General features: G+C 42.5%; 54 protein-coding genes, 4 tRNA genes and 1 pseudogene (2 of these 59 only partly in view). 30 read left to right on the forward strand and 29 right to left on the reverse strand.

The window, feature by feature from the left end; genetic code table 11:
* The 3 genes from ubiA to H9629_RS02365 form a co-directional block, all read left to right on the forward strand.
* Positions 1-97: the 3' portion of a 4-hydroxybenzoate octaprenyltransferase gene (ubiA, locus tag H9629_RS02355; RefSeq protein WP_064101415.1), read on the forward strand. 785 nt of this gene lie to the left of the window's left edge; only the last 97 of its 882 coding nucleotides appear in the window; its start codon lies off the left edge, out of view; it ends in the stop codon at positions 95-97.
* Positions 98-207: 110 nt separating this feature from the next.
* Entirely contained in the window at positions 208-1,413 is a 1,206-nt protein-coding gene (locus H9629_RS02360) for an alpha/beta hydrolase family protein (protein WP_064101414.1), read from the forward strand.
* Positions 1,414-1,544: 131 nt separating this feature from the next.
* A complete protein-coding gene (locus H9629_RS02365; RefSeq protein WP_064101413.1) occupies positions 1,545-1,808 on the forward strand; it encodes a hypothetical protein in 264 nt (87 codons plus the stop codon).
* Between the two features lies 1 nt (position 1,809).
* On the opposite strand, the gene H9629_RS02370 is transcribed toward H9629_RS02365, so the two are convergent.
* The 7 genes from H9629_RS02370 to H9629_RS02400 all read right to left on the reverse strand — a co-directional run bounded on the left by H9629_RS02370 (position 1,810) and on the right by H9629_RS02400 (position 4,604).
* Positions 1,810-2,253 carry a DUF2726 domain-containing protein gene (locus H9629_RS02370; RefSeq protein ID WP_064101412.1) on the reverse strand — a complete coding sequence of 148 codons (444 nt, stop codon included), beginning with the start codon at positions 2,251-2,253 and terminating at the stop codon, positions 1,810-1,812.
* 59 nt (positions 2,254-2,312) lie between these two features.
* Positions 2,313-2,388: transfer RNA gene (locus H9629_RS02375), tRNA-Asn, on the reverse strand.
* 6 nt (positions 2,389-2,394) lie between these two features.
* Positions 2,395-2,470, reverse strand: a tRNA-Asn gene (locus H9629_RS02380).
* A gap of 289 nt (positions 2,471-2,759) precedes the next feature.
* Positions 2,760-2,835: transfer RNA gene (locus tag H9629_RS02385), tRNA-Asn, on the reverse strand.
* A gap of 6 nt (positions 2,836-2,841) precedes the next feature.
* Positions 2,842-2,917 (reverse strand) — tRNA-Asn (locus H9629_RS02390).
* 148 nt (positions 2,918-3,065) lie between these two features.
* Positions 3,066-3,692 carry a superoxide dismutase gene (locus H9629_RS02395; protein ID WP_064095524.1) on the reverse strand — a complete coding sequence of 209 codons (627 nt, stop codon included), beginning with the start codon at positions 3,690-3,692 and terminating at the stop codon, positions 3,066-3,068.
* A 153-nt stretch (positions 3,693-3,845) separates the two neighbouring features.
* Positions 3,846-4,604, reverse strand: a complete 759-nt coding sequence (locus tag H9629_RS02400; protein ID WP_064095523.1) for a Nif3-like dinuclear metal center hexameric protein — start codon at positions 4,602-4,604, stop codon at positions 3,846-3,848.
* Between the two features lie 170 nt (positions 4,605-4,774).
* Between H9629_RS02400 and H9629_RS02405 the strand changes: the two genes are divergently transcribed.
* From H9629_RS02405 to H9629_RS02445, 9 genes and pseudogenes are all read left to right on the forward strand, one after another.
* The gene (locus H9629_RS02405; protein ID WP_064095522.1) at positions 4,775-5,956 is read left to right on the forward strand and encodes a S1C family serine protease; all 1,182 of its coding nucleotides are present in this window, start codon (positions 4,775-4,777) and stop codon (positions 5,954-5,956) included.
* Between the two features lie 134 nt (positions 5,957-6,090).
* Positions 6,091-6,347 (forward strand): annotated as a pseudogene (locus tag H9629_RS02410) (hypothetical protein).
* Between the two features lie 80 nt (positions 6,348-6,427).
* On the forward strand, positions 6,428-7,219 hold the full coding sequence (gene rutD / locus H9629_RS02415; RefSeq protein ID WP_064101411.1) for a pyrimidine utilization protein D: 792 nt from the start codon (positions 6,428-6,430) through the stop codon (positions 7,217-7,219).
* Between the two features lie 349 nt (positions 7,220-7,568).
* Positions 7,569-8,675 (forward strand): pyrimidine utilization protein A, encoded by a 1,107-nt coding sequence (gene rutA / locus H9629_RS02420; RefSeq protein ID WP_064101410.1) that lies wholly within the window; start codon positions 7,569-7,571, stop codon positions 8,673-8,675.
* Positions 8,672-9,433: a pyrimidine utilization protein B gene (gene rutB / locus H9629_RS02425; protein ID WP_191730470.1), complete on the forward strand. Its 762-nt coding sequence runs from the start codon at positions 8,672-8,674 to the stop codon at positions 9,431-9,433. The genes rutA and rutB overlap by 4 nt, the downstream gene beginning before the upstream one ends.
* A 31-nt stretch (positions 9,434-9,464) precedes the next feature.
* The gene (gene rutC, locus H9629_RS02430) at positions 9,465-9,845 is read left to right on the forward strand and encodes a pyrimidine utilization protein C (RefSeq protein WP_064101408.1); all 381 of its coding nucleotides are present in this window, start codon (positions 9,465-9,467) and stop codon (positions 9,843-9,845) included.
* A gap of 143 nt (positions 9,846-9,988) precedes the next feature.
* Positions 9,989-10,507: an NADH-dependent FMN reductase RutF gene (gene rutF / locus H9629_RS02435; RefSeq protein ID WP_404793537.1), complete on the forward strand. Its 519-nt coding sequence runs from the start codon at positions 9,989-9,991 to the stop codon at positions 10,505-10,507.
* Between the two features lie 33 nt (positions 10,508-10,540).
* Positions 10,541-11,896: a pyrimidine utilization transport protein G gene (gene rutG / locus H9629_RS02440; protein ID WP_064101406.1), complete on the forward strand. Its 1,356-nt coding sequence runs from the start codon at positions 10,541-10,543 to the stop codon at positions 11,894-11,896.
* Between the two features lie 52 nt (positions 11,897-11,948).
* On the forward strand, positions 11,949-12,788 hold the full coding sequence (locus H9629_RS02445) for an NAD(P)-dependent oxidoreductase (protein ID WP_064101405.1): 840 nt from the start codon (positions 11,949-11,951) through the stop codon (positions 12,786-12,788).
* Positions 12,789-13,176: 388 nt separating this feature from the next.
* Here the strand turns inward: H9629_RS02445 and H9629_RS02450 are convergent, their stop codons facing one another.
* From H9629_RS02450 to lipA, 3 genes are all read right to left on the reverse strand, one after another.
* Entirely contained in the window at positions 13,177-13,560 is a 384-nt protein-coding gene (locus tag H9629_RS02450; protein WP_191730472.1) for a carboxymuconolactone decarboxylase family protein, read from the reverse strand.
* 167 nt (positions 13,561-13,727) lie between these two features.
* Positions 13,728-16,232 (reverse strand): acyl-CoA dehydrogenase, encoded by a 2,505-nt coding sequence (locus tag H9629_RS02455; protein ID WP_064101403.1) that lies wholly within the window; start codon positions 16,230-16,232, stop codon positions 13,728-13,730.
* Between the two features lie 356 nt (positions 16,233-16,588).
* Positions 16,589-17,602 carry a lipoyl synthase gene (gene lipA / locus H9629_RS02460; RefSeq protein WP_064101402.1) on the reverse strand — a complete coding sequence of 338 codons (1,014 nt, stop codon included), beginning with the start codon at positions 17,600-17,602 and terminating at the stop codon, positions 16,589-16,591.
* 213 nt (positions 17,603-17,815) lie between these two features.
* On the opposite strand from lipA, the gene sthA reads away from it, so the two are divergent.
* The gene (gene sthA / locus H9629_RS02465; RefSeq protein ID WP_144724773.1) at positions 17,816-19,231 is read left to right on the forward strand and encodes a Si-specific NAD(P)(+) transhydrogenase; all 1,416 of its coding nucleotides are present in this window, start codon (positions 17,816-17,818) and stop codon (positions 19,229-19,231) included.
* A 97-nt stretch (positions 19,232-19,328) separates the two neighbouring features.
* On the opposite strand, the gene H9629_RS02470 is transcribed toward sthA, so the two are convergent.
* From H9629_RS02470 to H9629_RS02485, 5 genes are all read right to left on the reverse strand, one after another.
* Positions 19,329-19,658 (reverse strand): four-helix bundle copper-binding protein, encoded by a 330-nt coding sequence (locus H9629_RS02470; protein ID WP_064095509.1) that lies wholly within the window; start codon positions 19,656-19,658, stop codon positions 19,329-19,331.
* Between the two features lie 278 nt (positions 19,659-19,936).
* Entirely contained in the window at positions 19,937-20,902 is a 966-nt protein-coding gene (locus H9629_RS02475; RefSeq protein WP_064095508.1) for a TauD/TfdA dioxygenase family protein, read from the reverse strand.
* 177 nt (positions 20,903-21,079) lie between these two features.
* Positions 21,080-21,214: a hypothetical protein gene (locus H9629_RS15450; RefSeq protein ID WP_263600624.1), complete on the reverse strand. Its 135-nt coding sequence runs from the start codon at positions 21,212-21,214 to the stop codon at positions 21,080-21,082.
* Positions 21,207-22,421, reverse strand: coding sequence for an MFS transporter (locus H9629_RS02480; RefSeq protein ID WP_064101401.1), 1,215 nt, complete (start codon positions 22,419-22,421; stop codon positions 21,207-21,209). The genes H9629_RS15450 and H9629_RS02480 overlap by 8 nt, the downstream gene beginning before the upstream one ends.
* Positions 22,422-22,577: 156 nt before the next feature.
* A complete protein-coding gene (locus tag H9629_RS02485; protein ID WP_191730473.1) occupies positions 22,578-23,672 on the reverse strand; it encodes an OmpW/AlkL family protein in 1,095 nt (364 codons plus the stop codon).
* Positions 23,673-24,113: 441 nt separating this feature from the next.
* Between H9629_RS02485 and H9629_RS02490 the strand changes: the two genes are divergently transcribed.
* Entirely contained in the window at positions 24,114-24,293 is a 180-nt protein-coding gene (locus H9629_RS02490; protein WP_064095505.1) for a hypothetical protein, read from the forward strand.
* A 290-nt stretch (positions 24,294-24,583) separates the two neighbouring features.
* Here H9629_RS02490 and H9629_RS02495 read toward each other — a convergent pair whose 3' ends face one another.
* Complete coding sequence (locus tag H9629_RS02495; protein ID WP_191730474.1) at positions 24,584-25,372, reverse strand: A1S_2505 family phage non-structural protein; 789 nt, start codon at positions 25,370-25,372, stop codon at positions 24,584-24,586.
* Between the two features lie 365 nt (positions 25,373-25,737).
* Between H9629_RS02495 and uvrB the strand changes: the two genes are divergently transcribed.
* The 4 genes from uvrB to H9629_RS02515 all read left to right on the forward strand — a co-directional run bounded on the left by uvrB (position 25,738) and on the right by H9629_RS02515 (position 31,293).
* A complete protein-coding gene (uvrB, locus tag H9629_RS02500) occupies positions 25,738-27,759 on the forward strand; it encodes an excinuclease ABC subunit UvrB (protein ID WP_191730475.1) in 2,022 nt (673 codons plus the stop codon).
* 144 nt (positions 27,760-27,903) lie between these two features.
* Positions 27,904-28,491, forward strand: a complete 588-nt coding sequence (locus H9629_RS02505; protein WP_064101399.1) for a lipocalin family protein — start codon at positions 27,904-27,906, stop codon at positions 28,489-28,491.
* A gap of 160 nt (positions 28,492-28,651) precedes the next feature.
* Entirely contained in the window at positions 28,652-29,584 is a 933-nt protein-coding gene (gene rarD, locus H9629_RS02510) for an EamA family transporter RarD (protein WP_191730476.1), read from the forward strand.
* Between the two features lie 251 nt (positions 29,585-29,835).
* Positions 29,836-31,293: a glyceraldehyde-3-phosphate dehydrogenase gene (locus H9629_RS02515; RefSeq protein WP_064095500.1), complete on the forward strand. Its 1,458-nt coding sequence runs from the start codon at positions 29,836-29,838 to the stop codon at positions 31,291-31,293.
* Positions 31,294-31,347: 54 nt separating this feature from the next.
* Here the strand turns inward: H9629_RS02515 and H9629_RS02520 are convergent, their stop codons facing one another.
* On the reverse strand, positions 31,348-32,208 hold the full coding sequence (locus H9629_RS02520) for an SDR family oxidoreductase (RefSeq protein ID WP_064101397.1): 861 nt from the start codon (positions 32,206-32,208) through the stop codon (positions 31,348-31,350).
* A 102-nt stretch (positions 32,209-32,310) separates the two neighbouring features.
* Here H9629_RS02520 and H9629_RS02525 point away from each other — a divergent pair, with 102 nt between their 5' ends.
* The 4 genes from H9629_RS02525 to proB all read left to right on the forward strand — a co-directional run bounded on the left by H9629_RS02525 (position 32,311) and on the right by proB (position 35,831).
* The gene (locus H9629_RS02525; RefSeq protein WP_064095498.1) at positions 32,311-32,685 is read left to right on the forward strand and encodes a winged helix-turn-helix transcriptional regulator; all 375 of its coding nucleotides are present in this window, start codon (positions 32,311-32,313) and stop codon (positions 32,683-32,685) included.
* 59 nt (positions 32,686-32,744) lie between these two features.
* Positions 32,745-33,290: a hypothetical protein gene (locus H9629_RS15315; RefSeq protein ID WP_225215694.1), complete on the forward strand. Its 546-nt coding sequence runs from the start codon at positions 32,745-32,747 to the stop codon at positions 33,288-33,290.
* Between the two features lie 162 nt (positions 33,291-33,452).
* Positions 33,453-34,670: an Obg family GTPase CgtA gene (gene cgtA / locus H9629_RS02535; RefSeq protein WP_064095497.1), complete on the forward strand. Its 1,218-nt coding sequence runs from the start codon at positions 33,453-33,455 to the stop codon at positions 34,668-34,670.
* 27 nt (positions 34,671-34,697) lie between these two features.
* Complete coding sequence (gene proB / locus H9629_RS02540) at positions 34,698-35,831, forward strand: glutamate 5-kinase (RefSeq protein WP_064101396.1); 1,134 nt, start codon at positions 34,698-34,700, stop codon at positions 35,829-35,831.
* Between the two features lie 67 nt (positions 35,832-35,898).
* Here the strand turns inward: proB and H9629_RS02545 are convergent, their stop codons facing one another.
* Together H9629_RS02545 and H9629_RS02550 are read right to left on the reverse strand one after the other, a co-directional pair.
* Positions 35,899-36,495, reverse strand: a complete 597-nt coding sequence (locus H9629_RS02545; RefSeq protein WP_144724504.1) for a phosphatase PAP2 family protein — start codon at positions 36,493-36,495, stop codon at positions 35,899-35,901.
* A gap of 164 nt (positions 36,496-36,659) precedes the next feature.
* Complete coding sequence (locus H9629_RS02550) at positions 36,660-37,361, reverse strand: SIMPL domain-containing protein (RefSeq protein ID WP_191730477.1); 702 nt, start codon at positions 37,359-37,361, stop codon at positions 36,660-36,662.
* 474 nt (positions 37,362-37,835) lie between these two features.
* Here H9629_RS02550 and H9629_RS02555 point away from each other — a divergent pair, with 474 nt between their 5' ends.
* From H9629_RS02555 to sohB, 8 genes are all read left to right on the forward strand, one after another.
* Entirely contained in the window at positions 37,836-39,209 is a 1,374-nt protein-coding gene (locus H9629_RS02555) for a diaminobutyrate--2-oxoglutarate transaminase (protein WP_064095493.1), read from the forward strand.
* A gap of 3 nt (positions 39,210-39,212) precedes the next feature.
* The gene (locus H9629_RS02560) at positions 39,213-40,745 is read left to right on the forward strand and encodes a pyridoxal phosphate-dependent decarboxylase family protein (RefSeq protein ID WP_064101393.1); all 1,533 of its coding nucleotides are present in this window, start codon (positions 39,213-39,215) and stop codon (positions 40,743-40,745) included.
* A 172-nt stretch (positions 40,746-40,917) separates the two neighbouring features.
* A complete protein-coding gene (locus H9629_RS02565) occupies positions 40,918-42,267 on the forward strand; it encodes an MFS transporter (protein ID WP_064095491.1) in 1,350 nt (449 codons plus the stop codon).
* A 461-nt stretch (positions 42,268-42,728) separates the two neighbouring features.
* On the forward strand, positions 42,729-43,760 hold the full coding sequence (locus H9629_RS02570; RefSeq protein WP_064095490.1) for a substrate-binding domain-containing protein: 1,032 nt from the start codon (positions 42,729-42,731) through the stop codon (positions 43,758-43,760).
* 104 nt (positions 43,761-43,864) lie between these two features.
* Positions 43,865-45,244 carry a phosphate ABC transporter permease subunit PstC gene (pstC, locus tag H9629_RS02575; protein ID WP_064101392.1) on the forward strand — a complete coding sequence of 460 codons (1,380 nt, stop codon included), beginning with the start codon at positions 43,865-43,867 and terminating at the stop codon, positions 45,242-45,244.
* Positions 45,244-46,635 carry a phosphate ABC transporter permease PstA gene (gene pstA / locus H9629_RS02580; RefSeq protein ID WP_064095488.1) on the forward strand — a complete coding sequence of 464 codons (1,392 nt, stop codon included), beginning with the start codon at positions 45,244-45,246 and terminating at the stop codon, positions 46,633-46,635. Before pstC ends, pstA begins: the two co-directional genes overlap by 1 nt.
* A gap of 14 nt (positions 46,636-46,649) precedes the next feature.
* Positions 46,650-47,561, forward strand: a complete 912-nt coding sequence (gene pstB, locus H9629_RS02585) for a phosphate ABC transporter ATP-binding protein PstB (protein WP_225215695.1) — start codon at positions 46,650-46,652, stop codon at positions 47,559-47,561.
* A 545-nt stretch (positions 47,562-48,106) separates the two neighbouring features.
* Positions 48,107-49,069, forward strand: a complete 963-nt coding sequence (sohB, locus tag H9629_RS02590; RefSeq protein ID WP_064095486.1) for a protease SohB — start codon at positions 48,107-48,109, stop codon at positions 49,067-49,069.
* A gap of 132 nt (positions 49,070-49,201) precedes the next feature.
* Here the strand turns inward: sohB and H9629_RS02595 are convergent, their stop codons facing one another.
* The 10 genes from H9629_RS02595 to H9629_RS02640 all read right to left on the reverse strand — a co-directional run.
* On the reverse strand, positions 49,202-49,798 hold the full coding sequence (locus H9629_RS02595) for a DUF1269 domain-containing protein (protein ID WP_191730479.1): 597 nt from the start codon (positions 49,796-49,798) through the stop codon (positions 49,202-49,204).
* 345 nt (positions 49,799-50,143) lie between these two features.
* Positions 50,144-50,779: a DUF2238 domain-containing protein gene (locus H9629_RS02600; RefSeq protein ID WP_191730480.1), complete on the reverse strand. Its 636-nt coding sequence runs from the start codon at positions 50,777-50,779 to the stop codon at positions 50,144-50,146.
* 88 nt (positions 50,780-50,867) lie between these two features.
* Positions 50,868-52,256, reverse strand: a complete 1,389-nt coding sequence (gene purB, locus H9629_RS02605) for an adenylosuccinate lyase (RefSeq protein WP_191730481.1) — start codon at positions 52,254-52,256, stop codon at positions 50,868-50,870.
* A gap of 54 nt (positions 52,257-52,310) precedes the next feature.
* Complete coding sequence (gene hflD, locus H9629_RS02610) at positions 52,311-53,042, reverse strand: high frequency lysogenization protein HflD (protein WP_064095482.1); 732 nt, start codon at positions 53,040-53,042, stop codon at positions 52,311-52,313.
* Positions 53,043-53,049: 7 nt separating this feature from the next.
* A complete protein-coding gene (mnmA, locus tag H9629_RS02615; RefSeq protein WP_191730482.1) occupies positions 53,050-54,189 on the reverse strand; it encodes a tRNA 2-thiouridine(34) synthase MnmA in 1,140 nt (379 codons plus the stop codon).
* Positions 54,190-54,193: 4 nt separating this feature from the next.
* Positions 54,194-54,679 (reverse strand): NUDIX hydrolase, encoded by a 486-nt coding sequence (locus H9629_RS02620; protein ID WP_064095480.1) that lies wholly within the window; start codon positions 54,677-54,679, stop codon positions 54,194-54,196.
* A gap of 293 nt (positions 54,680-54,972) precedes the next feature.
* Complete coding sequence (locus H9629_RS02625; RefSeq protein WP_191730483.1) at positions 54,973-56,178, reverse strand: alpha/beta hydrolase family protein; 1,206 nt, start codon at positions 56,176-56,178, stop codon at positions 54,973-54,975.
* Between the two features lie 449 nt (positions 56,179-56,627).
* Positions 56,628-56,936: an acid-activated periplasmic chaperone HdeA gene (hdeA, locus tag H9629_RS02630; protein WP_064095478.1), complete on the reverse strand. Its 309-nt coding sequence runs from the start codon at positions 56,934-56,936 to the stop codon at positions 56,628-56,630.
* A 305-nt stretch (positions 56,937-57,241) separates the two neighbouring features.
* Positions 57,242-57,523: an antibiotic biosynthesis monooxygenase gene (locus tag H9629_RS02635; protein ID WP_081406337.1), complete on the reverse strand. Its 282-nt coding sequence runs from the start codon at positions 57,521-57,523 to the stop codon at positions 57,242-57,244.
* A gap of 51 nt (positions 57,524-57,574) precedes the next feature.
* Positions 57,575-57,671, reverse strand: the end of a protein-coding gene (locus tag H9629_RS02640; RefSeq protein ID WP_064095477.1) for a gamma carbonic anhydrase family protein. 437 nt of this gene lie beyond the right edge of the window; the window shows 97 of its 534 coding nt (coding positions 438-534); the start codon falls outside the window, past its right edge; its stop codon occupies positions 57,575-57,577.

Consider the following 57,671-nt stretch of genomic DNA (forward strand, 5'->3'; position numbering starts at 1 on the left):
AGATAAAAATCCACAGCTGTGTTTCTGGGCGTTTAGGCATAACCGCTGGATTGGATTCATAATCTTTGCTGGAATTTTTCTGGCTCTTTGGTACTAACCGTCTATCGGCTAATAACAAAAGCGTCCTATAAGGATGCTTTTTTTTATGCTTAATTTTGAGTGATCTCGATAAAAAGAGATAGGGAATAACAATAAAAGGATAGAAATATGCAGAACAGTTATAAGAAATTGATGTTGGGCGTACTGTGTTCTTCGGTACTGTTTTTATCTGCGTGTGGAGATGATGATAACGATAATTTTGTAGGATTTAATCCTGTTCGAACTTATACGGTTGATGAGCAGGTGAAAGCGGTTGTCGGGCGTCATGATATCTTTACTTATCGAATGGAAGGTGTACAGAATCGAGAGATTCGTGCTACTACACTGGTATTTACCCCTAAAGGTACTCCACCTATAGGTGGCTGGCCGATTGTGGTTTGGGCCCATGGTACTACAGGTGGAGCAGATAAGTGTGCACCTTCACGCCTTGCCTTGGATGGGCCTGAAAAGGCCTTGGTTATGGGGCTGGTACAACGAGGTTATGCGGTGATTGCCCCAGATTATGAGGGTCTGGGCAATGATAATGAGCCACATCCTTATCTGCATCTGGAAAGTGCTGCCAATTCAATATTATCGGCGATTAGTGAAGCTCAAAAACAGTATGGTGGACTACTGGCCAAAGATTGGGGGGTGATCGGGTGGTCACAGGGCGGACATGCAGCTTTAGCAGCCGCAGAGTTTTATAAGGCTTTACCAAATAATACTTATCGTGGTGCAGTTGCAATTGCCCCAGCTTCTTATCTTAATGATACCTTGGAACAAGGGCTTTTATTTGCTCAAGGTCTGGCTGCTGATGGTAATGTAGCTCAAGCAGTACCAATAGCAGCGACTTTGTATACGTATGCCGCTATTGTCAGTTCAGGAATTAAGGCAGAAAAAACCAACTTTAATTACAATCAGGCCTTTGTTAATGCCAAGGTAGATCTGGCTAGACAGGCTGAAAGTTTATGTTCCCCTGAGCTTGCACAGCGTTTTGGTGCAGATATTCAAACGGCATTACAAAGTGATGTGAATTTCTCGCAATATCAGGCATTACGGGAAAACTTCCTGAGCGACCCTGATATTATGAATTATCTGATAGATAATCAGCCTGCACAAACCCGACTTGATCGTCCAGTTTATATTTTTCAAGGCACCGCAGATACCACAGTACCTTATACCATTACCCAGATCTTATATGATGGTATGCTTGCAGACGGAACTAATGTAGAGTTAATTCCGATCCTAAATGCCACGCACGCTACAGTGGTCACTGAAAATATTCCCGCACTGCTCAATACGGTAGAAGCCGTTATGAATACGCCAGTGTCATAATTAAATAAGAGGGATAAACCCATGCTGGCTTGAAGTCGGCGTGGATTTAAATACTGTTCGGCCTTGAGCTATGACTTTATTTTGTTATATTGGGCATTGCAATTAAATGACGAAATTAAAGCAGGTTTGTTATGTCTGAGCAGCCACAGCCCCGCAGTGTCAAAAAGCTATTGATCTTCGGTACGCTTGCCCTCTGTATTCCGGTATTTTTAATTAGTATGGCATTTCTTGCGGTAAATAGTGATGCTAAAAATCAGGAAAAATACAAGCAGCAGCAGGCAGATATGATTGCACGTATTGAAGCACGAGAAGCTGCGGAAAAGCTCAAAGCAGAGCAGGATGCTTTAGCAAATTCAACTCAAGCTGCATCTGAAAGTACAGTAACTGTTCCTTAATTTATCTTATATCCCTTTGTAGCTGTCTGATACTCGGAATCTGGGTATATCGAATCACGGTATATCCTGCTGCAATCAACATTGCATCACGTTCAGCATCTTCTTGTTCTTTGCCAATATGACTCGGATCATCTAATTCAATAATCGCCACCACATTATATTCGCGATCAAGTACCACGAAGTCTGTGACTTTGCGATTGAACTGATTGCGCATTTTGATCTGGTCATGCGTGATCAAGGCGCTAAACGCGACTTGGGCCAGAATATGATGATGAGGAAAGGCATCTTTTAGACGAGTAAACATCCTGCTTTCAAAAGCAGTAATCACACGTTTTGGATAGAATTTCTTTTGACGGGTAAACAGATGTGGGAAGAGCAGACAAACTAATGCAAAGGTTGCCAGGCAACCAATCACAAAAAATATAAACTGACTCAAATCAAACATAGATCACAGATAGAGAAAATAAAAAAACCCACTTCGCAATGAGTGGGTTTTTAGAATCCTGGCTCTCCCACCTGGGCTCGAACCAGGGACCTGCGGATTAACAGTCCGTCGCTCTACCGACTGAGCTATGGGAGAATAGATTGGCTCTCCAACCTGGGCTCGAACCAGGGACCTGCGGATTAACAGTCCGTCGCTCTACCGACTGAGCTATTGGAGAATCTGACAGCGATTATAGAGAGATTTGAAAAGGGGTCAAGGCACTTTTAGAAAAAAGCAGCATAAATTGAATCAAGTGTTTTAAAAATAGTCGAAAAGGTTTGTAGTTCAAACTGTTATGTTTATGTAAAGCGGTCCTAACCACAAAATCGCGATCAGCCTTAATTTTTATAAGCGAGCTGGAACATAAGCGATGAGTGGTTGATCGCCTATATAAATCAATATGATCTCAATTTTAAAAACACAGGTATAAAAAAACCCACTTCGCAATGAGTGGGTTTTTAGAATCCTGGCTCTCCCACCTGGGCTCGAACCAGGGACCTGCGGATTAACAGTCCGTCGCTCTACCGACTGAGCTATGGGAGAATAGATTGGCTCTCCAACCTGGGCTCGAACCAGGGACCTGCGGATTAACAGTCCGTCGCTCTACCGACTGAGCTATTGGAGAATCTGATCGGCATTTTAGGGAGGAATCGGCAGGTCGTCAATCAATTAATGTAAAGAAATGAATTGTTTGCTTTATAAATATTCATTTAGAGTCTAAAAATAAAAAAATCACCCAAAATGGGTGATTTTTTTAGCAAAGAAATAAAGAATTATTTCTCAACACCTGCAGGCTGGCCTGCATATTTCGCATTTGCATAATCCCAGTTCACCAGGCTTTCCAGGAAAGTAGAGATGTACTTAGGACGAGCATTGCGGTAGTCGATGTAGTAAGCGTGTTCCCAAACGTCAATCGTCAACACTGCAATTTTACCGTGCGCCATTGGCGTATCAGCATTTGAAGTTTTCATGATTGAAAGCTGGCCGTTTACTTCGTCAGCCACTAACCAAGCCCAACCTGAACCAAATTGAGTAGTTGCAGCAGCAGCAAATTCTTCAGCAAATTTTTCGTAAGAACCAAAAGCTTCGTCAATTTTTGCAGTCAAAGTACCAGTTGCTTTACCGCCACCGTTTTTAGCCATACAGTTCCAGTAGAATGTGTGGTTCCAAACTTGAGCCGCGTTATTGAACACACCTGCTTTAGAAGCATCACCAGCAGTTGCTGTAATAATTTCTTCTAGAGTTTTGCCTTCAAGCTCAGTACCAGCGATCAGGTTATTCAGGTTAACCACATAAGTGTTGTGGTGTTTGTCATGATGGTATTCTAAAGTTTCTTTGCTGATGTGTGGAGCAAGATCTTCGTAGCCGTAAGGTAATGCTGGTAAAGTAATGGTTGTCATGTTCTCAATTCCTTGCATTTTGCTGGGTTTTAACAATAAGTGGCGTTATTGTAATAGATAATCGGGCCGAAATGGGCATCGTGTATAAATAACAATACAGAATAAAGCCTGAAAATATATGAATAAAGCCACTGATCATAACCGTCAGTCGAATTAAATCGGATTGTTTAATTCGAAATAATCATACTCAATATTAAACTGTTCTGAAATAGCCTTGGCCAGGCGTTGCACACCGTATTTTTCAGTCGCATGATGGCCACAGGCATAATAGTGCACATTCAGTTCCTGAGCTTCATAAAAGGTCCGTTCAGACACTTCGCCCGAAATATAAGCATCACAGTCTTGTAGGGCCGCTTTTTGAATATAATCCTGCGCCCCGCCTGTACAGAAACCAACTTTTTGAATCAAGGATTTTTCTGCAGGCAAATGTAGTGCGTCAAAGCCGAGTCTTTCTGATACATAGGCTTTGAAACCTTCTGGAGTCAAGGACTGTTTTAAATAGCCAATATTGCCAATCGGATGTCGTTCGGTTGGATCGAGCTGTTCAATATTTTCCAGTTCAAGCAGATCTGCAATCGCGGCATTATTTCCTAAAACAGGGTGACTGTCTAAAGGAAGATGATATCCGACTAAAGAAATATCATTTTTAATCAGTGTTTTAATTCGTTTTCCACGCATCCCGGTAATTGGGTAAGCTTCACCTTTCCAGAAATATCCATGATGAACCAGCAGCAAGTCTGCGCCTTGTTCAATTGCAGCTTCAATGGCACTCTGGGAAGCAGTCACAGCACAGAGGATTTTATTTACCTCGGGTCTGCCTTCAATCTGCAAGCCATTTGGTGCATAGTCCTTAAATTCACGGGTTACCAAGGTCTGGTCACACCAGTGAATAATATCGTTCAAATTCGCCATAAAAGTCCTGTTAGTTTAAAAGCTTGCCCATAGTTAGCTATGGGTTTGATTGTAACTAAAGCTGCACAAATCTCTGTGGATTTTTTTGTATTTAGTTATGTATTTAGCATTACAATAGAATATAAATTACTTAGTCATCAACGAATTAAAATATTTTAGAGGATAATAACGTGCGCCGCACCTTTACATGGTTACCTTGGGTGTTACTGATTTTGGTCATTATCGGTTTTCTGGGGTGGCAACAACTCCAAAAACCAAAGGCACCAGTTGCGCCAGATGGCGTCAAAATGCCTGCTGAAAAAGTAGAGCCGTTGATTGATATTTCGCGCACAGGAGGCGTTGTCTCCTATAATGCTGCGGTCAAAGTGGCAGCACCGGCTGTGGTGAATATTTTTACTACTCAAAAAGTCAAGCAGCAGGCTCATCCTTTGCTGAGTGATCCGGTATTTCGTGAATTCTTTGGCGATCAGTTACCTGACCAGTATGGACAAAGCCCGAATGAAAACAGCTTGGGTTCTGGGGTGATTGTTCGTCCGGACGGTTATATCTTGACCAATAATCATGTGATCGCGCAGGCGGACCAAATTGTAGTGGCTTTGCAGGATGGTCGTCGTGCTGAAGCCAAGGTCGTCGGGACTGACCCAGATACAGATCTTGCCGTGATCAAGATCGAGCTGGATAAATTACCTGTGCTGCCATTTAAGCTCAGTGGTAACGAAGTCGGGGACGTTGTCCTGGCCATTGGTAACCCATTCGGTGTAGGTCAAACCGTCACTCAAGGAATTATTTCTGCCACAGGCCGTTCTGATCTGGGTATCAATACCTATGAAGATTTTATCCAGACCGATGCCGCCATCAACCCGGGTAACTCGGGTGGTGCACTGATTGATGTCGCCGGCAACTTAATTGGGGTGAATACCGCAATTTTCTCGCAGTCTGGTGGTTCACTGGGCATCGGTTTTGCTATTCCGGCTAAAATCTGTCAGCAGGTATTGAATGCCATTCTGGAAGATGGCCGCGTCGTTCGTGGCTGGTTGGGGATTAGCTTGTTACCTGCCGAACGTGATGATGTGCTGCAACCTAAAGAAAAAGGTGTCACCGTCGCTGAGGTGCTACCAGATGGACCCGCTGCTAAGGCTGGAATCAAGCGTGGTGATAAAATTATCAAGGTGAATGAGGAAGAGATCAGCTCAGCCTCACATTTGATTAATTTTGTCGCCTTGCAAAAACCGAACAGTACTATCCAGATTGAAATCGAGCGTGCAGGTAAACCGATGACGCTTGAAGTGGTAGTAACTGAACGTAAGGCACAAAATAGTGCTTCGCAATATATTCCTTTGCCAGGTCAGTAAATTTAAATAAAAAATCCCTCTTGTTGAGGGATTTTTTTTGGTCAGCTTTTTATATTTAGATTACAAAACAAGAATATTTTATGTGATTTAAATCATTTAATTTTATTGAATAAAATTAAAAAGAGTATTCAACAATGAGTTTTATGACTGCTGATCAAGCCAAAATATTATCTGATGTAGCCAATATCAATATTGAGATGTTCAAGCCACGTTTAGCGCAACTAATTGAAGATAATGCCAGACAGGGTAATACAGCGGTACTGCAGTTTTTCCCAAGCATCTGCCACTGGAAGAAATCCACCATCTTTCAGCGGAGTTGACAGAACTGGGCTATAACGTACGCTTTGAGGTAGAGGAGTTCTATTACAGGTTCAATGTGTACTGGCTATAATTTTATCAACTGTTCAAAAAAAGTCTTATTCAGGCATATATCTTGCTGTATTCATCTCATAGTTCAAATATGAGAGTTTTATGTCTTTGTTTATTCACTCTGCAGCACAGGCACATGCGCCATATGTTGTGCTTTCCTCCGGCTTGGGCGGACATGCCAGCTTCTGGAATCCTCAAATTAAAGCCTTACAGCAAGATTTTCATGTGGTGACCTATGATCAGGAAGGTTGTCATTCGGATTCTGAACTCTTGCCAACGCCTTATTCCGTAGATCGTATGGCCCGGCAGATCCTGGATTTATTGATCAATGAGAATATTTGCGAGTTTCATTTTATTGGACATGCGTTGGGTGGGCATATTGGCATGCAGCTCGCAACCTATCAGGCGGAGAAAAAATTTAGGTTGCTGAGTCTAACCATGTTGAATGCTTGGGGAGAACTGGACTCACATACCCAAAAATGTTTTCAGGCAAGGACTTCTTTATTGCTGAATAGCGGAGCAGAAGCCTATGTTCGGGCCCAAGCTTTATTTTTATATCCACCACACTGGATCTCAACACATATTGACCCATTAACCGAAGCAGAAAATAAGCAGCTCCTTGACTTTCCACCGATTCAAAATGTCTTGGCACGTATACAGGCAGTACAAGCTTTTCAAGTAGAAGAAGTGCATCAGCAGGCACTCAAACATGTTCCTGTACATCTGATTGCCAATCGGGATGATTTTCTGGTGCCATATCAACGTTCACAACAACTGCAGCAGTTATTGCCACATAGCCGGTTAAACCTGCTCGAAACTGGAGCACATGCTTCTACGGTGACTGAAACTGCCCTGATCAACCAAAACATACTGCATTTTTTAAAATCAGCCTGATATTTTCAGCCAATAAATCTGTTTATTTAAGTCAGACCTTGGGTCTGACTTTTTATTTTTTCTAATGAATCGTTTCTATGGTATGAGCAGGAATTTTACTGCGAATTTATACAGGTTCTGCACACGCATGAATTTTTATAAATGCACTTGAATGAAACATAGTGAGCGAAATTGATTCATGCTTAAAAATAGTTATTTTACTAAAAATTCAAAAAAATAAATATTAAGTTATTGAAATAAAATGAATAAATATAGTTGGCACACGGTTTGCAATGTTTATATTGTAAATAAGACTCCCGTAGTGGATTCAAGATTTTGAATAAGTGTTAAAAAATAATGAGGTGTGAAAATGAAAATAGGTGTCTTCTGTCCAATTGGAAACAACGGCTGGTTACTCTCTGAAAATGCACCACAATATATGCCGACTTTTGAGTTAAACAAACAAATCGTGCAGCGCGCTGAACACTATGGTTTCGATTTCGCACTTTCCATGATCAAGTTGCGTGGCTTTGGTGGCAAGACTGAATTCTGGGAACATAACCTGGAAACTTTCACCCTGATGGCCGGCCTTGCTGCTGTTACCAGCAAAATTCAAATTTATGCAACAGCTGCAACTCTAGTCATGCCACCTGCAATTGTAGCGCGCATGGCATCTACCATTGACTCGATTTCTAATGGCCGATTTGGGCTAAATGTAGTGACTGGCTGGCAGCCGCCTGAATACACCCAGATGGGCATGTGGCCAGGCAATGAGTATTTTGGCAAACGCTATGAATATCTATCTGAATATGTACAAATTTTGCGTGAGCTTTGGGCAAACGGAAAATCCGACTTTAAAGGTGAGCATTTCCAGATGGAAGACTGCCGTGTTAGTCCGCGCCCGCAAGCCGATATGAAAATCATCTGTGCAGGTCAGTCTGATGCCGGTCTGGAATTTTCTGCGCAATACGCCGACTACAACTTTGTTTTTGGTAAAGGGCTGAATACTCCAACGGCTTATGCAGAAATTAATGATCGCTTAAAAGAAAAAACCGACCTTACTGGTCGTGATGTGCAGACGTATGTGCTGTTTATGGTGATTGCAGCCGAAACTGATGAAGAAGCTCAGGCTAAATGGCAGCATTATAACGATGGTGCCGATATGGAAGCGATTAACTGGTTGATGAATCAAGGTGGGAAAGACACGACTTCCGGTACAGATACCAATATCCGTCAAATGGCTTCTAGCGTATCTCCTGTAAATATCAATATGGGAACTTTGGTAGGTTCTTATAAAAATGTGGCACGAATGTTGGATGAAATTGGCGAAATCAAAGGTACAGAAGGTGTGCTGCTGACTTTTGATGATTTCGTTCAGGGTGTGGAAGATTTCGGTCAGAAAATCCAGCCATTAATGAAGTGCCGTGAACATATTGTGATTGAAGATACAGCACCCGTTTTGGAGAAAAGCGCATGAGTGAGCACATCGTATCTGTAGGCTTTACTGAAGCATTAGGCACGGGCAAAGTGCTCAAGGCGGAACCTGAATCGATCCGTCTGGCACCAGAACAGACTGCCCTGATTGTGATTGATATGCAGAATGCTTATACCTCGCAGGGTGGCTATCTGGATCTGGCGGGTTTTGATGTCTCAAAGACCAAACCCGTGGTCGAAAATATCAAGAAAGCAGTCGATGCTGCGCATGCGGCCGGTATTCAGGTCATCTATTTTAAAAATGGCTGGGATGCAGAATATAAGGAAGCAGGTGGTAAGGATTCTCCAAATTTCCATAAATCCAATGCTTTAAAGACCATGCGCAAACGTCCCGAATTACAGGGGCAATTACTGGCCAAAGGGGGCTGGGACTTTGACCTGATTGATGAGTTACAGCCACTACCACAAGATCTGGTCATTGAAAAACCTCGCTATAGCGGTTTCTTTAATACCGCACTGGACAGCATGTTGCGTGTTCGTGGTATCCGTAACCTAGTTTTTGTCGGAATTGCCACCAATGTCTGCGTGGAGTCGACGCTGCGTGATGGTTTCTTTCTGGAATATTTTGGCGTGGCGCTGGCGGATGCTTGCCATCAGGCCGGTCCAGTCGAAGCCCACGAAGCCAGCCTGTACAACATCAAGACCTTCTTTGGCTGGGTGTCGGATACCTCAAATTTTGTCGATACCTTTCAAAAAGAAAGTGAATCACTTAAAGAAACTGGATTAGCTAAAAGCGCTTAAGAAGTTAAATATCAAGATTAAGGAAAACAGTATGCCTAAAGAAGTCATTATTCCAGCAGGAACTTCAAAACCATTAGCACCGTTTGTACCGGCAACCAAGGCAGACAATATTGTCTATGTGTCAGGCACGCTGGCTTTTGATGAAAATAATAACGTTGTGCATGTCGGTGATGCGGCAGCCCAGACCCGTCATATTCTGGAAACCATCAAACGTGTCATTGAAGAAGCCGGTGGCAGCATGGATGACGTCACTTTCAATCATGTGTTTGTCAAAGACTGGGCAGATTATGCAGCAATTAATACCGTTTATGCAGAGTATTTTCCGGGAGATAAACCGGCACGATATTGCGTACAGACTGGCCTGGTAAAACCGGATGCACTGGTCGAAATCGCCTCGATTGCCCATGTTTAAGCCGAACCACCTGATTCAATTTCATCTATATCAGCCCTAAGTCTGTCACTGAAAACTGACTTGGGGCGGAGGAGAACAGCATGAATGCCAAATTGTCTAAAATGATTACAGAAGCAGTTGCAGAAAACAGTGCATTAAATAAGGTGGTAAAGACTGAAAACGCAGCTGAAGTGTTTACCCAGGTCGATCAGCAGATTTTCCGTCAGGGCATGTCCAATCTGGGTGCGGCAGTGAATGTGATTACTACACAAGGTCGTTCAGGCATGGCTGGATTTACCGCATCCGCCGTGTGTAGTGTGACTGATACGCCGCCGACTTTGCTGGTCTGTCTGAACCGTTCAGCATCAGTTTATGAAACTTTTAAAAATAATCAGGTGTTGTGTGTGAATACCTTAGCATCACATCAGCAGCATTTATCCAATCTGTTTGGTGGAAAAACACCTATGGCAGAGCGTTTCAGTCAGGGGAACTGGAAAACGTTGCTGACCCAGTCACCTGTACTTGAGGATGCCTTGGTCAGTTTTGACTGTGAGGTGGTGCAGCAAGTATCTGTAGGCAGTCATGACGTGCTGTTCTGTGAAGTGAAAGCCATGTGCCAGCGTCAAGGCAATGCGCTGATGTACTTTAACCGTTCTTACTGTGAGCCACACAAAATGTGCTAAATCAATTCAATCCTAATCAAGGAGGGGAAGCCCATGCAAGAAAAAGAATCGTGGTTTCCAAAATTTAAGCCTTACCAAGGCAATATCGATTCAACACCAGTGCAAACAGACGAATATCTGCCCGCTGGGAAAAGTATTATTCTCGGGTTACAGCATGTGTTTGCGATGTTTGGGGCAACCGTACTAGCGCCACTTTTAATGGGGTTTGATCCCAATCTCACAATTTTTATTACCGGGATTGGCACCATTTTATTTTTCTTGATCACTGGCGGCCGGTTGCCGAGTTATCTGGGGTCGAGTTTTGCATTTATTGGTGCCGTGGTAGCGGTTACCGGCTATTCAGGAGTAGGTGCGAATTCCAATATTGCGCTCGCACTTGGCGGAACCATTGCCTGCGGTATTGTTTATGCCTTGATTGGTTTGCTGGTCATGAAAACTGGCACAGCCTGGATTGAAAAGCTGATGCCACCCGTGGTTACGGGCGTCATCGTGATGATTATCGGTCTGCATCTTGCACCGGTCGCGATCAAAAGTGTATCTGCTAACCAGTTTGATTCCTGGATGGCATTGGTCACCATTCTCTGTATCAGTGTGATTGCCGTGTTTACCCGCGGAATGGTGCGCCGTCTGCTGCTGTTACTCGGCTTATTGTCTTCCTATCTACTTTATTTTCTTTTCACCAATGTGATGGGCTTCGGGCCTGCAATTGATTTCAGCAAAGTCAGTGAAGCGGCATGGTTTGGTCTGCCGACTTTCCAGAGTCCAGTCTTTGAAATGAATGCCATGCTGATGATTGCACCGGTGGCCATTATTCTGGTGGCAGAAAATTTGGGACACTTTAAGGCAGTATCTGCAATGACTGGTAAAAATCTGTCGCCGTATATGGGACGCGGTTTCTTTGCAGATGGTGTTTGTACTTCCTTATCCGCTTCTGTGGGAGGTACGGGAATGACCACCTATGCTGAAAATATCGGTGTTATGGCAGTGACCAAAGTGTATACAACCACTGTGTTTGTCTTTGCCGGGATATTCGCTATCTTGCTCGGGCTTTCACCGAAATTTGGTGCGGTGATCAGTACGATTCCTGTGGCCTTGCTTGGCGGAGCCTCGATTGTAGTATTCGGTCTGATTACGGTTGCAGGTGCCAAAATCTGGATAGATAACCGTATTGACTTTACCAAGAACAGCACAATGATCATTGGCGCAGTGTGTCTGATTATGGGTACAGGTAATTATAGCTTGCAGATTGGTAGCTTTGATTTAGGTGGGATTGGCACTGCGACTCTGGCTGCGATTTTACTTAATCTGTTCCTGAATCGTGGGGAAGATAAAGAATCGCCTGTATCTGCATCAACCGCAACGGACATTGAAGTGAAACCGGTTGCTTAAATATAAGGAGTATCTTTTGAGTCATACAATTGCATTTTTAGGACTCGGCGCAATGGGCTGGCATATGGCTTCCCATTTGCCAAAACTCGGACACCCGGTTTGGGTCTGGAACCGGTCTGAACAGAAAGCTGTAGAGCATGCCACACTTTTCGCCACTCAGGCTGTCAGTATTGAGCAGGCGGTTCAAGCCGACTTTATCTTTTCCTGCTTACCCACCAGTCAGGATGTCGAAAATCTAATCGCTGCACATCCACCCAAGCCAGGTGCAATCTGGATTGACTGTACTAGCGGTGTACCAGAATCAGCCCAAAAACTGGCACAACGATTGGAGCAGCAGGGAAGTTATTATCTGGATGCTCCAGTATCCGGTCAGACCATTGGCGCAGAAAAAGGTACTTTAACCGTGATGGTGGGAGGAAATAAAGCTGCCTTTGAACAAGCCAAACCGGTCATTGCTGCTTTTGCTGGGTTGATTGAGTATGTAGGAGAAAGTGGTTCCGGTTTTGCAGTGAAAGCCGTTAACAATACTTTGATGGCTACCCATTTATGGGCACTGGCTGAAGGCTTAACTGTACTGAAAGGACAGGGAGTTGATTTAAGCAGTGCCTTGAACTGTATTAATCATTCCAGCGGTAAAAGCAGCATGTCGGAAAATATCATGGCGCAGCGTGTACTGAGCCGTGAGTTTCATAAAACCTTTGCGCTGGATTTATTGCAGAAAGATATTGGTATTGCTTTGGAACTGGTGCAACAGCAGCAACTGGATTTATCAGTCATGTCATTGGTGCAACAACAGTTTCAACAGATTACCAGACCTCAGGCCAGTCAGCTGGATTTTTCCGCTGCGGTACAAGGGTTGGAACAACGTACGCAAATTGAATTAAGGGATTAAAGTCTTTCTTATAAATTGCTATTCATAGAGAACCTATTAATTTTGAATTAAATCCATAACGACAGATTTATTATCAAAAATATGAAAAGCCGGGAATTTAACAACTCTCGGCTTTCTTATTAAGCATTACTTTAAATAGCCTAAGCAGTTTTGAATTTAACTGATATTTGAGCAATTTAAATAAATAGATTTCTTTTATGAATTAGAAAATGATCGTCCATTCATATTTAATGTTCCCTCTCCCTTAGGGGTGAGGAGCATGCTCCGCAAGAGGATGAGAGATTTTTTATAAAGAACCTCTCCTATGAGGAGCGGGAATTTCATAAATAATTTTTAATCATTAAGAATTATTTATGAAAGAGCTCTAATACACTGATATTTAGGTCTCTTAATTCGCTTCATATTCCTGAATCACCTCAAGCGCCGCACGAAATGCTTCCTGAGTCGCCGGTGCACCGCAGTAAGGCAGACTATGCAGCAGCACTTCCTGAATTTCCTCAACCGTTGCGCCATTATTCAGCGCACCTCGCACATGGCCTTTCAGTTCAGTGGGACTTTTTTGCGCGGTTAGGAAGGCAATGGTAATTAAAGAACGATATTTACGTGGTAAAACACCTTCACGTTGCCAGGTCGAACCCCAGGCATGTTCATTAATCCAGTCCTGTAGAGGCTGGGTAAAAGGCACGGTATTTTTCTGAGCACGCTGCACAAAACTTTCCCCCATTACTTCGGTACGGACTTTCAAGCCATTTTCATAATCTTGTTGTGACATGCTTTATCCTCAATTCTATTATTGCTTTAGCTTAACGCTTTTAAGCTAAAATACTATCGTGCCATAGTCGTAAAAAAGTGGCAGAAAAGCCACTTGTAAAGCTTCCAGAGTAAAGCAATAAAATGACTTCACTCTGGAATTTATGACATCTTAAATCTAAGTTTTATTTAAGGTGATACTGAGTGTGAAGGATCAGTTTGCACTGAAGTATCCGTTCCTTTAGCATCTTCCTTGATGAGATACGGATTCTCAAGCTCTAATACCTCATTCAATTGCAGATCAAATACATCGGTCAACATGCTGTCATAACGGCGCGCATTATAGTGCACCAGTTTTTCTGCTTCCTGATCATTAATAAAGCCTTGTTGATGTGCATCGGCTACATGCTCAGCAAAACTAAGTCCTTTAAATTGTCCTTTATTTTCAGCTTTTTTAAAGCGATCCCAGAGCTTTTCAATCTCTAGGAGCAGATTGAAAGTTGATTCCATACGGCCAGTGACATCATTTTCATTGATATTATAGTAGACATGTTTTTTGAGTGACTGCCGGAAAGCATTGTCTTCCATCATACTGTTCGCTACCTGTTGTTTCAGATAGTCTGATGGTTTCTGTACCGGACGGCCAAATGGGAAACATAACAGTTTGACCATACCTGCTGCTGCACCTGATGGAAAGTTGGCAAACAGGTCAAAAAATGCTTCTTGCGCTGTATACAGAGACTTTTCTACCGCAAGCTGTGCATGTAAACGCTCATCTTCAGTTTTTTTACTATGCTCAAAAAACTTGAGAATTGCCGATGCAATAAACAGGTGAGCATGAATGTCGGCCAGACGACCCGAAAGCATTTCCTTACGTTTGATATCACCCGCGAGTAATCCTAGGCACATATCCGCGGTCAGGGCAAAGTTGGCACTCAGCCGGTTAATCACTTTGTAATAAGGATGGGTAAAGTCAACCGCACTTTGCGGTGCAGCACTGGAGCCACCTGTAAAGGCATAGGCAAAGGAGCGGGCAGTCCGGTTAAAGGTGTATCCCAAATGTTTAAAAAGCAGGTCATCGAAAGGGTTTAGAGCGGCAGCCCGATCTTCAGCCTGTAAAAGCTGTAATTCTTCATAAAGATAAGGATGGCAACGCATTGAACCCTGACCGAAAATCATCAGGGAACGACTAAGAATATTGGCACCTTCAACGGTAATGGAGACTGGAATTGCCTGATAGTAAGGCGCCAGAAAGTTGCGCGGACCCATCTGAATGGCGCGGCCACCGACCACATCCATACCGTGATTGACCACTTTACGCATACCTTCTGTCGCATAATATTTGGCAATCGCCGTCATTACTGCAGGCTTGCCACCCTGATTCAGACCACAGGTGACCAGATAACGGAAGGCTTCCAGCATATAGGTATCACTGGCGATTTCACTATTGGCTTCCTGTACCCCCTCAAACTTACCGACTGAAATTTTGAATTGCTGACGGATACGAGAGAAAGCACCCACATTTAAATAAGTCATTTCTGCCGTAGACGTAGACAGCGCTGGTAGGGAAATGCCACGACCGACTGCCAGACATTCCATCAGCATGCGCCATCCTTTACCGGCATTTTTGACGCCACCAATAATCCAGTCCAGTGGAATAAAGACATCTTTACCTTCAACCGTACCATTCATGAATGGTGGTCCCGGGTTATGCCGTGGTCCCACTATTACGCCTTCATGACTGGCAGGGAGCAGGGCACAGGTAATGCCGTATTCAGTCTGTTCACCCAGGAGATGATCAGGATCATACATTTTAAAGGCCAGGCCTACGACTGTTGCAATTGGGGCTAACGTAATCCAGCGTTTGGAAAAATTCATTCTCAAGCCCAGAACTTCCTGGCCTTCAAACTGACCATAGCAGACTACACCGGTATCAGGAATCGCACCGGCATCCGAACCGGCCTCCGGGCTGGTCAGACCAAAACAGGGAATTTCTTCACCGCGCGCCAGACCTGGCAAATAACGGTTTTTCTGTTCTTCAGTACCGTAATGCAACAATAACTCACCCGGACCAAGAGAGTTTGGCACCATGCAACTCACGGCTGTGGTGAGCGAGCGGGAGGAAATCTTGCTCATCACCCGGCTTTGGGCAAAGGAGCTGAAGGCGCGACCACCGTATTCTTTGGGAATAATCAGACCCAGAAAACCATGGTCTTTGATGTATTGCCAGATGTGCTCAGGCAGCGCTTTTTGCTCATAAATTTCCCATTCATCCAGCATGCTGCACAAGGTTTCAACTTCATTGTCCAGAAATGCCTGTTCTTCTAGCGACAGCTTTGGATAAGGATAGTTGTTAAAGGTTTCCCAATTCGGTGCACCCATGAACAGCTCTTTTTCCCACCAGCTGGTTCCGGAATCCAGTGCTTCGCGTTCTGTCGGACTAATGCTCGGCATAGCATTGGCCAGTGCTTTATAGGCCGGTTTGGAAATAAACGACATGCGCAAAGGTTCGATCATTACTACAAGGCTAATCAGGATGAGCGGAATACCGAGAATAAGTGACCATGGGCTAATAAAGGCACATACCACTGACATAATAATTAGCGTGATTGCACCCGCACTACGCGAGAGCTGAAAATAGAAAACAGCCCATAAACTGAGTAATAGCAGTAGTACAGCAAATATAAATAGCATTGTTATATTTCTCCAGATTTATACCAAGCTGGCTTTGCCAAGATCCCTCATGGATATTTCGTTATTACAATTCATTCATTCTTGTCACTTGAGATTTGGATAGCTTCAGCAGTGCACGTGTGAGAATGATCTTTTTCAAGTATTAAAATGAATAAGATAAGTTGTTTATCTATTTTTGAGATTGTTTGAAAAATGCTCATTCTTCAAGTGAGAACGCGCAAAGAAATGTGAAGATAAGTAATGACTTAATCTTTGTCTAATAGAGAAAAAACAGCTTAAGGCTGAGTAAAATTTTAATTATAGATATTAAAAAGCCCTCTACTTGAGAGGGCTTTTATTTCATCTATTTAAACCAATTAAGCTTCAATTGTCTGAACTGCAATTTTCTTGGCAGGATCAACCTTACGACGCACTGATGGTACAGGTTCGCCATAGTATTGACGGTCGGCAAAATAGCTTGAACGAACCATTGGCGCTGCCCAGATATTACGGAAGCCCAGTTTTTGACCATGTTCAGTATAACGTTCGAATTCTTCAGGTGTCACGAAGCGGTCAATCGCTGCATGTTCCTTGGAAGGCTGCAAATACTGACCAATGGTGACATAGTCCACGCCATGCGCATGCAGATCATCAAGCAGGGCAAGCACTTCTTCTTCAGTTTCACCAATTCCTACCATTAGTCCACATTTGGTTGGAATGTCTGGGCAGTATTCCTTAAACATTTTCAGCAGGTTTAAAGAGTGCTGATAGTCAGAACCTGGACGCATGGCTTTATACAGACGTGGCACTGTTTCGATATTATGGTTAAACACATCAGGCGGACACTCAGTCATGATGCGTAGCGCAATATCCATACGGCCACGGAAGTCTGGCACCAGAATTTCCAGCAGGGTATTCGGGCTTAAGGCACGTGCCTCTTTAATACAATCTACAAAATGCTGAGCACCACCATCCAGCAGATCATCACGGTCTACGGAAGTAATTACTGCATATTTCAAACCCAGGTTGGCAATGGTTTCAGCCATATGACGCGGTTCATCTGCATCGAGTGCATTTGGACGGCCATGAGCCACATCACAGAACGGACAGCGACGGGTACAGATGTCCCCCATAATCATAAAGGTAGCAGTGCCGCCACCAAAACATTCAGGCAGGTTTGGACACGCGGCTTCTTCACATACGGTATGTAATTTTTGCTGACGAAGTGTAGTTTTAATGCGTTGTACTTCATCAGGTGCTGCCATTTTGACGCGAATCCAGTCCGGCTTCCGTGGTGTTTCAACCGTAGGTACAACTTTTACAGGAATACGAGCGACCTTTTCCGCGCCACGAAGTTTGACACCCTGTTCTGGTTTACGGTTTTCAGACATATTTAACTTTCCACTGTTTTTGAAGGGAGGAGATAATCAAAGATAGCGCCTTTATTATAACGGACTTAGCTACAAATGGGGCAAAAAGGACTATTCATTTAAAAAATGTTCTTATCAAGTAATATATGTGAGTTAAATACACCAAATCAACAGGATTTACGTCATAATAAGCAGGTAGATTAAAGTAAATTTTTTAATTTTGAGGAGCGTTGAATGCCACGTAAAAAAGAGGTCGTTAGTGGGACTTTCGTTAAATATGATGCGGTAGTTCTAGGTTCGGGCCCTGCGGGCGAAGGCGCGGCAATGAAACTTGCCAAATCAGGTAAACGTGTTGCAATCGTTGATATGCGTGAACAGCTAGGTGGTAACTGTACCCACGTTGGTACGATTCCAAGTAAAGCATTGCGTCAGACGGTATCGAGCATCATCCGTTATCAACGTGATCCAATGTTTCAAAAAGTAGGTGAATGGAAACAGTTCACCATGAAGCAGGTGCTTCGTAATGCACATAAAGTGATTCAACAGCAGGTTGAAACACACTCGCGTTTTTATGATCGTAATAAAATTGATATCTTCCATGGCCGTGCCTACATTCAGGATGAAAATACCATTTTTGTATTTACCCCGGATGGCATCAAGGAAACGATTCAGTTTAAACAATTAGTGATCGCGACCGGTTCTCGTCCTTACCGTCCTGAAATTCTCGATTTTAATCACCCGCGTGTATTTGATTCAGACAAGATTCTGGATCTGGATTATACAATCCAAAAGATCATTATTTACGGTGCAGGGGTCATTGGTTGCGAATATGCATCGATCTTTATTGGTCTGGGGCATAAAGTTGACCTGATCAATACCCAGCCGAAACTGCTCAGCTACCTGGATGATGAAATTTCTGATGCATTGTCTTATCACTTGCGTGAACAGGGTGTTTTGATCCGTCATAACGAACAGATTGATTATCTTGAAACGTCTGATGATTATGTCGTTCTGCATACTCAGAGTGGCAAGAAAATTAAAGCAGATGCAATTTTGTGGTGTAACGGCCGCTCAGGCAATACCGATGGCTTGGGTCTGGAAAATGTCGGCCTGAAACCAAACGGTCGTGGTCAATTGACTGTAAATGATCAATATCAGACTGACGTTGAAAATATCTATGCTGCTGGTGATGTGATTGGCTGGCCATCTCTGGCTTCTGCTGCCTATGACCAAGGTCGTTGTGCGGGTGCAAACATGAGTGGCGAGAAAGACGTTGCTCCGGTCACTGATATTCCAACCGGGATTTATACCATTCCTGAAATTTCTTCGATTGGTAAGAATGAACAGCAGCTGACTGAAGAGAAAATTCCATATGAAGTCGGTCAGGCATCGTTCCGTCACCTGGCACGTGCACAGATTACCGGTGATACTGTGGGCGAATTGAAGATTCTGTTCCATCGTGAAACGCTGGAAGTTTTGGGTGTTCATTGTTTCGGTAATAATGCATCTGAGATTATCCACATTGGTCAGGCAGTCATGAACAGCCCGAACAATACCATCAAGTACTTTGTAGAAACTACCTTTAACTATCCGACTATGGCGGAAGCTTATCGTGTGGCAACGCTGAATGGTATGAACCGTTTATTCTAATTTGACTCATTCAAGTTAGCCAAAAACCCGCAAGATCAATCTTGCGGGTTTTTCTTTTTTAATCTTTATAGCTACTTTTGACCAGTCACCGTGAGGGCTAGGCAGCCATTTTTCGACATTCTTCAGCACAACGGCGGCATGCTTCGGCACATTGCTGACAATGTTCATGTTGGTGCTGACCACATTCTTCTGCGCAGTAGTCACATGCTTTTGCACAAAGTTCACATATCTCATGCATGAAAGGAGACTGCTTTTGTTCCATACGGGCACACAGCTGACAAATATCTGCACAATCCAGACAGCGCTGGATACATTCCCGCATCATCTCTAGCTCTTTTTCTTTAAGACAGGCGCTGGCACAGTTGGCACATGCGAGAGAACAGCTCATACAGGTCTGAACACAATCTGAAAATTGAAGCTGATTCATTGTTGTTTCCTCTTTCCAGGGGTTTATTGCTGATTTTCTAATACGCTAAGCAGAAAAAGGAAAATACACCAGACAGATTAAGTGAGAAAAAGTAAACCGCTACTTTGTTTTGTTAAAGATCGACTGGATCAAAGCTAATATTCAAAGTTAATTTTTTGCTTGAAAATAAAAAACCATTGAGGTGGTCAAAGTCTCAATGGTGGAAGATCGACATGATGAATTGTAATTATTGAAGGTTTAAGCTAGTTCTACCTTTCTCGTTATTCTCGTTTTTATTATTAAAATGGACGGCTACCTGCCAGACTGATACGTTTCAATAAACGGCGCTGATCAGCCGGGAAAGGACGACGGGAGTGCAGAGTCACCTGATTGTCCCAGAACACGATATCGCCCACTTCCCAATGATGTTCATAAGCGAACTCAGGTTTTGAAATATGCTCACGCAATGTTGCAATCAGTTCGCTGCCAGCCTGATCATCATAATTGACCAGTTCAACTTCGGTATGCGTATTCAGCCAAAGTGCTTTACGACCGGATTCGGGATGAGTGCGCACCAGTGGATGTGGATAGGCATGACTTAATATGGGCTGATCTTTAAAGCGATACAGCGGGCTATTGCCATAACCTTGATCCTCAACCTGATCTCTAGTTTTTTGACGGCGCACGAATGGGTTGTAAGTAATCAGTTGTAGCTGATCAATTTGTGCTTTGGTTTCTTTATCGAGTGCATCATAGGCTTTAATGGTATTGATCCAGCTGGTCTGACCGCCGTCCTGAGGCAGTTCAATTGCATACAGAAGGGAACCAAAAGAAGGTAGGGGTGTCCATTGATGATCGGCATGTGGAGTCAGTTCACCATGCCCGGTGTAATCTCCCTGACCAACAGCATTGGACACCGGAACGACATCGGGTGGAACACCGCTATCTGACTGCGCAGCCAGTACCGGTGTATCTGCACCTGGGCGGAAAATGGAACCGAAATAAGTTGAAAACGCCAAGTATTGTAAATCATCCAGACTTTGCTGCTTAAAGATCAAAATCAGGTGCTCGGCCAGCGCCTGTTTTAATTTCAGAATGGTTTCAGATGACTGTGCTTTACGGGCATCCAGACCATAGACCACTGCACCTAAGGCCTGATCTGTTTGCGGAACAATCTTGATTTCAGTCGGATGTTGAAATTGATCTTGCTGATGCCAGCGTGGAGCATCATGAATGGCTTGTGAAAGTTGGGTTAAGCTGGTCATTATCGAGTCTCAGAATTTTTTAATAATCAGAATCTAAGAAAATTCCGGACTGAAATAAAATCAAAAGAAGTGATAAGTTTATGAAGAAGCTTATATTTTTATTATTTTGCTGATTTTACAGCATTTAACTTATTCTGCGATGGATTGCGTGTTTTTTGCTGAGGATATTCCAGCAGATTAGTGGGCACAGAAAGCCTGATTAAAATATTCAAACAGCTCTGGGGTTTGAAACCACAGCCCAATCGACAAAGCCATTAAAAGCAGAAGGACTACAGTAATCGAAATTTTGAGTTTCAGTAGAGAATCAGTCATGGACGATTTGCTCCTCATTGACCCAGAAATGTACCATTACCCCAAAAATGCTGAGGACAATTGACAGCATCCACACCGCATCATAATTGCCACTCAAATCATGGTTGACTCCACCCAGCCAGCCACCGAAAAATGAGCCAACTTGATGGGTGAAAAATACAATACCGCTGAGCATGGTCAGATATTTTACCCCAAACATATTCGCGACAATGCCATTGGTCAGCGGAACGGTCGATAACCAGAGTAATCCCATGATGACACCAAAGGCATAAACTGTCCATGTACTCAGAGGCAGCATGAGAAAGGCAATAATCGCGATCCCGCGCAAACCATAAAGCCCCATCAGCAGATGCGGTTTGGAATATTTGCCACCGAGCCAGCCGGCAGTATAGGTACCTACCACATTAAACAAACCGACTAGCGCCAGAAAAATTGTACCTGTTGTGGCATTAAAACCATGATCGATCAGATAGCCAGGCAGGTGGATGCCAATAAATACCACCTGGAAACCACAAACAAAAAAGCCTAAGGCCAGAAACCAGAATGGTTTATGATTTTTTACTACCACCAGAATCTGTTTAAAACTCAGTGAGACTTTATTCGGGGTAGAGGCTGCATTGGGATTAACATACATCGGTGCTTTTAGCATCCAGGCCAATGGCACAATCAGTGCAATCAGAATGGCACTGACCACCAACGCTGCTGACCAGCCGACATTCTGTAAGAGTAAAAGGGTCGAAGGCAACATGATAAACTGGCCAAAAGATCCGGCTGCACTGGCAATTCCCATGGCCAGACTACGCTTTTCTGGCGGTGCTGCACGCCCCACTGCAGACAATAACACCGGAAATGACGTAGCTGACAGGGCGAGACCCAGAATTAATCCTACACTCAGATTGAGCAGTAGCCCGGTCGAGCTGACTGCCATCAGGAGCAGGCCAATTGTATATAAAGCTCCACCTACAGCAACGACAATCTTGCTACCATATTTATCGGCAAATGCCCCGGTAATCGGCTGAACTGCGCCCCAGATCAGGTTTTGCATGGCAATCGCCAGACTAAAAACATGATGACCCCAGCCAAATTCTTCACTCATCGGCACCAGATACAGGCCGAATGCATGGCGTACGCCCAGCGACAATGCCAAGATAATGGCGGAGCCAATGAGCATAAAAACCAGAGCTTTGGAAAACTGACCGTCAGCCATACATCATTCATGCCTATAAAAGTTGATAGGTATAGTATTCGATTCAAGCAAGAGAGACGATTAAATAAAAATTGATCAAAAGATAAATTTTTTTTATCAATATCATTCGCAAAAAAAACGGCCGGAGCCGTTTTCTTTAAAAAGTAAAAAATTAACTTAGAAGCGCATTCCAAATCCGGCATAGGCCAGAATCGGATTAATTTCAATATCGGCTTTGGAACGAATCAATTCACCTAAATTCGCATCTGTGACCGTAATTGTGGTGTCATTTTTTAAATGGGCATAAGTAACCGAGCCGACAGCAAACCAAGTGTCATTAAAGTCATAGCTAAAGCCGACCGTGGCCACAGGCGCGAAAGTATCGGATGCCTTCAGATCAACTTTCGGATTGGCGGCGCTTGGTGTTCCGTCCAAGGAAGCACCGGCTTTTCCTTCCTTGATATCGGCAATCATATGTCCTGCAGCAATCAGGTCCTGTTCGGTACGTGAGTTAATTTCCAGTTCATTGAAATAGGCATACATCACACCTAAACCAACATAAGGGCGGAATTTATTGACCCCGGTTTTACCAAAGTGATACTGGAATTCGAATGCGGGTGTCCAGGCACGAGCAGAGGCGGTAGGACCATAAGCTTCCAGGTCGGTAATCAAAATATCATTTTTTAATGAAATACCAGGTAAATCAATTCCACCTGGAATTTGCGGAATCAAATCAATACTTGGAGTCGCAAGTGCAGAAAATGGTGCATAGATTTTACCACTACCTTGTAGATCCACTTTGGGTGGAATGCCGGCTTTCATTTCAAAAGAAATATTATCGGTAAAATAATAGTTGGTTAAAATGCCTAGGGTGGTGACATCATCCGCTACCAGACCTGTACCGGGATTATCCCAGCGTTCCAGTCCATAAATTTCAGCTTGCCCACTTAAGGCTGCAGGTAATGTTTCTGCATTGAATGCATCCAGAAAATTGACAAAAAACGAGGACAGATTGGGGTCCATTTCCGGATCGAGATTATTTTTGACTGAAGCAATTGATATGTCACCTACTTTTGATGTTTCACTTTCTTTGACAGCAGTATTCACCTTAAATGGTTGAGCTTTACCCTGTGGCATTACATGCAATGCACCAACTGATACAGAAAAGCGTTTAAAGCCATCTCCATCCTGCAAGCTAAAATAAGGGGAATCTGCATGAGCGACCATAGGTAAAGTCGCCAAGCCTGCCATACATGCCAGCATTTTTTTCATTGATTTGGAACTCCATGTCCAGTGTATTTATTCATTTTTCTAGTTCATTAATTATGTGAATTAAATTTAAAAATTCAGTTATAGAACAATAGGCTAAAAGTTAATCAATAGTTAATCTTGGTAACGGCTGTATGCTTTATGTGTATCCTAGTTTTTTTTTTAAAGAAAAGTGCTTTGAAAAATGAGGAGTTTGCTGCTTAATTTTAATGTAAATATAAAGAAAGTTTAGCTTGGAGTTAATTCAACTATCGATCAAACTAATTTTTGATTATCTACATGATATTTTAAGTAAATTTTAGGCTGGGCATGGTTCATGTAAATGTCTGTCTGAGCATATTTATTATTTTAAAAAATACGTCGAAATGAATTTATCCAAGATGCTGCTACCCAGTAGGTTGAGTTTTTTTGTACAATAGTTCTATATATTATTGAGTGAATCATATGAGCACCCAAACGACTCCCAAAAAAAAGCCCCTGGTCAATTTACCTTTCCCTATTAAACAAGCAGAGCAAAATGCTGCCGAAGAAGTTCTAGAAGATTTAAGACCAAGACCGCAGCGCTATGCTGACCGTACCTGGATGCCGCCACGTGGTACTCGCCGTTCAATGGGCAAACGCTAATTGATCCCACTCAAAAAGCTATGATAAATCATGGCTTTTTTTGTGGAAGTTTTTAGCGGGAGTGGTGATCTGTATTTCATTTTTGCAGCTTCCTGAGCATGAAAAAGTAAAAAACCGGATGATCCAAATCTCTTTCAGTTTTATTCTTAATAAAGCAAACGAAATATTTAAGCTTTCTAAATACCAAACGAAACAAAATCCAGACCTGATCTATTTCATATTCAGTATTTGAGTAGCTAAAAAAAAGCCAATTCAGACATTGGCTTTTTTAAAAGGAGTACTGTGGCCACTTAACGAATACTTTTACGTGCTTTATTTTCCGGTTTGGGTGGAGCAATTTCTCGCTCACCTTGCCAGACATCAATAAAATCTTTCTCGTTAATATTATAAAGTTCCAGTAGCGCTAAAATCACGCCTCCAAACAACATGGCACCTTCTTTCTGGCTTTGAAAATCGACCAGCTTGGTATTCAGGTTATGCAGGATATCTTCAATTTCAAAAACACGTTCCCGTCCATTGCTGTCGGTCGGGTAGATCTGAGTATTTAAAATAATCCTTGCCAGACTTTTTTCATTTTCAGTCAAAGGCAGTTCTTCAATCAGCTCATCACTGGCCGGAGTTAAAATGACCGAATCACGGAAAATGGTATGCAAGAAATTTGCGGTTAATTTGGGCAAGGGTTTTTCGACAAAAGGACGGAAAGATTGCGGGAAAATGACATTGCGCGAGATGCCTTTGAACATCGGTGCAATTTCCTCGACCTTATAACCTGCGATCCCGCAGCCTATGGAAGTAATAAAATATTTATTTTTAGGATGGTTTTTGGTGTAAATCTTAAAGTCATCAATATAGTGCTGGATTTGTGAGAGCGGCATTTGTTGCAAATGCTCGTTCATGGTGGGAATGGCATAGCTTTGACCCGCCCAGCCACGACCGACGCCCCTGACTGCGCCAAAATGCTCAAGTGCCGTTCTAGCTGCTCCACCACCATGCTGGCCAGCAAGGTTGCTGCCAAACACAAAAACGGTATTTTCTGGAAGGGATTTAACAATACTTTCATCGTGATAGTGGTAAGTCATAATTGTCTATTCTAGGCCATCCTGATCTTCATGTTGCCCGTGAAATGAAGAGGGGTCAAGGCATTATTCTGCAGCACTATCCAAACAGATAAGTCAGTATTCCACCCATGCGCCAAAATATGATGCAGAGTACGCCCAAATAAAGCTGCTGGCTAAAAATACATGGTCTGTACTATATTTATTCGCTTTGTAAATGTATATTTTTTTGATGATTTTTCAAACCAGATGGCGATTAAAGTGCTAACAAATAATGAATAGTAATATTGTTTTATTTTACCAAACAGAAACCTAAGCAGGGATTGAGTAATTCCAATTTACCCTCATAATAAATCAAATCTATATCCGCAGCGAAGTCAGCGAAAGCTATGAGTGATAAAAAGCCCTTTGAATTAGTGACCAGTTATCAACCAGCAGGCGATCAGCCACAGGCCATTGAAAAACTTGTCAAAGGCATTGAACAGGGTTTTCATGATCAGCTTTTACTGGGGGTTACCGGGTCTGGTAAAACCTATACCATGGCCAATGTCATTGCACAGACCCAGCGTCCGACCATAGTCATGGCGCATAACAAAACTTTGGCTGCGCAGCTTTACGGCGAATTTAAAGCGTTCTTCCCCAATAACGCCGTTGAGTATTTTGTCAGTTATTATGATTATTATCAGCCGGAAGCCTATGTGCCATCTTCAGATACTTTTATCGAGAAAGATGCCGCAATTAATGACCATATTGACCAGATGCGCCTTTCCGCAACCCGTTCACTCCTAGAGCGTCGTGATGCGATTATTGTCGCATCGGTATCTGCGATTTATGGTTTGGGTGATCCGAATGCCTATATGAGCATGTTGTTGCATGTGGTGGAAGGTGACCGCATTGGCCGTGATGATATTATTCGCCGTCTGGTTGAAATGCAGTATTCGCGTAACGAACTGGAATTCCTGCGCGGTACTTATCGTATTCGCGGCGAAATTATTGATATTTTTCCGGCTGAATCCGATCAGGATGCGATCCGGATTGAACTGTTTGATGATGAAGTTGACTCTATTCGCTGGTTTGATCCGCTGACGGGGAAAATGGTTCGTAAAGTACCTCGCGTAACCATTTATCCTAAAAGCCACTATGTGACGCCAAAAGACAATTTGTCCCGTGCCATCGAAACCATTCGGGAAGAACTTAAAGAGCGCCTGGTGTTCTTCCGGGAAAATGACAAACTGCTGGAAGCCCAGCGCATCGAGCAGCGCACACGCTATGATCTGGAAATGATGCAGCAACTGGGTTATACCAACGGCATTGAAAACTATTCACGGCATTTGTCGGGCCGTCCTGCGGGTGAAGCGCCACCGACCTTGTTCGATTATATTCCTGATGATGCCTTGCTGATTATTGATGAGTCACATGTGACGGTGCCGCAGATTGGCGCCATGTATAAGGGTGACCATTCGCGTAAAGAAAATCTGGTGAATTACGGGTTCCGTTTGCCAAGCGCGCTGGATAACCGGCCGATGAAATTTGAGGAATGGGAACGGATTGTGCCGACGACTGTTTATGTCAGCGCAACGCCCGCACGTTACGAGCTGGAAAAATCCCAGCAGATTGTCGAACAGGTGGTACGTCCGACCGGTCTGATCGATCCGGAAATTGAAATTCGTCCAGTTTTGACACAGGTCGATGATGTGCTTTCAGAAATTAATTTGCGTAAAGATATTAATGAGCGGGTACTGGTCACAACCTTGACCAAGCGCATGGCCGAAGATTTGACTTCGTATTTGAAAGAATATGGGATTAAGGTCGCCTATTTACACTCGGATATCGATACTGTTGAACGGGTAAAAATCATTCATGAGCTGCGTACTGGGGTTCATGACGTGCTTGTCGGAATTAACCTGTTGCGTGAAGGTCTGGATATGCCGGAAGTATCATTAGTGGCGATTCTGGATGCAGATAAAGAAGGATTTTTGCGTTCTGAGCGCTCTCTCATTCAGACCATTGGCCGCGCTGCGCGTAACCTGAAAGGTAAGGCGATTCTGTATGCTGACCGTATTACTGATTCAATGCAGAAAGCGATTGATGAAACGGACCGTCGTCGTGCCAAGCAGATTCAGTTTAATGAAGAGCATGGTATTACGCCACGTAGTGCAGTGCGTCAGGTGATCAAGGAAATTGATACGGGTGAAATATTGGATGATGAATCCATTGAATTACACGTATCAGATCAGGCACGGGCGATCAGTGCCGATGAGCGACATATCATGGCAGATCCGAAACTGTTTGCGAAACATATTAACAAACTGGAAAAAGAGATGCTGAAAGCTTCCAAAGAGCTGCAATTTGAGCAGGCCGCACGTATGCGTGATGAAATTTTACGCTTGAAAGCCCAGATGTTTGATTGAGTGGTTTAGTATTTAATTATATTTAAATGATGTAAAATCAATCACAAAGCAAACACAATGTAACAAATTAAGGGCTGTGATAAAGCTATTGTAGGAACAGAATTTTTTAAATAAATATTTTGTGAACATGCAATAGGTATCTTTATGACAACTCAAAAATCTTCACGTACCGGATTAAAGCTGGCAAAAATTGCGGTGGGTAGCGCGGTTCTTCTCGGTTTGGGCGCCGCTACTATGGCTTATGCGAAAGACGAGCCATTACCGACCATTGAGAAAGTTGAACTGGACCGTTATTTGGGGACATGGTACGAAGTAGCACGCAAACCGCTGTACTTTCAAAATAAGTGTGATCGTGACGTCACAGCGACTTATACTTTAAATGAAAATGGCAATATTGTGGTGGATAACCGCTGCATTAAAAAAGATGGTGGACAAACCCAATCACTGGGTGAGGCATTTGTGCAGAATCCACCACAGAATACCAAGTTGAAAGTCAGTTTCTTGCCAGACTTTATTCGCTGGATTCCGGTCGCCCGTGGTGATTACTGGGTTTTAAAACTGGATGAGAACTATCAGACTGTTCTGGTGGGCGAGCCTAAACGTAAATACATGTGGATACTTTCACGTAATCCACAACTTGATAAAAACGTAGTGAATGAATATTTGCAATATGCACAGTCGGTGGGCTATGACCTGAGTGATGTGATTTATACCAAGCAAACTCAAAGATAAGTTTAGCGTTTTTATGTAAACCATGCTTAGGCATGGTTTTTTATGCTGTGTGAAAACATAATATCTAATTTTAAATGGAGACCTTTTTATATAAGTGAATTATCAAGCTTTCTATTATGCTAGTCGCTATAATGCAAACGAATCAAAGTAGAGTTTGACTATGTATAAAGGCATTGCGTTATCTGTATTGGCCTCCGTGGTTTTTGGAGTGCTCTATATATTTACGCCCTTTTTACAGCCTTTAGACAGTGAACAGACCTTTGCCTGGCGTATGCTGGCGACCTTGCCATTTCTGACTGCATTTATGTGGTGGTCAGGGGACCTGAAACATATCAGCAGTATCTTTAAGCGGGTATTACGACAGCCTTCATTTTTGATCTGGTTGCTGATTAGTTCGCTGTTATGTACCACACAATTGTGGTTGTTTTTATGGGGGCCTATTAATGGGCGTGGTCTCGAAGTTTCGCTCGGCTATTTTCTCCTGCCTCTGGTAATGGTGTTATTCGGCTGTGTGCTCTACAAAGAAAAATTATCATCTTTCCAGATGGCCGCTGTTGCATTGGCAGTATTGGGAGTAGGGCATGAAATCTGGCGAATTGGTTCAATCGCATGGGAAACAGTCTATGTTGCTTTAGCTTACCCAATTTACTTCTTTATGCGGCGTAAATTCGCTACCGATCACCTGGGTGGATTCTGGTGGGATTTATTTCTGATTTTGCCTGTTGCGTTTTATCTTGGCTTTATTTATAGCAACTCTTTGCCATTAATATTCAGTCATTATCACTTGATATTGGCAGTGCTTGGATTAGGCTTTTTAAGTGCGCTCGGTTTAGGCAGTTATATCTTGGCCAGTCGATATTTGCCTTTTGTGATTTTTGGGCTATTGAGCTATCTGGAACCGGTATTGCTGGCTTTTGCTTCAATGGCACTTGGTGAGCGCGTGGAATCAGGTGAATGGTTGACTTATATCCCAATCTGGTTGGCTGTCTTTGTGCTGGTGGTGGAAGGAATCTTGCATTTACTTAGACAACGTAAACAGCAATTGGCCCTTAAGAAAAATCTGGAAAACTATAAAGATCGACTTCAATCTTAAAATTAAGAAGAGATCGCATGAATAAACAACATTTAACAAATTTATGCTTGTGATTAAAAAACAGCTATCTTTAAAATTTTTGGATGCAAAATCATTCAGCTAATTACAATTATTTTTAAAATTTATAGTGAATATACGTTAAAAACTGCCCGTCATAATGAGCTTTTGATTCAAACTTGCCGCCAATTCCATTACAATTGTCGGGTTTAGAAATTTATGCCTAGATTTACAATTAATTAGAGGACGTATCTGTGAGCAAAGACACTATCGTTGCCCTACATGCAGAGCACCAAGGTCGCTGGAAAAACCGTGAAGAACTTGCGGAACGTATGATTGCCCTTGTGGGTCAGTTATATCGTGAAAAAAATATTGTAGCTACAGTTTATGGTCGCTCTTTAATTAACCGTTCTGTGATTCAGATTCTGAAAGCACACCGCCGTACTCGCGTACTAGACGTTGAACTTTCTGTTGTAGACACTTTCCCAATCCTTGAAGCATTGGCGAAAATTGACAACATCGGTACTGCTGAAGTCGATCTAGGCAAACTTGCTGTTGAGTTCAAAGCAAAAGGTGGTGATGTTAACGCATTCGTTGCTGACGCTGTGAAATCTCTTGAAGGCAATCCAACTTCTGTTGAAGGTAGAGATGTGGTTCTTTACGGTTTCGGTCGTATTGGTCGTATCCTTGCACGTTTGATGATCAGCCAGTCAGGTCTAGGCCGTGGCTTGAACCTGAAAGCAATTGTCGTTCGTAAATCGTCTGATGGTGACCTCGAAAAACGTGCGTCTTTATTGCGTCGTGATTCAATCCACGGTCCATTCGCGGGTACGATTTCTGTTGATGAAGAAAACGAAGCAATTATTGCTAACGGTCAGTTCATCAAAGTGATCTATGCATCAAGCCCATCTGAAGTAGACTACACTGCATATGGTATCGAAAATGCGCTAGTTATCGACAATACAGGTAAATGGCGTGATGCGGAAGGCCTTGCTCAGCATCTGAAATGTCCAGGCGCTGCCCGTGTTATTCTGACTGCACCGGGTAAAGGTGACATGAAGAATGTGGTATTTGGTGTGAACCAGGCTGACATTCTGGATGAAGACAAAATCATCTCTGCAGCAAGCTGTACTACAAATGCGATCACTCCAACATTAAAAGTGTTAAACGACAAATACACAGTGATTAATGGTCATGTTGAAACAGTTCACTCGTTCACGAACGACCAGAACCTGATCGACAACTATCATAAAGCTGACCGTCGTGGCCGTGCTGCTACACTGAACATGGTCATTACTGAAACTGGTGCAGCGAAAGCAGTTGCTAAGGCGCTTCCAGCTCTTCAAGGTAAACTGACAGGTAACTCTGTACGTGTACCTACACCAAACGTATCATTGGCGATTCTTAACCTTACCTTGGGTCAGGATGTTGATCGTGATGAAGTGAACGAATACATTCGTCAGATTTCAATCGGATCTAGCCTGCAAGGTCAAATCGGCTATACCAACTCAACTGAAGTGGTATCTTCTGACTTTATCGGTTCACGTACTGCAGGTGTATTTGACGCGCAAGCGACTATCACTTCAGGTAACCGTTTAACTTGCTACGTTTGGTACGATAATGAAGTAGGTTATAGCTGTCAGGTACTTCGTATTGCTGAACAGATGGGCGGCGTAAGCTATCCTAAAATTCCTGCTGAGACTAATGCATAATTAGTTTTTAGCTAAAAAAAGAGCCTCATTTGAGGCTCTTTTTTTTATACGTGATCAAAAAGAGGTAAGTGAAGATTTAACTGTCGTTTCAATTGGAGTGGTAGGACGCTTCAGTAAATTTTCTAAATCTTTACTCTCACTGAAAAATGCACCACGAGTTGCTTCAACATCTGCCTCCACCATTGTCTCAGCTAAGCTTTCAGGTAGTCCTGCCTGTAGAAGCATTTGTTTGTAGTTTTCAGCACTCAAGTTCTTATAAATGACAGTTTTCGAGCTAATTTCAGAAATCGTTTTGGTCAAAGTGTCAAAAGTAAATGCTTTAGAACTCGCCAATTCATATGTTCTATTGTCATGATCTGAACCAAGCAGGACGTTTGCTGCAGCTTCTGCATAATCCTCACGTGGAGCAGCGCTGATAAGGGCATCCTGAGCCGCACCATAGAAAATACCTGAGTCAATCGTGTGTTGAATGTTGGCTAGGTAGTTCTCGATATACCAGTTGTTTCTTAATAAGGTATATTTTAGGCCACTATCATGGATAAATTGTTCTGTTTCACGATGTTCCTGTGCAAGACTAAGCCGGGAGGTATCTGCACGCAATAAACTGGTATAGGCGATATAGGGAACTTTAGCCGCAACAGCAGCATCGATTACCGCTTTGTGCTGCGGGGTCCGTCGACCAATTTCACTGGCAGAGATTAAAAGTAATTTATCGACTCCCTGAAGGGCAGGTTGAAGAGATTCGATTTGATCATAATCAAAATGGCGGACTTCGATTCCTTGGTTTTGAAATGATTCAGCTTTTTCTACATTACGCACTAAGGCAACTATATTGTTTGCAGATGTTTGATGAAGTAGGTGTTGAATAACCAGATGACCGAGATGACCCGTTGCGCCAGTAATTGCAATTTTCATTTTTTATTCTCGCTTTTTTTGATGAATAAATATTAATCTGATAACTTACTCAATTTAAGCCCATATTAAAAAGTAAGCTTATTACTAGAAGGGAAGATTTTTATGTCTGCTTATGAAACCAGTAAATTATTGGGGCAAGTTTTATCTACTGATTGCCCTTCTCGAGAAATATTAGAGCATATCGCCAATAAGTGGTCTGTTTTAGTTTTGCGCTGTCTCAGTGAAGGGGTGCATCGTTTTAGCGAGTTGAAACAGCGAATCGAAGGGGTGAGTGAAAAGATGCTCTCCCAGACTTTAAAAATGCTGGAGCAGGATGGTTTTATTTTAAGAACTGTTTATCCGGTCGTGCCGCCGAAAGTAGAATATCAGTTGACGATTACCGGTTCACAAGCAGCTGAAAAAATTATGTACTTAATTGGCTGGATTGAGAAAAGTCTGCCAGATATTGTGGAGAATAAAGCGCGCGTAGCAAAATAGGCTGAATTGCTTCTGGGGTGAGCAAGGACAGGAATAAGTCAGAAAATCTGGTTGCTACTTTGTTTGCAGTGTACGCGATCATTTTAGTTTTATGCATTGCGATTTATGCAATCTTTAAACTTTTAAAAGTTGATATTACTTTAGCAACCAATCTCTTGCTTTGGTCTGCAGCGATCTTTGCACCTGTTGCAGTATTGATGACATATAACAGTTGGCGAGAGCAGAAAGGGAGTGAGGTTGTAGCGATCTTAGCTAAAGATATAACCACTGACATATTGGAATTAAGAGCACTTAATAATGAAATATTTAGCGGTGTTTGTGTAAGCAATATCAGCTTCGAAAAGAGTCAGAAAAATGTTAATGAATTTCATGATTTAAGAATACAAATCAAGAAATCTATTATTCTTTTAAATGAATATTTGAAAAATGAAAATTTGTATAAAATCACTAAAATTTTTAATCAGCAGACGCAAGAACGTAATGTTGAGTATTGGGATATTTTACACAAGAATTCTAATAAATATGCTAGAGAAACGGTTAAAAAATCTCAGATAGGATTTGATCCTATACTAGAGCAACTTATTAATTACACCTTATATAAGTAAGAATTATATAATTTTTAATTTTCAAAACAAGGAAATCAGACTTGTTGAATAAAATTCAGAGCAAGGTGAACGATCTTCATTGATTGTGTCATAAATATAGTCGAGAAATTCTTTAAAATATGGCAGAATATGGGGTTTTAAAGTTTTTAGAGGATTGGCAATATGCGCTTTGTTGATGAAGCAGTCATTACCGTAGAGGCTGGCGACGGTGGCAATGGCGTAGCCAGTTTTCGCCGTGAAAAATTCGTACCATTTGGTGGTCCAGATGGTGGTGATGGTGGTCGTGGCGGCAGCATTTATATTCAGGCTGACGACGACACCAGTACGCTAGTTGATTATCGTTATACACGTAAATTCCGTGCAGAACGAGCAAAAAATGGCCGTGGGGCGAACTGTGCTGGTCGTGGCGGTGAAGATACCGTATTAAAAGTTCCGGTAGGAACAACAATTGTAGATGTAGAGTCTGGTGACATTATTGGCGACTTGATCGAAGATGGTCAACGCGTGAAAGTTGCGGCAGGCGGTGAGGGTGGTTTAGGTAATACCCACTTTAAATCATCGACCAACCGTTCACCACGTAAGTGTACGCATGGTCAAAAAGGTGAATTCCGTGAAATCCGTCTAGAGCTTAAAGTTCTGGCCGATGTCGGCTTGCTGGGTATGCCAAATGCGGGTAAGTCAACCTTCATTCGTGCAGTCTCGGCTGCAAAACCAAAAGTGGCAGATTATCCATTTACTACTATGGTGCCAAACCTGGGTGTGGTCGATGCCGACAGTCATCGTTCATTCGTGATGGCGGATATTCCAGGTCTGATCGAAGGCGCATCTGAAGGTGCAGGTCTTGGGATTCGCTTCCTGAAGCACTTGGCGCGTACCCGTATCCTGTTGCACATCGTTGATGTACAACCGATTGATGGCTCAGATCCGGCACATAATGCCAAAGCAATTATGAAAGAGCTAAAAAACTTCTCCCCAACGCTTTCAAAACTACCGATCGTATTGGTGCTGAACAAAGTCGATCAGTTGGCTGAGGAAACACGTGAAGAATGGTGTACTCATATTCTTGAAGAATTGCAGTGGGAAGGGCCGGTTTTTGAAACTTCTGGCTTAACGGCTGAAGGCACCAAAGACGTAGTTTACTACCTGATGGATCAGATCGAAGAGCAGCGTGAACGCGAAACTGAAGATCCAGAATATGCAGCAGAAATGAAAGCATTCCGTGATCAGCTTGAAGCTGAAACACGTGAACAAACCATCGCTGCAAAAGAAGCGTATCGTGAGATGCGTCGTCAGCAACGTCTTGCCGGTATTCTAGGCGATGACGAAGATGATGAAGATGGCGATGATGATAGTGATGTGGAAGTGTACTACGTACGCTAATCTCTGAGAGAAGAGTCTGAGGACAAGATGATAGAAGTGGTAGATGGGCAACGTCAGCTCAAGGGTTGTAAACGAATCGTTGTTAAAATCGGATCATCTTTACTCACAGCAAACGGACAAGGTCTAGATTTAGATGCCATCTCGCACTGGGCGGGACAAATCGCAAATCTACACAATGCAGGACACGAGATTATTCTGGTGTCTTCCGGTGCTGTGGCTGAAGGTATGGTGCGAATGAAACTTGAGAATCGACCCACCGATCTACCCAGTCTTCAGGCTTGTGCTGCCATCGGTCAGATGGGCCTGATTCATACTTGGTCAAGCGTACTTGAGAAACACAAGATTCAAACTGCTCAAGTACTATTGACTCATGATGATCTGGCAGATCGTCGTCGCTATCTCAACTCATGTGATGCCTTGCAGCACCTGATTGAATGGCGTGTGATTCCGGTGATCAATGAGAATGACACGGTTTCTACTGACGAAATCCGTTTTGGTGATAACGACACACTTGCTGCCATGGTGGCTGGTCAGGTACATGCAGATCTTCTGATTATCTTAACGGATCAGGAAGGAATGTTTGACTCAGATCCACGGTCTAATCCGGATGCCAAACTGTTTCATACCGTACGTGCGATGGATGAAAGCCTGTTTGATATGGCAGGTGGGGGAGGTAAATTTGGTCGTGGCGGTATGCTGACCAAAGTTCGTGCTGCACGTCTGGCGGCAAAATCGGGTTGTCCAACCTTAATTGCAAGCGGTGACAGTGATGGTGTTCTATCACGTCTGATGGCGGGCGAGATGTTGGGAACTTTGTTTGTGACTGACAAAGACCGTATGACCGCGCACCAGCAATGGTTGGCAGCACACCTGCAGACTGCAGGTCGGTTGGTGATTGATGATGGTGCAGTGAAAGCTATCAAAGACAATCATCGCAGCTTGTTGCCTGTCGGTGTAAAAGCAGTTGAAGGGCACTTCGAACGTGGCGATGTGGTGGAATGTGTCGATCGACAAGGTCATCGCATTGCTGTAGGGCGTGTCAATTTTAGTTCGCGTTCTGCGGAAATCGTTAAAGGTTTGGCCTCAGATAAGGTTCATCAGGTTTTAGGTGAAGCACGTTCTTTAGAGATGATTCATCGCAATCATATGGCAATCTACTAAGTTATTCGGATTTAAGTTAAGAGATACACAAAATCCCGCCTTCGAGCGGGATTTTTGTCATTGAAGCTTATTTAATCCACCCCATCCGGATCAATGGCGCAAACAGCGATAGATGAATATTTAAAATAAAGCGCATGAGTTTATCCTGATATTTCCACCACAATGGTAATCCAGCTAAATTTACTGTTATTGCCATCAGGAATGCACCCAGCATATCAATCGGAAAATGTACACCGACATAAACACGCGACCACGCTACCAGCCAAGCGGTCCAGATTAGAATTCGTCCCAAGTCTCGCTGCGGTGAAAAATAATAGGCGAAGGCAATCCCGCTAAAAATACTCATATGGTTGCTGGGAAAAGAACCAGTCGGCGCATGTTCAAGCAGGGTGCGACCAACATCCATCACAAACGGGCGTGGGGTATTGAGTACCGTAGACAATACTTCACTCATTAATAAGGTAATAGCTGTAAAGATGAAGGCTTTGATAATCCCTGTTTTTACTTCGTAACTGCCACGGAACCAGGCAATAGCAAAAATCAGCAGAAAAAGATAAACCAGATCGTGCGCAATCAGGGAGGCATAGTTGATCATCCAGATCGAGGCTTGATCAGGTACATTAAGAAGATGAAACAGGGAAAGGTTCAGTTGATCAAGAGACATGAGTAGAAAGGGCTGGTGCAAATGTCCGTTACTGTAAACCGGTCAAACCTCAATTCCTACCCGAGTTTGTATGAATTTGTAGCTTCGCTTTTTAAAGAATATTCACATGATAAAAAACCACCCAAAAGGGTGGTTCTTAAAAATACGAATAATATAATGAAGTTTTATTTAAACTGAATCGAGCCATTGGCACTAACAGTCATTTGCGATTCACCTGCCGCAACGGCCTGCTCTGGAACCATATCAGACGAAGCTGATTTCATCATGGCCATACGCGGTACGGGCTGTGGTGCATAGTTATTGGTATTGATGTTCAAGTTTACCAGTTGATAACCCGGTTTGTTCCAGGTCTGGGTGAGTGCTTGGGCGCGTTGCTGGAAGTTTTTAGTCGCTTCAATCATCAGTTCACTTTCAACTTTTTTGCGCTTTTCATCTGATACCTTGAAATTAATTGACTCGGTCTGGAAATTTTGCTGCAATTCTGCAATGAGCTGCGAAGCCGCTTTAAAATCTTTTGATTCTAGGCGAATCTGGGCACGACCACGCCACTCTTTTAATTTACGGTTATCATTGTCATAAATAGGGTAAGTACTTTGTGTACCTGTTTCGATTTTCACAGTAGGATATTTGCGTGCTGTAGCAATCGCCTGACTCATGAGCTGGTTGATTTGGGTGGCCAGTTCAGCCGGCTGTTTGTTGGATTTTTCAATATAAAGTACGGCATGCATTTCATCATTTGAAATTTCACGACTGGCCTCTGCTGAAAGATTAACAATATTATAATTCATGGATTCGGCAGGAGCTGCAAATGCGCCTGTGGCGAGTGTGCTGGCAAGGATAAAACTGGTAAGTGCTAAGAGACGCATGAAATTGTCCTGTTATTCTTAAAATTGGCCATCTAAGCCGTTAAAGAAATATTAATTCTCAATTGTGATCTTTTTACGAAATATTTGTGGTAAGAGTGTTAATTTTTCTTTCATTTTAACTTATTATTTAATCTATATTTATTGTTAATAATTAATTGTTTAATAATAAATTTTAAAATTTATTTTCTGAATATTAGCTGTGCTACAAAAAAGCATAAAAGAACAGGCTTTCCTTTCTGCTATCAGGCTGTAAGATGATGATTCAGGGGATGGATTGGCACGATGTTTTTTTTCGATAAAGATTAGGACAAAATGTGACTGAAAGTTATTTATTTTCCTGAAAAATTCGGTATCATCCGCCTCCTAGTTATTCGAATACAAAACTGCTAGCTAGAACCTTATAAAGCGCCGAGTCAAAGGACCAAACGTCACCAGACTTATTTCTTTCACCCATATCAGAGATGGTAATTCGATATGAGCGTTACTTCTGTAAACCCTGCCACCAATTCCACAAACGAATACTACTTGACTCGCCAAAGTCAGATGGAATCGAATGTGCGTAGTTATCCACGTAAATTACCGTTAGCGATAGCGAAAGCACAAGGTTGCTGGGTTACCGATGTTGAAGGTACTGAGTACCTTGATTGTTTAGCTGGGGCAGGGACGTTGGCATTAGGCCATAATCATCCTGCAGTCATTCAAAGCATCCAGGATACGATTGCAAGCGGTCTACCATTGCATACCCTGGATCTTACTACTCCTTTAAAAGATGCTTTTACTGAAGCACTTCTTTCTTATCTTCCAGGTGGTCAAGAAGAGTACTGCTTGCAGTTCTGCGGTCCATCCGGTGCAGATGCAACAGAAGCTGCAATCAAACTCGCGAAAACCTTTACCGGTCGTAGCTCTGTAATCAGCTTCTCTGGCGGTTATCACGGTATGACTCACGGTGCATTGGCAATGACAGGTAACCTGTCTGCGAAAAATGCAGTGAACGGTTTAATGCCAGGCGTGCAATTTATGCCGTATCCGCATGAATACCGTTGCCCATTGGGTCTTGGCGGTGAAGCCGGTGTAGATGCCCTGACTTACTACTTTGAAAACTTCATTGAGGATGTCGAAAGCGGCGTGACCAAACCTGCAGCTGTAATCCTCGAAGCGATTCAGGGTGAAGGCGGTGTGGTGACTGCGCCAGTAAAATGGTTGCAAAAAATCCGTGAGGTGACTGAAAAGCACAACATCGTGTTGATTCTTGATGAAGTACAGGCAGGCTTTGCGCGTTCAGGCAAGATGTTTGCATTCGAACATGCCGGCATTGAGCCTGATGTTGTAGTGATGTCTAAAGCCGTGGGTGGTAGCCTGCCACTTGCGGTTCTAGGTATTAAACGCAAGTTTGATGCATGGCAGCCTGCCGGACATACCGGTACTTTCCGTGGCAACCAGTTGGCTATGGGTACGGGTCTTGCGACAATCAATACGATTAAAGAGCAGAACCTGGCGCAAAATGCACAAGAGCGCGGTGATTATCTACAGTCTGCATTAAAAGAGTTAGCCAATGAATTTCCATGTATTGGCAACGTGCGTGGCCGTGGTCTGATGATCGGGGTTGAGATTGTTGACGAGCGTAAACCAGCGGATCATATGGGCTCTTTGCCTGCTGATGGTCAATTGGCCGCAGCAATTCAGACCGCTTGTTTCAACAACAAACTGTTACTTGAAAAAGGTGGTCGTAACGGTACGGTAATCCGTTTACTTTGCCCACTGATCATCACTCAAACAGAATGTGAAGAAGTTATTGTCCGCTTCAAGAGAGCGGTTGCTGAAGCTCTGATAGCAGTTCGAGGCGTATAATTCATGGTAGATTTTGCAGAACATCGTAAAGCGTTACTCTGCAATGATGCTGCATCCATTGCTGACTATGAGTCAGCAATGGAACAGGCGACCAAAGCGGTTGCAGCATGGTTGCAAGACGACAAAATGTACCCAGGCGGTAGCATTAAGGAATTGCGTAGCGCAATTTCTTTCAAGCCTTCTCAAGAAGGTATGGGCCTCCAGAAGTCTTTAGAGCGTATGGTTGAGCTATTCCTCAACAAAAGCCTGAAAGTACATCATCCGCATTCTCTAGCGCATTTGCACTGTCCTACCATGGTGGCAAGCCAGATTGCAGAAGTGCTGATTAATGCAACTAACCAGTCAATGGACTCTTGGGATCAAAGCCCAGCGGGTTCTTTGATGGAAGTTCAGTTAATCGACTGGTTGCGTCAAAAAGTGGGTTATGGTTCAGGTCAGGCAGGGGTATTTACTTCTGGTGGTACACAATCGAACCTGATGGGTGTATTGCTGGCACGTGATGCCTGCATCGCAAAAAACTGGAAAGACGAAAACGGCAATCCGTGGTCTGTTCAGCGTGATGGTATTCCTGCGGATGCAATGCGCAACGTCAAAGTCATCTGTTCTGAAAATGCACATTTCTCTGTGCAAAAGAACATGGCCATGATGGGCATGGGCTTCCAGTCTGTTGTAACTGTTCCTGTGAATGAAAATGCACAGATGGACGTAGATGCACTAGAAAAAACCATGGCGCACCTTCAGTCTGAAGGTAAAATCGTGGCATGTGTGGTTGCGACTGCAGGTACAACGGATGCGGGTGCGATTGATCCGCTGAAACAGATTCGTGAAATCACTAATAAATATGGCGCGTGGATGCATATCGATGCGGCATGGGGTGGTGCGCTGATCCTGTCGAATGAATATCGTTCAATGCTAGATGGTATTGAATTATCTGATTCGATCACGCTTGATTTTCATAAGCATTACTTCCAGACCATTTCTTGTGGCGCGTTCCTGCTGAAAGATGAGGCGAATTATCGTTTCATGCATTATGAAGCTGAGTATCTGAACTCCGCTTATGATGAAGAGCATGGCGTTCCAAACCTGGTATCGAAGTCTCTGCAAACGACTCGTCGTTTTGACGCGTTGAAATTGTGGATGACCGTTGAAGCACTTGGTGAAGAGTTATATGGTTCAATGATTGACCATGGCGTAAAATTGACGCGTGAAGTGGCAGACTATATCAAGGCAACTGATGGTCTGGAACTTCTGGTCGAGCCGCAATTTGCATCAGTTCTGTTCCGTGTAGTTCCAGCAGCTTATCCAGCAGAATTTTTGGATGCCCTGAACCAGAACGTAGCAGACGAATTGTTTGCGCGTGGTGAAGCGAACATTGGTGTGACGAAAGTGGGACAGGTTCAGTCTCTGAAAATGACCACTTTAAGCCCGGTTGCAACGCTTGATAACGTGAAGAACTTGCTGGCATTGGTGCTTGCAGAAGCGGATCGAATCAAGGATTCAATCGCTGATGGCACTTATACGCCACCCATTGCATAAGTGATTGTGGTGTGAAAAAAGGAGATCGAAAGATCTCCTTTTTTTATAATTAAATTTTAGTTTTAGAGGCCAGGATCAAACTAGCCTCAATATATAAATATACCTTTTAAGTCTTTGCTGCGTGTTTTTCAAAATAATAAGCTATTCAAAATAAAATGGAAAACTCGGAAATATGGAGCAAAATATACAAGAAAAATCACTCATCAAAACGGTGATTGATCAAAGAATTTCTAAGTATCAGTGGATGGTCATTGCACTTTGTTTTCTGATTGCATTATTTGATGGTTTTGACACCCAAGCTGTTGCATTTACTGCACCCGCCTTGCTAGTACACTTTGACTTAGAAACAGGTGCATTAGCACCGATTTTAACTGCAGGTATCGTCGGAATGACGATAGGTGCAATGCTCTTAGGACTAGTAGGGGATAAATTAGGACGTCGAAAAACATTAATCATATGTACGGCCATTTTTTCTCTAGCAACTATATTTATTGCGTATGTGACGAGTGTTGATCAAATATTAGTATTGAGATTTATTGCTGGATTGGGGATGGGTGGAGCGACACCTGTGTTGCTTGCATTGGCTGCCGAATATTCTCCGCAACGTTTCAAAGGCACAGTTACTACAGGCGTTTTGTTAGCCTTGCCAGCAGGGGCAATGTTAGGTGGCTTACTGGCTGCCAAGATTTTGCCAGTGCTAGGTTGGCAAGGGATCTATTTGATTGGCGGTGGATTCCCGTTGCTATTGCTGTTTGTCATGTATTTCTTGTTGCCTGAATCTTTGGAATATTTAGCGCAAAACAATAAAAGTTCCTCTTTGAGATCAATTCAAAAAATTCTCAATAAAATTTCTCCGGGGATTGGCGAGATTAAAGTCAAAGACCTACTTCAGCCAAATAAGACACAACAACAAAAAGCCAAGTTGGCGATCTTGTTTCAAAATAATTTGGCTCGTACTACCATTGGCGTATGGGGTACTTATTTCTTTAACTGGATTGCGTGGTTTATGTTGTTATCGTGGTTGCCGACTGTATTGAAACAGGCAGGATTGGCACCGGAAAATGCGCCTTATGCATCCGTTACAGTAAATGCTGCCTTTATCTTATTTGCCTTGCCATTAGCTTATTGGCTACCTAAAGTAAATACAGCTAAAATTCTCACTTTTATGCTAATTACAGGATTGGTGATCGTCGCTGGTTTAGGTTTATTTATTGAAAGTAATCAGTGGGGCTATATCTTCGCTTTGATTGCATTGGCAGGATTTGGAATTGGCGGTCAGCAGTTGGCTTTGAATTACCTGGTGGTCGCTGCATATCCAACTCAAGTTCGAGCAACTGCCACAGGGTGGGCAATTGGAATGGGCCGTATGGGTGCAATTTTAGGATCAGCCATTGGCGGAATTGTACTCACGCAATATGGTGTTTCAGGTTATTTTTATGCGCTTGGCGTACCTCTATTATTGGCTCTCTGCTGTGTCTTCCTGATTAAATATCGCATTCCAAAGGTTCAGGTAGATGCATAATATTTTTGTATAAAATTAGATTGAAATTCTGTATTTAAATAAAAAGGAGATCGAAATGATCTCCTTTTTTTATGGGCTTTAAAAAAACAAAAAAGGTCATTTCCCAGATCAAAATTCACCACAAAAATCCAGAAGGTCTGAATCCCGTTTAGCCTGTTATTTATTTGTCATAGGCTTATGTAAAACTGAGGAGCAGGATTTATCTTGGGTTCGGGTTTATAAAAAATGTTACATGTCATCGGTCTAAATTTTTTATTGAACTGAATGATATAAAGAACTTAATCATTGAAATCCATAAAAATTTAATCAAGAAAAAACCGCTAGATTAAAAATCACTAAATCGTAATAAAGCTGTAACTTATCTGTCATATTCTAAAATCAAAATGCAGGTATCGAAAGAAGTACAAAACTGAATAAAAAGTGGTGTACTCCAAATTTGCATAAATGAGAGAGATACTAGAATGCGCTTTACAAATTTAGCTTTAGCATTAGCAGTAACCGGGGCAGCTGCTGTAACGACTGCACATGCAGCTCGTGACACCATTCAAATTGCAGGTTCTTCAACTGTACTTCCATATGCCAGTATCGTGGCAGAAGAATTCGGTAATACTTTTCCACAGTTTAAAACACCAGTCGTCGGTTCTGGCGGTTCTTCAGGCGGTTTAAAGCAGTTCTGTAATGGTGTAGGGGATAATACCATTGATATCGCAAACTCTTCTCGTCAAATCAAAAGTACTGAACTGGCAGAATGTAAAAAGAATGGCGTTAATCAGGTATTAGAAATCAAAATCGGTTACGACGGTATTGTATTTGCATCAAATGCCAACAAAGCTGCTTATAAACTGCGTCCACAGCATGTCTTCGCTGCACTTGCTGCAGAGCTTCCATCCAATGGAAAAATGGTTGCTAACCCTTATACGCGTTGGAACCAGATTGATAAAAACCTGCCGAATGAACCGATCACACTGGTAATCCCGGCTTCGAATCATGGTACGCGCGAAGTCTTCCAGGAGAAAATGGTGGATGCAGGTTGTGAAACGTACGCTGCAATTAAGTCTCTAGACAAAGATGCCAAGAAAAAAGCCTGTTCTACATTCCGTAAAGATGGCCGTGTAGTTGAAATTGCCGGTGACTATACCGAAACATTGGCACGTTTGAAAACTTCTCCAAGTGCGGTGGGTGTGTTTGGTTTAGGTTTCTATGACCAGAATCGTGACCGTCTGCGTGTTGCGACGGTGAACAATGTAGCACCTTCTGAAAAGACCATTTTAAATGGTGCTTATCCGGTATCCCGCCCACTGTTCTTCTACGTTAAAGGTGAACACTTAAAATCAATCAAAGGCTTACCGCAGTTTACTGAATACTTCCTGAACAAAAAAGTGTCTGGCAAAGGCTCTAAGCTGGAAAAAGCAGGTCTGATTTCAATGTCTGATAAAGAACGTGCAGCAGTTCTGGCAAATTTCAAGGCGGGTAAAGTGGTTGTAGTGAAGTAATCACTGATTTTGAAAATGCTGGTGGTAGGGTCAACCTGCCATCGGCTTTTTGCGATAAACAAGTTTTTTCAAACCATTAAAATTGAAAAAACAGTGGAGAATACATGAATCTGCTACTTATAGGTGTGTTATTGGCCATCATGGCCATAGCCTATCAAATCGGATTAAGTAAAAGCCGTAACTTAGCAGGTAAGGGAAGCAATTCTGCAAACTTACACTCGCGTCCCGGATATTATGGTGCCCTGGTTGCACTATGGTGTGGTATCCCTGCGTTTTTAATTTTGATTGTTTGGAACATGGTTGAGCCAAGTTTTCTGGAGCAGGTGGTACTTAAGCATTTGCCAGAAAATGTTTCGGCCAGTCTGGATTCGGCAAGTCTGAGTGTTGTCATCGATCGTGTTCAGGCACTAGCTTCAGGTTTTGGGGTGAGTGATACCCCTGCAGCTTATGAGGTCGCAGCGGCAGAACAGCTGGCTAAATTTTCAACCATCGGTACCTTTGCCAAACTGGCAGTAGTGATTTCGGCAGCGCTGGCTGGTCTGGTCTGGGCCAAGAAACATATTAGCCAGGAATTTCGTGCGCGTAACCAGGTCGAGAAAATGATTAATATCGGCCTGGCATTGTGTTCTGGTGTGGCAATTCTGACCACCCTCGGGATTGTGATGTCGATGTTTGGCGAGGCGATGCGCTTCTTCAGCTTTGTCAGCCCACTGGATTTCTTCTTTGGTACCGAATGGAACCCGGGTTTTAGTACCTCAGGCAGTGCTGAGGGCAGTTATGGTTTATTGCCATTGTTATGGGGCACGCTCATGGTCAGCGGGATCGCACTTCTGGTTGCGGTTCCAGTTGGCCTGATGATTGCGATCTATCTGGCAGAGTATGCCTCACCGAGATTCCGCTCTTGGGCAAAACCAACCATTGAAGTGTTAGCGGGTATTCCTACGATTGTCTATGGGGTCTTTGCCTTGATGATTATCGGTCCATTCCTTAAAAGCATGGGTGCTCTGGTTGGACTCGAAATTAATGCCACCAGTGCGCTGACAGCCGGTCTGGTCATGGGCATCATGATCATTCCATTTGTATCTTCTCTGTCAGATGACATTATTACTCAAGTACCACGTGCTTTACGTGATGGTTCTTTGGGTTTGGGTGCCACCAAATCTGAAACGATCCGTCAGGTGGTTTTACCTGCAGCCTTGCCCGGTATTATTGGTGCGTTCCTGTTGGCAGCGTCACGTGCGATTGGTGAGACCATGATTGTGGTCCTGGCAGCCGGTAACAGTCCGCAGCTGCATGCCAATCCGCTTGAAGCCGTATCTACGGTTACGATTACCATCGTCAATCAGCTAACTGGTGATACTGATTTTGCTAGTCCGCAAGCACTGGTGGCCTTTGCACTAGGATTGACGCTATTCGTCATTACCTTAGGTTTGAACATTGTTGCACTGATCATCGTGCGTAAATATCGTGAGCAATACGACTAATGAGTACTTCAAATACAACGCCTGTGGATCAGCGTATTGATCCATCCGTCGCTGCCGAGCTGCGTGAAAAGCGTAAGAAGACCATTCAAAGCTCTTTGGCACGACGTCATCGTAAAGAAAAAACCTTCCGTCTATTTGGTTTCTCTGCGGTACTTGCAGGTTTGTTCTTTGTGGTATTGCTGTTCGGTAGCATTTTGTCCAAAGGTCTTCCTGCATTCTGGCAAAGCAGTATGAATTTGCCGATCTATTTCGATCCTGCCATTGTGAATATTGGCCCGAAACCAAAGCCTCTTGCAGGAGAATCTCCGGTGCAGTTTGAAGATCGCTTTATTGCATGGCAGACCGAAGTGGGCATGGTGGATTGGGATGCCCTGATTATCAACGGCATGATTGCCAAAGACCGCAAGCTGGAAAGTCAACGTGATGAACTGGGTTCTATATATACTAGCTCGGAAGCTTACCGTTTGCGTGACATGGTTATGAAAGATCCAGCTCTGGTCGGTCAAAGCAAAGAAGTGAAAATTCTGGCTGATGCTAATGTTGATGTCTGGTTAGCTGGAAATATTGACCGTGATCTTCCAGATGAACAGCAGCAACTAAGTCCTGAAGTACGTCAGGTGGCGGATGAAATGAAAGCCGCTGGTGTAATCGAGAATAGTTTCAATACCAATATTTTTACTAGCCCGGATTCGCGCAGTTCGCCGGCAACTTCCGGACTGGCAGGTGCCTTCATGGGCTCGCTGTTCATGATGATGATCGTGATCTTTATCTCGATTCCAATCGGGGTAGCCTCTGCGATCTATCTGGAAGAATTTGCACCGAAAAACTGGATTACCGATGTCGTAGAAGTCAATATCAACAATCTGGCAGCCGTTCCCTCAATTGTCTTCGGTCTGTTGGGTGCAGCAATTTTCATTGGCTGGATGCATTTGCCACTCTCAGCACCATTGGTGGGTGGTCTGGTTCTGAGTCTGATGACCTTGCCGACCGTGATTATTACCACACGTGCATCACTTAAAGCTGTTCCACCTTCGATTCGTCAGGCAGCTTTAGGACTCGGCGCTTCCCGTATTCAGACAGTATTCCATCATGTGTTGCCATTGGCTTTGCCGGGTATTTTAACGGGCGCAATCATCGGAGTTGCACAAGCTTTGGGTGAAACAGCACCATTATTATTGATCGGAATGAGTGCTTTTGTTGCCAGCGTTCCAGCTACTCCATTTGATCAGTCAACGGCTTTACCGGTGCAGATTTTCTTATGGCAAGGCAATGAATTGCGTAACTTCTTTGAAGGTCGTACTGCAGCGGCAATTATTGTACTTCTGGCCATGATGATCAGCTTGAACAGTCTGGCTATCTGGCTACGTAAGAAATTTGAAGTCCGTTGGTAATAGGGGGCAGAATCATGAACACAACTATTATTCAAAATTCCTTAGAAAAGGATCGATCCGTGAATTCACAACAGACACAATTTAGCTCGGATGAGGCGACCCAAAAGCCGGCAACTCCGTTTGTTTCCCAGTTCGATACACAAAGCAGCAAAAAAGATGCAAAGGTGACGAATGTGAAACTTAGTACTTCCGATGTGCATGTGTACTATGGTGAAGCGGAAGCGATTAAGGGTATTGACCTGAACATTTATGAAAATGAAGTGATTGCTTTTATTGGGCCCTCAGGCTGTGGTAAATCAACCTTCCTGCGTACCTTAAATCGCATGAATGACACTATCGACAGTTGTCGGGTGAGTGGTAAGGTTATGCTGGACAATCAGGATATTTATGATCCAAACCTGGATGTGGTATTGTTGCGTGCCCAAGTCGGTATGGTGTTCCAGAAGCCGAATCCGTTTCCGAAATCAATTTTTGATAACGTAGCATATGGCCCGAAATTGCACGGTTTAGCACGTGACAAGTATGATCTTGAGGAAATTGTGGAAGGCAGCCTACGTAAAGCCGGCTTGTGGGAAGAAGTGAAAGACCGTTTGAATCAGCCGGGAACAGGTTTGTCAGGTGGTCAGCAGCAGCGTCTATGTATCGCACGTACAATTGCAGTATCACCTGAAGTGATCCTGATGGATGAACCATGTTCAGCTCTTGATCCTATTGCAACCGCTAAAGTGGAAGAGTTGATTTCTGAGCTATCTACGCAATATACCATCGCGATTGTAACTCACTCCATGCAACAGGCTGCACGGGTTTCTGACCGCACTGCGTATTTCCATCTGGGTGATCTGATTGAAGTCAACTCGACCGAAAAAGTCTTTACCCAGCCAGATCATCAGTTGACTGAAGCCTATATTACAGGGCGTTTTGGTTAATTATTACTTTCTGAAAAAAGAGCTATATAGCTCTTTTTTTATCTCTGGACAGAATGAATGTATATAGAATAAAGGAATAGGGTCATTAAATTTTGGAAAAATAAAGAGAATCTAGTTTTTCCAAAATTCCTTTAGCATACTAAATTTTAGAAAATGGCAGAGCTACCAAAAAATAAATATGGAAAAGGTTGTACAGTCTATGGAAATGATAAAAAAGATGTCAGTCTTTCTGATGTTGCTGATTACGTTGAGTGTAATCGTAGGTGGTTTATAGCATCAACTGTAAAAGGACAGCATATTTTATTTGGATCTGCTTGCTGTATGGGATAAGTCTGAATCTCTATATAAATAAGACAAAACAGCACAAAGCTTTATATGCGAATTATGCCCTGTTAGTGGGTATGATTGCCAAGACCGACTATCAGTAGGAAATAGGTTTTTTGTAATACTAATCAATTAAGCAACAATATTGTATTGAAAAAAACATAAATTGACCTAATCTAAAGTAAGAAGCCCGAACTAATTAAATAGAGAACTGATTTTTTATGTTATTTCATACTCCAAAACTGTCCGCTGAAATCCGTATTAGTCATCTCAATGCGCGTATCAATGAACAAAGAAAAAAAATAGCGCAAACTACTGGCTCTAAACTGGAACTTTTACAGTTGTCACAACAACTGTCAAAAGAGGCGCGTGCGCGTAAGAAAACCAATCAGAAAATCTATGTACTCGATTTTAAAGGTGATATGGCTGCTTCCGCAGTAGAAGGTTTGCGTGAAGAAATCACTTTGATTCTCGCCACTGCCAAAGCAGGCCGTGACCGTGTTGTGGTGCGTCTGGAAAGTCCAGGCGGTATGGTGCATGGTTATGGACTTGCTGCAGCGCAACTAGTGCGTTTACGTGAAGCAGGTTTTCATCTGACCATCTGTGTCGATAAAGTAGCCGCTAGTGGTGGCTATATGATGGCATGTATCGCTAATGAAATTATTTCGGCGCCTTTTGCAATTGTGGGTTCAATTGGAGTGGTTGCTCAGGTACCAAATTTTAACCGTCTGTTGAAAGATAACAAAATTGACTTTGAACTCTATACCGCAGGTGAGTACAAACGTACTGTGACTATGTTCGGTGAAAATACCGAAGAGGGTAAAGCCAAGTTTGAGGAAGAATTGCAGCAAACCCATGCTTTATTCAAACATTTTGTTGAGAAGTATCGCCCGCAGCTCAATATTGAAAAAGTAGCAACTGGGGAGCATTGGTATGGTCGGGATGCGCTGGATCTTAATCTTGTTGATACCCTGCAAACCTCGGATGAATACTTGCTTAATGTGTTAACTCAGCATGATATTTATTTACTGCAGACTCGCAAGAAACCAACTTTGGGTGAAAAATTGGGCCTGCAAGCAGCGCAAATTGCTGATTCACTTGTGCCGACTGTCATGAATAAAGTCATGGAAAGCTTAAGCAAAGCCAATGCAAACTTGGTACAAATGCGTGATCCAAAACTGTAATCATTGGTTATAAAAGTTAGTGAATAAAAAAAGCTCATATTCTGTGAGCTTTTTTTATCTATACAATAATGTCCTGCATTGAAGATGTAATCACAGGATATTGATTCAAGATTGGACTATCTGTTCGCCGGGTTATTTGGACAGATGGAAGCGGGATTTAAGAGCTTCCCATTTTGCTTGACGTCTTGCTTTGTGTTCAGCCTTTTTTTGTTCTTTTAGGGTTACATTGGCGATACGCTGCGATTCATGCCAGGCTTCAACGCTCGCTTCAATTTCTGATTGCACATCATCAAAACTCCAGCGATAAATGGTCGCACCGGTTTTGTCAAATAAAGCATCAATAAAATCTTCAGATTCTTCATAAGCATCAATGAGCAAGCCTGTGCTTTCTTCAGGTAAGGCTTGGCTGATTTTTGTCAATACAGCCATATCGTCCTGCTCATGATTAATGTCATAAGACTCACCGAGTAATGCACCCGCAGTAAAGCCTAGAACAATCCCGAGTGGGCCGCCTAATATTCCAATTAAGGCACCAAGCAGGCCTCCGCCTACCAAGCCGCTATCCTGCCTAGGATCTAATTGTTCTTCAATTTTGAAATTTCCATTTTCGTGACGTTTGAGAAGGGTAATTTCGTTAATATTTTGGATAGGTGAATTTTTTAATTTATTAAAACCTTCAAAGGCTTTTGAGGGTTCATCCCATGTGATCAGAATAATATTGTGAGCCATTTCTTATTACCTAGTTTTAATTATTCGATATCGAAGATCATACAATCTCAGGTCTATTAAATGGGTTAATTTTTGTTGATATTAAGGTGTGTTTAGTTATATATGATCATGTATAGTCAAATAAGGAAAATGATGTCCTGGTTTTACTTTTATCTTGCTCAGAATTAAATTGAATTAATAAAGTTAAAATTTTATTTTAACTTTCCATTAATAGAGCATTTTATTATCAGGGAGTCTCCTATAAATATTTTTATGCTAAAAATTAATATCAATTTTAAGTCAAATTTAATTGTGGAAAATAAAATTCTATATAAATGATTTTTTTAATAAAATTAGAAGATAGTGTCAGGAAGACTGTTTATCCGACTGTATTAACATGATGCTACCTGTGATTATGGCACCAATGGTTGCAAGTAACATATCTTTATGTGCATCCCAGATATCGCCTTGCTGTCCATTATAGTTTTCCGCATCCTCTGCAGACAGACGAATAGCAATGAACCATTCAAGCCATTCATAAATCAGGCTGCCGGCCATCACAAATTGAATAACCAAAAGAAAAATCGTGAGTGGTTTCTGCTGTGGAATCCAGACTTGAAACAAACGATAAAAAACAGGATAAAGTAATAATCCGTAGGCCAAGTGAACAAAACGGTCAAACATATTGCGTGACCAATGCATTGTTTCATTCAGATTAAAACCAAAAATTTGCTCAATCCACTGGTTATATGGCACATAAGAATACAGATAATGGGCTGCCACCACATGGATCAGCAGAAAAAGAATATAAAGATTAAAACTGAGAAAATTTATTCCAATCTTATATAAGCAGAGGAGTAGCATCAGCACCATAAAAACTGTGCCCGCTTGATGGAGCAAATATGACTCTATTTCTAAAGGTTGAATGCTGGCCACTATAACTGCGATTGCCAGAATCACTAAACTGACAAAATGCTTGCTACTTAATTGATGATCTATCATCGGCGTCTTATGCAATTATTTTAAACTGATCATAATTATAAATAAAAAAGCGAAGCCGGAGCTTCGCTTTTAGTCTTAATCGTCTGAATTAAATTTTAGCGATCAAGTCCTTAATTTGTTTTGCCTGATCTGCAGCATTACCTGTGTAAGTAGCAGGAGTCATTTCTGCTAAACGCGCCCGCTCAGCAGCAGGAACAGCTTCCAACTCGTTACCATTTACGAAATCAACCATCATGTCGCGAGTCATGGCTTGACCACGAGTAAGCGCTTTTAGTTTTTCGTACGGTTTTTCAACGTTGTAACGACGCATTACAGTTTGAATTGGTTCAGCCAATACTTCTTGAGCATTGTCCAGATCTTCATTAATACGCGCAGCGTTTAACTCAAGTTTACCAATACCTTTTAAGCACGCTTCAAAAGCAATTAAGCTTTGCGCAAAACCAACACCCATGTTGCGAAGCACAGTAGAGTCAGTCAGGTCACGCTGCCAGCGAGAAACTGGAAGTTTTTCACCTAAGTGGGCAAGTACAGCATTGGCAAGCCCTAAGTTACCTTCAGAGTTTTCGAAGTCAATTGGGTTCACTTTATGTGGCATGGTTGAAGAACCAACTTCGCCATCTTTCAGCTTTTGCTTGAAGAAACCAAGCGAAATATAACCCCAAACATCACGGTTAAAATCGATCAGGATTGTGTTGAAACGACGAAGCGCATCAAACAGTTCTGCCATGTAGTCATGTGGCTCGATCTGAGTGGTGTACGGGTTGAAATCTAGACCCAAAGACTCTACAAATGCTTGTGAATGCGCAGGCCAGTTGATGTCTGGGTAAGCAGAGTAGTGCGCATTGTAGTTACCGACTGCACCATTGATTTTGCCCAGTAGCTCAACATTTTTGAACTGTTTGATTTGGCGTGCAAGACGGTAAGCCACGTTCGCCATTTCTTTACCCAAAGTCGTCGGGCTTGCAGTTTGACCGTGAGTACGAGACAACATTGGCTGGTCTGCATGTTTTTCAGAAAGCGCAACGATTGAATCAATGATTTGCTGCATAGATGCAACCAGTACATCACGACCACTTTTCAGCATCAAGGCATGTGACAGGTTGTTAATATCTTCAGACGTACATGCAAAGTGAATGAATTCACCGGCATTTTTAAGTTCTTCAATACCAGCGATTTTTTCTTTCAGGAAATATTCAACCGCTTTAACGTCGTGGTTGGTGGTGCGTTCGATCTCTTTGATGCGATTGGCATCATCTTCAGAAAAATCGCTCACAATCGCATCAAGCGCTGCATTAGTTTCGCCTGAAAACGCCGGAACTTCAGTAATTTCCGGGTGGTTTGCAAGCGCTTGTAACCAACGCACTTCAACAGTCACACGAGCATGGATTAAACCAAACTCAGAAAGAAAGGGACGTAGAGCATCACATTTGCTCGCGTAACGTCCATCTAATGGAGAAAGTGCAGTTAAAGCGTTCATATCGATTCCTTAGATTTTGGAATTAAACGTAAAACGAAACACGTGCAGCATCAGTTAAACCACCTGAAACTGTAAACGCGCTAGATTCTGAATATCTTGTAGCAACTTGCGTTTGCCAAATACCATGCCCCAAGAGCTGCCACCGAGCTGACGCCACAGGTGTGCCATTTGCAAACCGGTAAATAAAGACGCACGAATGCGATTGGTGTGTCCGGCATCTTTAAAGGCTTCGGCATTGCCACGTACCATAATGCGCGGATTAATCTGTCCGGCAGTATCGACATAGGTTTGAGCTAGATTGGCAATGATGCTGGGGTGCAGATAATTATTATCAAAGAAAGAAAGCTGTCTGAGAATTTTCTGTTGGGACTGTTCAATAATTTCAACAAATTTGGGATTGCTATAGACCTTCTTTTCTAACTGAAGAAGTGCCATTGCATAGGTCATTGGAAGTTTTGTACTGGAAAGTTTTGGAATTCTGGATTTGGGGGAAGTGTTGAAGGGCTGAATCAGGCTGCTTTCTAATGTTTTTAAACCTAAGGAAACATCGGCCAACTGGTTAAAAAAGTCTAATGTCTGGGCGTTCTGATTGCTGCCGGGGCGGATATTAAGACTGGCTTTAATTAACTGTTCAAAATAGAAGTTACCACTTTCACCAATGCTTTGCTGACCTGTCACCGCTGTCATATGGGTTAGCTGGGTGGCCTGAAACACACCCGCTAATGCCAAAGCACGATTTTGACGAGTATTCAACGTTATGGCTGGTTGAAATGGTAACTCCGTCATGCCGAATTCATCCTTTTATAAAATCAGGTTTAGGCGCATTGGTATGATGAATCACACCACCCCCTAAACAAACTTCACCTGAATAGAACACCACGCTTTGACCTGGGGTCACCGCACGTTGAGGTTCATCAAACTCAACACGAACACCATTCGGCGCTTCTGAATCTTGATACACAGTACATGCCTGATCAGTCTGACGGTAACGGGTTTTGGCTGTGCAACGGAAACCTGTTTCAGGAATATCCTGCTCACCTGCCACCCAGTCAATTGCCTCACTCCAAAGTGTAGTACTTTGCATGAGAGGATGTTCATGGCCTTGGCCGACCACCAGACGATTGCCTTCGATATCTTTATGCAATACGAACCAGGCGCCTTCAGCAGCTCCTTTCATACCGCCAATACCAATGCCACCGCGTTGACCGAGCGTATAGTACATTAAGCCGTGATGATCACCAACCTCTTTACCGTCTTCCAGTACGATTTTTCCGGGTTGAGCGGGTAAATATTGCTTCAAGAAGTCATTAAAACGACGTTCACCAATAAAACAGATCCCAGTCGAGTCTTTTTTCTTGGCCGTAACCAGATCTAATTCTTCTGCAATTTTACGGACTTGTGGCTTTTCAATTTCGCCAACAGGGAACAGAGTCTTATTAATTTCACGACCATGGACAGCATGCAGGAAGTAAGTCTGGTCTTTGTTATTGTCCACACCACGCAGTAGCGGTGCATATTCTTCACCACGTGAGTTGGTCATGGTTTCACCACGACGACAATAGTGACCTGTCGCAATAAAGTCTGCACCAAGGTTCACTGAATGATCGAGAAAGGCACGAAATTTAATTTCTTTATTACATAAAATGTCTGGGTTAGGCGTACGTCCGGCTGCATATTCTGCCAGGAAATGCTCGAAGACGCGATCCCAGTATTCCATCGCGAAATTGGCAGTATGCAGTTTAATCCCGATCTTGTCGCAAACGGCTTGTGCATCGGCAAGATCTTCCATTGCCGTACAGTATTCTGTGCCGTCATCTTCTTCCCAGTTTTTCATGAAAAGACCTTCAACCTGATAACCCTGTTGAAGTAGGAGTGCTGCAGACACAGATGAATCTACACCACCAGACATACCGACGATGACACGTTGTTGCATAGGATTAGGCATCCAAATTTGAAATTAAGGGAGAATTTTGGTGCTCGTAAATGAGCGATAAAGGATATTTTTGACCTGAAAGTGCATCTTGCACGGCTTTAATTACCAGTGGGCTACGTGCGCGAGCAGACTCAATCAGTTCATCAAGCGTCATCCACACTGGACCGACAATGCCTGTATCTAAAGTGGCATTCGGATCATAGGCGATGGAATTGGCCAAGAAACAGAAACGGTAATAGGTGCGGTCAGGGAACATCGGTGGAGTATAGGTATATATACCCAACAAGTGTTTTACTTCCACGGTATGACCTGTTTCTTCCATAGTTTCACGAATGGCAGCTTCAATAATGCTTTCACCACATTCGACATGACCTGCTGGCTGATTAAAAACTGTGTGCATCACACCTTCAGCATGTTCTTCTACAAACAGGAACTTTCCGTCTTTTTCAACAACAGTTGCGACAGTGACGTGAGCAGTCCAAGCGGTCATAAGGCAGCACCATGGAAAAGGATGCACTATTGTATAAAATTTTGGGGTGTGTGGCTATGTGAAGGGCAGGATTTCTTTGATTCTGTAAATAATCGAGATTTTAAAAAGGAATCGAGCGGTATAAATAAAGGAAAAACATTAAAATTCTCGCTATTAAATAAGGTTATAGGCTGACACCTGGCTGAAATATGCGAAAATGTGTTTGTAAAAAAGCCCCTTTGAAAAAGGAGCTTTAATATATTTTCAATCGCATCTATGCATTGAGCTCTGACTAGACGGCTCAATACTTTATATTATTTTAGATTACAGTTACTTTGAAATTTCCCTTGGTCCACAGAATTAATAAAGTTGCCAATCAGGGTGGGACTCTGTCTTAGGGAATCACGATGATCTCCACCTTTAACTTCATGGAATTCGATAGGTTTTTTCATTTTACAAATTTGCTGAAAGTAAGCATAAGTTCCACGAGGATCGACCAGTTGATCTTTATCACCTTGTACCAGCATCACAGGTACGGTAGGGATCATATTTTCAATTGACTGTTTTTTTAGATAGGTAATCAAAGGTGTCAGATTGGCATCGGGCTTGAAAACTGTTTTGGGCGCTTGCTTTAAGTCATCTTGCAATTCTGACAAACAACGACTACGTGCAAAAGTAAGAATTTTATTCATCTCGGGGCTAACGAGATTCGTAGGGTTAAGCGTTGGATCTGCTGCTTCAGCACCTAAAAGAACAATAGGAAAAAACGAAGCAACACTCGATGAAATCTGTGGATGAGTTTTTACATATTCAGCAATTCCCTGATATTGATACCCTCCTGGCGCAAGAGCAATTGCTCCCCGAAGCTTGAATTCTGGTGCATATTTTTGCCCATGTGCGGCTACCATAATAGTGGCAGCACCACCTTGGCTATGTCCCATGACATACCAGTCTTTACTAAACTGATAGGGCTTTAAAAAATGGGCCGCTCTTACAGCATCCACTACAGTATGCAACTGGCTCTGGGCATTCATATAGGGATGTAAGGTGGGCGTACCTAAACCTTGATAGTCGGGTGCGACTACTGCATAACCACGCGCAAGCCAGGCATTTAGGGCCGTTGCTGCAATTTGCTGGTAGACATGTACTGGCCCGCCCACATAATCCTCAGAGGGTGCACAGGTATCGGCCACCCCAGTTGTACCATGAGCCCAGGCTAGTACAGGCCAGCCTCCTTTGGGTGCCTTGCCTTTAGGCAATAAAATGAATCCAGAAGTGACGATAGGCTCGGCATTTACTCCACGACTGCGATAATTAATTAAAAACCGTTGTGAAGCATTAGTAAAGAGATCGGGAGTTTGCTCTTTCATAGACAGCAGTGTACCTGGTGTTTTTGCTGCAATATCAGAAAACAGGGTTTTATCCTGATTGGCTGGAGCGGGAGAAGCGAACACATATGCGGAACCCAAGCATATGCAGCTGACTATGGTTTTTGAAATCAGATTTTTTATTTTCAACATGGAAGTATTCTCCACTCTTACTTATATAATTTAAAATATTCTAAATCTTTAGGATGATCTAGGTGAAAATATAGACAATTTCACAATAAGTTTAAACAGTTAAATATTTATTTTTGTAAGATTTAGGCCCCTGAAATGAAGTGTCTTATATTTAATAATTTATGTAAATGAATGGATTAGATTTAATGAATTAATTATCTTTAAAGTAATAAAATGAGGGGCTGTAAATAAAATTTTTATTAATTTAAATTTATATTTTATAAAACTATAAAAGATCTAGGAGGGATTGTATTTAATAAAGGGTTAAGAATATGCTTCATGGTTTAAATCACTGGATTTAATTAACCTAAAATGATTGGTGAAAAAAATATAATGATCAATCGTAAAGAGCTAAAAAACAGTAATTAGTTTTAATTACTGTTTTTTATATAAAAAGACAGATGAAGGGCTTATTTTATTTTAGCCCATTCTTTAGCCAAACGTTGTCTAAAGCTTTGTTTTTTATCTTTCTTACACTCTTGAACCATAATAGGTGTAACCTTTTCAATACCTTGTGTATCAATAATCTGATTTTCTACACCTTTATTATTCATATTTAAAGCTATAGTTACGCCAACAGCAGTTGGTTGGTACTTAGCATCCAATACAAGAAAGTCCTCACATGTCCATTGGTTTACCGGTTTTTTTGCGGAAGCAGAATTTACAAAAAATGGAGATAATGCTACGCAAGATAAAATGATAATAGATAATTTTTTCATTTTAATTAATCTCTTATGACGGTTATGAAATTATCTGAGATTATAATATTTAATTATAATCTTATTTGGTGAAATTAACTGATACTTGATAGGATGTATATTAATAATGTGTATCTAATTTTATATAAAATTAATTTAATCATAGTAAGTATTTAATAGATATAATATTAATATTAATTTATTAAATTGTTTGAAAATTAATATTACAATTTTGAGAAATGGTATATTTCAAGTAAATTTTAAGAATTTGATTTTGGATGATGCCGAGATTAATTCTAATATACTTGAAATAACGGTTTCACGCATTACTTCCCCTGATTTCTTATACTTAAATATTCTTGTGAATTGAGATAGTTAAAGCCGGCATTTTCCCACTGTGTTTTGCTTGGCCATTGAGCATAACCCATATAATCACCGGTCTTTTTGTTTTTGTGGAGGCGATAGCCTAAAGAACCTAGAACCAGATGAATCCCTTCTGTACGTGTTTTCCATGCTTGCACGAAAGCTTCATCTGTCGCTGGTTTAATTTTGAAACAATAGACCGCAATAAATATTTTAATTCTCCAGTCATGCTTGTTTTTAAACAAGCATTAAACTAATAGGATTAAAATAATATATTGAGATATAAATATTTTTATTTATCCAAGATAGTTTCGGGAAACTTTTACATAATTTTGTGCTGAATAGGGCAAGAATGCTATTTCTTTTTCAGTTAAAGGTCTTAATTTTTTTGCA

This window comes from Acinetobacter pecorum (genome assembly GCF_014837015.1).
Taxonomy (GTDB): Bacteria; Pseudomonadota; Gammaproteobacteria; order Pseudomonadales; family Moraxellaceae; genus Acinetobacter; species Acinetobacter pecorum.

Coding starts and splice junctions, on each gene's coding strand:
- rutC (WP_064101408.1), top strand. CDS start 9,465: ATGCCTAAAGAAGTCATTATTCCAGCAGGAACTTCAAAACCATTAGCA.
- H9629_RS02600 (WP_191730480.1), bottom strand. CDS start 50,779: ATGATAGATCATCAATTAAGTAGCAAGCATTTTGTCAGTTTAGTGATT.
- H9629_RS02360 (WP_064101414.1), top strand. CDS start 208: ATGCAGAACAGTTATAAGAAATTGATGTTGGGCGTACTGTGTTCTTCG.
- purB (WP_191730481.1), bottom strand. CDS start 52,256: ATGAACGCTTTAACTGCACTTTCTCCATTAGATGGACGTTACGCGAGC.
- H9629_RS02475 (WP_064095508.1), bottom strand. CDS start 20,902: ATGACCAGCTTAACCCAACTTTCACAAGCCATTCATGATGCTCCACGC.
- lipA (WP_064101402.1), bottom strand. CDS start 17,602: ATGTCTGAAAACCGTAAACCAGAACAGGGTGTCAAACTTCGTGGCGCG.
- H9629_RS02490 (WP_064095505.1), top strand. CDS start 24,114: ATGAGCACCCAAACGACTCCCAAAAAAAAGCCCCTGGTCAATTTACCT.
- H9629_RS02400 (WP_064095523.1), bottom strand. CDS start 4,604: ATGGCGAATTTGAACGATATTATTCACTGGTGTGACCAGACCTTGGTA.
- rutD (WP_064101411.1), top strand. CDS start 6,428: ATGTCTTTGTTTATTCACTCTGCAGCACAGGCACATGCGCCATATGTT.
- cgtA (WP_064095497.1), top strand. CDS start 33,453: ATGCGCTTTGTTGATGAAGCAGTCATTACCGTAGAGGCTGGCGACGGT.
- H9629_RS02495 (WP_191730474.1), bottom strand. CDS start 25,372: ATGACTTACCACTATCACGATGAAAGTATTGTTAAATCCCTTCCAGAA.
- H9629_RS02560 (WP_064101393.1), top strand. CDS start 39,213: ATGGTAGATTTTGCAGAACATCGTAAAGCGTTACTCTGCAATGATGCT.
- rutB (WP_191730470.1), top strand. CDS start 8,672: ATGAGTGAGCACATCGTATCTGTAGGCTTTACTGAAGCATTAGGCACG.
- hdeA (WP_064095478.1), bottom strand. CDS start 56,936: ATGAAAAAATTATCTATTATCATTTTATCTTGCGTAGCATTATCTCCA.
- uvrB (WP_191730475.1), top strand. CDS start 25,738: ATGAGTGATAAAAAGCCCTTTGAATTAGTGACCAGTTATCAACCAGCA.
- H9629_RS02545 (WP_144724504.1), bottom strand. CDS start 36,495: ATGTCTCTTGATCAACTGAACCTTTCCCTGTTTCATCTTCTTAATGTA.
- H9629_RS02485 (WP_191730473.1), bottom strand. CDS start 23,672: ATGAAAAAAATGCTGGCATGTATGGCAGGCTTGGCGACTTTACCTATG.
- rutA (WP_064101410.1), top strand. CDS start 7,569: ATGAAAATAGGTGTCTTCTGTCCAATTGGAAACAACGGCTGGTTACTC.
- sohB (WP_064095486.1), top strand. CDS start 48,107: ATGTTATTTCATACTCCAAAACTGTCCGCTGAAATCCGTATTAGTCAT.
- rutG (WP_064101406.1), top strand. CDS start 10,541: ATGCAAGAAAAAGAATCGTGGTTTCCAAAATTTAAGCCTTACCAAGGC.
- rarD (WP_191730476.1), top strand. CDS start 28,652: ATGTATAAAGGCATTGCGTTATCTGTATTGGCCTCCGTGGTTTTTGGA.
- H9629_RS02395 (WP_064095524.1), bottom strand. CDS start 3,692: ATGACAACCATTACTTTACCAGCATTACCTTACGGCTACGAAGATCTT.
- H9629_RS02365 (WP_064101413.1), top strand. CDS start 1,545: ATGTCTGAGCAGCCACAGCCCCGCAGTGTCAAAAAGCTATTGATCTTC.
- H9629_RS02520 (WP_064101397.1), bottom strand. CDS start 32,208: ATGAAAATTGCAATTACTGGCGCAACGGGTCATCTCGGTCATCTGGTT.
- H9629_RS02625 (WP_191730483.1), bottom strand. CDS start 56,178: ATGTTGAAAATAAAAAATCTGATTTCAAAAACCATAGTCAGCTGCATA.
- H9629_RS02455 (WP_064101403.1), bottom strand. CDS start 16,232: ATGCTATTTATATTTGCTGTACTACTGCTATTACTCAGTTTATGGGCT.
- H9629_RS02525 (WP_064095498.1), top strand. CDS start 32,311: ATGTCTGCTTATGAAACCAGTAAATTATTGGGGCAAGTTTTATCTACT.
- H9629_RS02570 (WP_064095490.1), top strand. CDS start 42,729: ATGCGCTTTACAAATTTAGCTTTAGCATTAGCAGTAACCGGGGCAGCT.
- H9629_RS02555 (WP_064095493.1), top strand. CDS start 37,836: ATGAGCGTTACTTCTGTAAACCCTGCCACCAATTCCACAAACGAATAC.
- H9629_RS02370 (WP_064101412.1), bottom strand. CDS start 2,253: ATGTTTGATTTGAGTCAGTTTATATTTTTTGTGATTGGTTGCCTGGCA.
- H9629_RS02470 (WP_064095509.1), bottom strand. CDS start 19,658: ATGAATCAGCTTCAATTTTCAGATTGTGTTCAGACCTGTATGAGCTGT.
- H9629_RS02565 (WP_064095491.1), top strand. CDS start 40,918: ATGGAGCAAAATATACAAGAAAAATCACTCATCAAAACGGTGATTGAT.
- H9629_RS15450 (WP_263600624.1), bottom strand. CDS start 21,214: ATGACTGATTCTCTACTGAAACTCAAAATTTCGATTACTGTAGTCCTT.
- sthA (WP_144724773.1), top strand. CDS start 17,816: ATGCCACGTAAAAAAGAGGTCGTTAGTGGGACTTTCGTTAAATATGAT.
- proB (WP_064101396.1), top strand. CDS start 34,698: ATGATAGAAGTGGTAGATGGGCAACGTCAGCTCAAGGGTTGTAAACGA.
- pstB (WP_225215695.1), top strand. CDS start 46,650: ATGAACACAACTATTATTCAAAATTCCTTAGAAAAGGATCGATCCGTG.
- H9629_RS02595 (WP_191730479.1), bottom strand. CDS start 49,798: ATGGCTCACAATATTATTCTGATCACATGGGATGAACCCTCAAAAGCC.
- H9629_RS02480 (WP_064101401.1), bottom strand. CDS start 22,421: ATGGCTGACGGTCAGTTTTCCAAAGCTCTGGTTTTTATGCTCATTGGC.
- hflD (WP_064095482.1), bottom strand. CDS start 53,042: ATGACGGAGTTACCATTTCAACCAGCCATAACGTTGAATACTCGTCAA.
- H9629_RS02505 (WP_064101399.1), top strand. CDS start 27,904: ATGACAACTCAAAAATCTTCACGTACCGGATTAAAGCTGGCAAAAATT.
- pstC (WP_064101392.1), top strand. CDS start 43,865: ATGAATCTGCTACTTATAGGTGTGTTATTGGCCATCATGGCCATAGCC.
- mnmA (WP_191730482.1), bottom strand. CDS start 54,189: ATGCAACAACGTGTCATCGTCGGTATGTCTGGTGGTGTAGATTCATCT.
- H9629_RS02620 (WP_064095480.1), bottom strand. CDS start 54,679: ATGACCGCTTGGACTGCTCACGTCACTGTCGCAACTGTTGTTGAAAAA.
- H9629_RS02550 (WP_191730477.1), bottom strand. CDS start 37,361: ATGCGTCTCTTAGCACTTACCAGTTTTATCCTTGCCAGCACACTCGCC.
- pstA (WP_064095488.1), top strand. CDS start 45,244: ATGAGTACTTCAAATACAACGCCTGTGGATCAGCGTATTGATCCATCC.
- H9629_RS02445 (WP_064101405.1), top strand. CDS start 11,949: ATGGGCTGGCATATGGCTTCCCATTTGCCAAAACTCGGACACCCGGTT.
- H9629_RS02450 (WP_191730472.1), bottom strand. CDS start 13,560: ATGTCACAACAAGATTATGAAAATGGCTTGAAAGTCCGTACCGAAGTA.